We start from the raw sequence: 53,948 nt of genomic DNA, 5'->3' as shown, positions 1-53,948 counted from the left end.
TCCGGCATCGCCGTCGACCACCACCGGTGACGACAGTGTCGCCGGTGGCAACCAGGTCCTCGGCGACGTCGGTCTCCCGATCTCCGTGGTCGGCAACGCCGTCAGCGTGATCGGCGACTCCGAGTCGACCGGCACCTCGGCTTCCGCTCCGGCATCGTCCGGCGGAGGCTCGTCGACCACGGATGGTGACGACAGCCTCGGCGGTGGGAACCAGATCGACCTCGGCCTGGAGCTGCCGATCACGATCGGCGGCAACGCGATCTCCGTGATCGGGGACAGCGAGACCGCAGGTCCCGGGACGACCGATCCCACCACTCCGGTGGACCCGACCGACCCCACGGACCCCACGGACCCGACCGACCCGACGGACCCCACCACCCCGGTGACCCCCGTCGTGCCTACGGTCCCCGCCACGGTGATCACCACCGCGACGGCGGCGTCCTCGACCGGCTCGGTCATCACGGCCTCGGCCGCACGTTCAGCTGAGCCGACGCTCGCCGACACCGGCAGCGCTGCAGGCCAGCTCCTGCCGCTCGCCGGCCTCGCCACGGTCCTCGGCCTCCTGCTCCTGGCAGGCGGCGCGATCACCCGTCGTCGGATGAGCTAGTCCCGCACGAACGGACGAGCGGTGCCGACCCGGTCTCGGGTCGACACCGCTCGTCGGGGTGTCCGGGATCAGCTGGTCAGTGGTGCACCGGCGTGGTCGCCTCGGGGATCCAGTCGCCGGTCGCGAGGTACTGGACCTTCTTGGCGATCGAGACGGCGTGGTCGGCGAAGCGCTCGTGGTACCGCGAGGCCAGGGTGGCGTCGACGGTCGCGACGGGCTCACCCTTCCAGGTGTCGCCGAGGACCTTCTCGAAGACGCTGGCGTGCAGCTCGTCGACGTCGTCGTCGTCGTTGCGGATCTCGTCGGCGATGCGCGGGTCCTGGGTGCGCAGCAGTTCGGTCAGTTTGCGGGCGATCGAGACGTCGAGTCGACCCATCTCGGCGAAGGTGGTCCGCAGACCCTTCGGCACCGCCTTGTCGGGGAAGCGGTACCGCGACAGCTGGGCGATGTGCTCGGCCATGTCGCCCATGCGCTCGAGCGACGCGCTGATCCGCAGCGCGCTCACGACGATGCGCAGGTCGCGCGCGACCGGCTGCTGACGGGCGAGGATGTCGATGGCGAGCTCGTCGAGTTCGATCGCGAGCTGGTCGATGCGGTTGTCGTTGGCGATGACCTCTTCGGCGACCGCGACGTCCGAGTTGCCGAAGGACTGCGTCGCCTTCTCGATGGAGATCGTGACGAGTTCGGCGATCTCGACCAGGCGATCCTGGACCTCTCGCAGTGACTGCTGGAATACCTCGCGCATGGCTCTGGGTGCCGTCCTTCCGTGACCTGGCGGTGGGCAGGCAGACGCCCGCTCCGCCGATGATGCCGAACCAAGGTTAACAGTTGGGGCCCCAAGCGTGAACAGTCGTCGAAGTGGCGGGGTATTCGCGAGTTCGCCGTTCGACGGACTGAGTAACGTAGTACCCATGGACACCATGTGGTTGGTGCTGATCGCCCTGGCACTCGGCCTCATCGTCGGAGGCGGTTTCGTCGCCCTCATCACCGTCGCCTTCCACCGCGGAGAGCGCGCCGCGACGGTCGTCAACCCGGTCGTCCCAGACGGGGTCGACCAGGTGCTCGAAGCCCTCGACAGCGCGGGCATCGTCGTCGACCCGTCCAACAACGTGCTGAAGGCCTCCCCGGGGGCGTTCGCGCTCGGGCTGGTGCGCGACCGCGTGCTCGACAACCAGGAGCTCATCGACCTCGCGCTCGAGGTCCGACGCACCGGCGAAGCCGTTACGAGCGATCTGGAACTCGCGCTCGGGCGCTTCGGTGAGGCCACCCGCCACCTGCGCGTGCGGGCGGCGCCGCTCGGGTCTCGCTTCATCCTCCTCCTGGCCGAGGACCACACGGAGGCGCGTCGACTCGACGAGGTCCGCCGGGACTTCATCGCGAACATCAGCCACGAGTTGAAGACGCCGATCGGCGCCATCGGGCTCCTCTCGGAAGCGCTCGACACGGCGGCCGACGACCCGGAACGGGTGAAGCGGTTCGCCAGCCGGCTCTCGACCGAATCACAGCGACTCACCCGGATGACGGCCGAGATCATCGACCTCTCGCGGTTGCAGGCGGCCGACGCCCTCCATCAGCCGGAACTCGTCCGCCTCGATCGGGTCATCGCCGCGGCCGTGGACCAGAACCGTGTGCCGGCCGAGGCGACCGGGGTGGCGCTCTCCCTCAAAGGCGGTAAGAACCTCGAGGTGTACGGTGACGAGGCCATGCTCGTCGTCGCCGTGCACAACCTCATCTCGAACGCCATCCACTACTCGCCCACCGGCGCACACGTGGGTGTCGGCGTCCGCGCGGTCGACGACGTCGTCGAGATCGCCGTCACCGATCAGGGCGTCGGGATCGCCGAAGAGGACCGCGACCGGGTCTTCGAACGGTTCTTCCGCGTCGACCAGGCGCGGTCCCGCCACACGGGCGGCACCGGCCTCGGCCTCAGCATCGTCAAGCACACCGTCCAGAACCACGGCGGCGAGGTGAAGGTCTGGTCGCAGCTGGGCCGTGGCTCGACGTTCACCATCCGCCTTCCCAGAGCAACGACCCCGCCGGAGGACCTGTCCACCGGCACGGCAAGGAGTACCCCGTGACCCGCATCCTGCTCGTCGAAGACGAAGCGTCTCTGAGTGAACCACTGAGCTACCTGCTCGAACGGGAGGGGTACGAGGTCGAGGTGGCGGAGGACGGTCCCTCGGCGGTCCAGGCCTTCACGGCTCGCGGCGCGGACCTCGTCTTGCTCGACCTCATGCTCCCCGGCATCCCCGGGACGGAGGTCTGCCGTCAGATCCGCGCGGTCTCGAGCACGCCGATCATCATGCTGACCGCGAAGGACTCCGAGGTCGACATCGTCGTCGGGCTCGAGCTGGGCGCCGACGACTACGTCACGAAGCCCTATTCGACCCGCGAGCTGCTCGCGCGGATCAGGGCGGTGCTGCGACGCCGTGTCGAGGCGGACCAGGCGCAGGAGGAGGTGCTGCTCGAGGCCGGCACGGTCCGGATGGACACCGAGCGTCATGTCGTCGAGGTCAACGGGGCACCGATCCCGATGCCGCTCAAGGAGTACGAGCTGCTCGAGCTGCTCCTACGGAACGCCGGACGGGTTCTCACCCGTGGTCAGTTGATCGATCGGGTGTGGGGGAGCGACTACTACGGCGACACCAAGACGCTGGACGTCCACATCAAGCGCATCCGTTCCCGGATCGAGGCGAACCCCTCGGAACCGGTGATGCTCGTCACCGTGCGTGGGCTCGGGTACCGCTTCGAGGCCTGACGCCGGTCCAGGACGGACGAACGCCCCGCAACTCTGAAGAGGTGCGGGGCGTTCGGTCGTGTGGGGCGACGGAGCGTTATTCGGTCGGCTCCGTGGTGGGCGTCGCGAGCGGCGTCGGCGTCTCGGTGGGCTCATCCGTCGGCAGTGGCGTCGGGACGAGCGTGGAGTACTCGAGCAGCTCACCGGTGAGGACCGGCACACTCGCCGTGGCGCCCGTCTCGTCGCCGTACTGGAAGAAGACGTCCACGATCGCTCCGGGCTGGACGCCGAGGGACTCGATGCGCAGGGGGTCGTTGGCTCCCGAGCCGTCGAACGTCGTCAGGCCGGGCTCCGCGAGGACCTGGAACTGCTCGTCCTTGCCCTCGATCTCGATGAGCACCGTGTGGGCGCGGTCGTCGCGGTTCGCGACGCTGAAGACGAGGTTGCCGGTCTCGCCGTCGTCGGAGACGACGATGGCGTTGCGGACGGCCACCGAGCCGACGGTGACACCGACGCCGTCCGAGGCGTCGTACTGCTTCAGGGTCGCCTGCGGCGCGATGAGGTTGCAACCGCTCATGCCGAGTGCGACAGCACCCGCGACGACGATGGAAGCGATGAGACGCGCCTTCACAGAACCCTCCAAGATGTGGTGGCCCCGGGCGCAGACGAGTGACAGGTGTCCCGGGATCCGGATTCGAGTCTAGCCCACGGCTGCGGAGGGGCGTGGCCGGGTCGCCGACCCGTGATCGATCGGTTCACCACCCGGTCCGCTGGGCACCCGGTACCCGGCTCTGATCAGGGGTCCCGTGGTATTCTGGGAGACGCTGAAGGGACCGAGACCCATGATCTTCGAAGTTGGCGAGACCGTCGTCTACCCGCACCATGGCGCCGCGACCATCACCGAGGTGAAGACCCGGATCATCAAGGGCGAGGAGAAGCTCTACCTGAAGCTTCGCGTCACCCAGGGCGACCTCATGATCGAGGTCCCGGCCGAGAACGTCGACCTGGTCGGGGTGCGCGACGTCATCGGACGCGAGGGGGTCGACCGCGTGTTCGACGTACTCCGTGCGCCGTTCACCGAGGAGCCGACGAACTGGTCCCGCCGCTACAAGGCGAACCTCGAGAAGCTGGCCTCGGGCGACGTCATCAAGGTCTCCGAGGTGGTCCGCGACCTGTGGCGTCGCGACCAGGACCGAGGGCTCTCAGCAGGAGAGAAGCGGATGCTCGCGAAGGCCCGCCAGATCCTGGTCTCTGAACTGGCATTGGCGGAGCAGACCGACGAGGAGCAGGCGTCGTCCGTCCTCGATGAGGTCCTCGCCTCCTGAGCCGACCGTCCGTTCGGGCTGGGCGCCCGAGAAGTAGGCTCGTGGCATGACTGCGATCGACGAACCGGGTGCCGTTGCCGACCCCTCCATGGACGGCCCGGCCGTCGGCGTGATCGTCGTGGCGGCGGGCAGTGGGACGCGCCTCGGTGCCGGGATCCCCAAGGCGTTCGTGTCGCTCGCCGGCAGCACCGTGCTCGAACACGCGCTCGCCCCGGTCTTCCGCCTGCGCGACGCGGTCCAGGTCGTCGTCGTGGTCCCCGCGGATCGCGTCGGTGAGGCTGAGACGATCGGTCGTCGCGCGGCGGGGAAGGCGGCCGACCACCTCCGTGTCGTCGCGGGAGGCGACACGAGACAGTCCTCCGTCCTCGCCGGACTCGCCGCCCTGTGGCCGGGAGTCCGCACGGTGCTCGTCCACGACGCCGCACGGGCACTCACCCCGACCGACCAGTTCGAACGGGTGATCGACGCCGCGGAGCGGACGGGGTGGGGCATCGTGCCGGGGCTCGCGGTGACCGACACGATCAAGCGGGTCGACGCGAGCGACCTCGTCGAGCAGACCGTGGATCGGGCCGCCCTCCGAGCCGTCCAGACACCGCAGGCGTTCCCGCGTGATGCCCTCGTCGCGGCCTTCCGCGTCGCCGAAGACCGCCTGGCAGCGGCCACCGACGATGCGGCGCTCTACGCGGACGCCGGACACCCCGTGCTCACCGTCGGCGGCTCGGAGGCGGCGTTCAAGATCACGACCCCGTGGGACGCCCAGCGTGCGGAGCGACTTCTGGCGGACCGGGAGCGGGACCAGGAGCACGAGGTGGGCGCTTGGCCGACCACCTCGATCAGGACCGGCATCGGCATCGACGTCCACGCCTTCGCCGACGACGGCGAGCTGAGCCTCGCCGGCCTCAGCTGGCCGGGGGAACGGCCGCTGGCCGGACACAGCGACGGGGATGCGGTCGCCCACGCCATCGTCGACGCCCTGCTGTCCGCTGCCGGCCTCGGCGACATCGGCTCCATGTTCGGCACCGACGACCCCCGCTTCGCCGGGGCGAGCGGCGAGGTCTTCCTGCGGGCGGCTGTCGAACGGCTGCACGCTGCGGGCTTCGTCGTCGTCAACGTCGCGGTGCAGCTCGTCGGCAACCGCCCGCGGTTCGCGCCGCGTCGGGCGGAGGCGGAGGGTGTGCTGAGCGCGCTGGTCCACGGACCGGTCAGCGTCGCGGCGACGACCACGGATGCGCTCGGGTTCACCGGCCGCGGCGAGGGCGTCACGGCCATCGCCACCGCCCTCGTCGAGCGCCGCTGACGGGTCGGTCCTCAGTCGGCGGACGTGCCCTCGTCGACCGATGCACTGAGCCCGAGGAACCGCCCGTATTCGCCGGCAGCTCGTCGGAACCCCGCCTGCACCCGCTGCGACAGCGGTTGGAACGGTGTCGGGGTGACGACGACGCCGGTCGCACTCGTCCGTCGGCGCCAGGTGCCGACGACGCGCCCGTCGACGGTGATCATCGGGAGGAAGATGCCGTTCGCGCCGGGCACGATGCGGTCTGCGAACGCCGCCGGGAGCGTCAACTCGCGGTCGCGGTAGCCGAGGAGCAGCTCGTCGAATCCGGGCAGCGCGAGCACCCGCGGTGGTCGTGGAGCAGCTGAAGGTCCGATGCCCTCGGCGGTCGACCAGCGGGTGACCCCGTCGCGCGACTCTGAGACCAGCCGTCCGGCGGCCACCTCGACGCCGCGTTTCGCCTGGGCGACGGTGAGCTTCGACCACCAGGTGAGGTCGGCGATCGTCGACGGGCCGTGGCCGGTGAGATACCGGACGACGAACTCTCCGAGCGCCTCGTCGGCCTCGAGTACCCGCGGGGCACGGATCCACTCCTCGCTCAGGACGAGTGCCTGTTGTCTTCCCGCGGGCGGTCCCCAGCAGACCACGCCCGACATCGCGAGTTCCATGATGAGGTGTGAACCTCGTTGTCCGTCGATCGGGATCCCGGCGTCGGTGTGGGCCGTCAGCAGCGCATCCCTCGTCGCGCGCCGATGCCCGCTGAGCAGTCGCTCGGTGAGTGCACGGGAGCGCGAGAAGGTCTCGGTGTCCAGCCCGAGCTGACGGTGTCTGGCCGCGATCGTCGAGCGGACCCGCGGGACACCGAGTCCGAGCAGCCACCCGAGGTCCTCGGCGGCGACGAGATGCAGGGTGCCGCGCATCGGCCAGGACCGGACGATCGAACCGTCCTCGAGCGCCAGGAGCACCTCGGCCATCGTCGTGCCGCTCGACCTGACGCCGACCGCCCACAGCGACGAAGCGAGGTCCTGGGCCTGGACCGCGAGCAGCTGCGAGACCACAGCCGTGGGGGAGTGGTGATCGCTTCCGTCGAGAAGCTGTGCCGCGAGTCGCGCACGGAGAACCTGCTGGTCGTCGCGTCCCGTGGTCATGGGACCATCATGCCCCGACGACGGCGGCTAGTCTGGTCTCGTGGCCCTCCGACTCTACGACTCGAAAACGCAGTCCCTCCGGGACTTCGTGCCGCTCCGCGAAGCCGAGGCGGGGCTGTACGTCTGCGGACCGACCGTGCAGTCCTCTCCGCACATCGGGCACCTGCGCAGCGCGCTCGTCTACGACCAGCTGCGACGCTGGCTGACGTCCTCCGGGCTCCGAGTCACACTCGTCCGCAACGTCACCGACATCGATGACAAGATCCTCGCGAACGCCGCCGCCGGCGTCGAGGGCGGCTTCGCCCAGCCCGGCGAGGAGTGGTGGGCGCTCGCCTACCGGTACGAACTCGAGTTCACGGCCGCCTACCGCGCCCTGGGCATCCTGCCGCCGAGCTACGAGCCACGCGCGACGGCGAGCATCCCGGAGATGCAGGAGCTCATCGAGCGGCTCATCGACGCCGGGCACGCGTACCCGGCTCCCGACGACTCCGGCGACGTCTACTTCGACACCGCCTCATGGAGCCGCTACGGCGAACTCACGCGGCAGAGCGCCGAGCACATGGAGGCCGCGACCGACGCCGACCCGCGCGGCAAACGCGATCCTCGCGACTTCGCGCTGTGGAAGGGCACCAAGCCTGGGGAGCCTCGCTCGGCGAGCTGGATGTCGCCCTGGGGCGAGGGACGTCCCGGCTGGCACATCGAGTGCTCCGCGATGTCGACCAAGTACCTCGGCGAGGAGTTCGACATCCACGGCGGCGGACTCGACCTCCGCTTCCCGCACCACGAGAACGAGCTCGCCCAATCGAGCGCAGCCGGCGACCCCTTCGCCCGGTACTGGTTGCACAACGGGCTGGTCGCCGTCACGGGCGGGCAGAAGATGTCGAAGTCCCTCGGCAACTCCGTCTACGCCGCCGACCTCCTGGCAGCAGCCCGGCCGCTCGTCGTCCGCTACTACCTCGGTGCAGCGCAGTACCGATCGACGCTCGAGTTCCATCCGGGCGCACTCGCCGAGGCCGAAGCCGCACTCGGACGCATCGAGGGCTTCCTCGATCGTGCCGCCCGCGCCGACCTGCTCACCGAGACGACCACGGCCGCCAGTCGAGCGACGCTCCCGGCCGCCTTCGTCGAGGCGATGGACGACGACCTGAACATCCCCCGCGCGCTCGCCGTGTTGCATGACGCCGTGCGCGTCGGCAACGCCGCCCTCGATGGCGGCGACGACCTGGCGACAGCCCGCGAGCGTGCGGTCGCCGTCCTCGACATGACCCGGGTGCTCGGCATCGACCCGACCGACCCCTCGTGGTCGTCGGGCACCGACCCCGTCACTCACCGATCCCTGTCCGCACTCGTCGAGCGTCTGCTCGTCGATCGCGCGGACGCCAGGGTCGCCAAGGACTTCGCAGCGGCCGACCGGATCCGCGACGAACTCACAGCGGCTGGGATCACCATCGAAGACACCCCGTCCGGAGCACATTGGAGTATCAGTGGCAAGTAAGCCTTCCCGCCCGACCGGGCCGAAGAAAGCGAAGAAGGGTCCCACCAAGGGCACCGGTGGCCTCGGCCGCAAGGCGCTCGAGGGTCGTGGACCGACCCCCAAGGCCGAGGACCGCGCCTGGCACCCCGCCGGCAAGCGGAAGGCCGCGCAGGAGCGCTACGCGGCTTCCGGCGGCACCGGCAAGCCAAGGCAGGCGGCCGGCCAGAACGGACGCCCGTCCACGAACGGCCGGACCAAGCAGAAGTCGAGCGACGAGTCCGAGGTCGTCACCGGCCGCAACTCCGTCCTCGAAGCGCTCCGCGCGAAGATCCCCGCCACCACGCTGTACGTCGCGACCCGCATCGAGATGGACGACCGGGTGAAGGAGGCGCTCAGCATCGCCACCCGACGCGGGATCCCGGTGCTCGAGGTCATGCGTCCGGAACTCGACCGCATGGCCGGGTTCGACGGCGTGCACCAGGGCCTCGCCATCAAGGTGCCGCCCTACGAGTACGCGCACCCCATGGAGTTGCTCGACCAGGTCATCGCCCGTGGCGAGAACCCGCTGTTCATCGCCCTCGACGGCATCACCGACCCCCGGAACCTGGGTGCGATCATCCGATCGACCGCAGCCTTCGGTGGTCACGGCGTGATCCTGCCGCAGCGCCGGAGCGTGGGCCTCACCGCCTCCGCGTGGAAGACCTCGGCCGGCGCGGCGGCTCGGACGCCGGTCGCGATGGCTGCCAACCTCACTCAGACGCTCAAGGCGTTCAAGGAGCGCGGCGTCTTCGTGATCGGTCTCGACGGCGACGGCGACGTCTCCCTTCCCGGGCTCGAACTCGCCGACCAGCCGATCCTCGTGGTCGTCGGCAGCGAGGGCAAGGGTCTGTCCCGCCTCGTCACCGAGACCTGCGACGCGGTCGTGTCGATCCCGATCTCGGCCTCGACCGAATCGCTCAACGCCGGGATCGCGGCCAGCGTGACGCTGTACGAGATCGCGCGTCGCCGGAACGCCGAGTAGGCGACCGGCGCTCGCGCCGCGCGAACGAGGACAGGCCCTCGGAACGGATCTCCGTTCCGAGGGCCTGTCTGTCGTCAGCCGAGGTGTCGGACCCGATCAGACGAGGTCTCGCCAGTCGACCGGTCCGGTCATGGCGGCGGGGATGCTGATCGCCTCGGTCGGCGGCACGATCATGGTCGCCTCGTCGCGGCGGTGTCGCAGGACGGTGTTCACGTAGGAACCGACGGCTTCCGCGAGGGGGATGTCGCGACCCTCGTTCTGCGCGAGGAACCAACGGTGCTCCAGAAGTTGGTGGAAGATCTCGGCGGGCTCGAGCTTGCCGCGGAGTTCGCGGGGGATCGCCTTCACCACCGGCTCGAACACGCGGATGAGCCACTCGTGGGCCGCCATCTCCTCGTCGAACCCGTCCTTCCCGAACGAGGCCGAATACGCGTCGAGGTCGTTGAGCAGGCGCCTCGCCTGGTTCTCGCCCGCGTCGAGACCGGTGAGCCGCAGGAGACGGCGCTGGTGATGCCCGGCGTCCACGACCTTCGGCTGGATCCGCACGGTCGAGCCCTCGTCGGTCGTCTTGATCGCGAGTTCCTCGATGTCGAAGCCGAGTTCGTTCAGGCGGTGGACGCGCTCGGTGATGCGCCAGCGCTCGGACGCGTCGAAGGACTCGGAGCCCGTGAGCTCCTTCCAGAGCGACCGGTAGGCGGCGACGATGCCGTTGCTCACGGTGACCGGGTCGAGCTCGGCGTCGGCGCGTCCGCCGGCCTCGAGGTCGAGGAGCTCGCCGGCGATGTTCACGCGGGCGATCTCGAGGTCGTTCTCACGCTGCCCGTTCGATAGGCCGCCCTCGTAGAGCTTGCCCGTCTCGGCGTCGACGAGATAGGCCGCGAAGGCGCCCGCGTCGCGCCGGAAGAGCGTGTTCGACAGCGACACGTCGCCCCAGAAGAAGCCGACGATGTGCAGTCGGACGAGGAGGACGGCGAGCGCGTCGACGAGGCGGGTCGCGGTGTCGGGCCGGAGGGTGCCCTGGAAGAGCGCGCGGTAGGGGAGTGAGAACTTCAGGTGCCGCGTCACGAGCACGCTCGGCAGCTCGCGGCCCTTGCGGTCGCTCCGGTTCGTGATGACCGCGAGGGGGTCGACGCAGGGGATGTCGAGGCGCTGCAGGGTGCGCAGCATGTCGTACTCGCCCTTCGCCATCTCCGCGGTCGTCTCCTTGACGGCGATGACGTAGCCGGACAGGTTCGCGAACCGGACCAGGTGGCGCGAGATGCCCTTCGGGAGCGAGGCGATCGCCTCATTCGGCCAGTTCTCGAGGGGGAGCTCCCAGGGGAGGTCGAGCAGCGCCGGGTCGACGGTGGCAGCGGTGATGTTCAATGCGCCGGACATGGTGCGGAGCGCTCCTCGGGGATCGTCGTGCAGAGACTGGACAAGCGAAAACGACGATGGCCGAGCGATCGGAGACCGACCGCTCGACCATCGTCGGCGGGAAACTAGATCGAGGAGGACACGACCGGCTTGTTGCCCAGACGCTCACCCGATGCCGAGTCGAACGCGTGCACGTGGTGCGGCGTCGGCGCGAGGAAGACCGTGTCGCCGATGTGCGCGTGGTTGCGGCCGTCGACGCGGGCGACGATGTCGGTACGCTTGCCGGAGACCTCGGTGTGGCCGTAGAGGTAACCGTCGGCGCCGAGCTCCTCGACGAGGTCGACGGTCACCTCGATGCCGGAGCCCGAGTTGCTGGACACGGTGATGTCCTCGGGTCGCACGCCGACCGTGACGTTCTTCGACGGAGCGGCGTCGGTGATCTCGCGCTCGACCGGGATGACGAAGCCGCCGAGCTTGATGCCGCCATCGGCGATCTCGCCCTCGAACAGATTCATGGCCGGGCTGCCGATGAAGCCGGCGACGAAGACGTTGTTCGGCTTCTCGTAGAGGTCGCGCGGGGTGCCGACCTGCTGCAGGATGCCGTCCTTGAGGACCGCGATGCGGTCGCCCATGGTGAGCGCCTCGGTCTGGTCGTGCGTGACGTAGACGGTGGTGACGCCGAGACGACGCTGCAGCGATGCGATCTGGGTGCGGGTCTGGACTCGGAGCTTGGCGTCGAGGTTCGACAGCGGCTCGTCCATGAGGAAGACCTGGGGCTGACGGACGATGGCTCGACCCATCGCGACGCGCTGACGCTGACCACCGGAGAGCGCCTTCGGCTTGCGGGTCAGGTAGTCCTCGAGGTCGAGGAGCTTGGCGGCCTCGAGCACGCGGGTGGCACGCTCTTCCTTGCCGACACCGGCGATCTTGAGCGCGAAGCCCATGTTCTCGGCGACGGTCATGTGCGGGTAGAGCGCGTAGTTCTGGAACACCATCGCGATGTCGCGGTCCTTCGGCGGCACGTCGGTGACGTCGCGGTCGCCGATGAAGATGTGGCCGTCGTTGACCTCTTCGAGGCCGGCGAGCATGCGGAGGGAGGTGGACTTGCCGCAGCCGGACGGGCCGACGAGGACGAGGAATTCGCCGTCGGCGACCTCGAGGTTCAGCTTGTCGACCGCGGGGCGGGTGCCACCCGGGTAGAAACGGGTTGCGTTGTCGAACGTCACAGACGCCATGGTTGTTCTCCTTCACCGGCAGGTACGTGCCGGACGATCCGTTGTGAATGGACGCGAACCCGTCATCGATGGCCGGTTCGCCGTCCCAGTATGCCACGACCTCCTGTGAATGGAAGGTCTAGCAGCCAGCGGATCTCCCGGTGGACGCACAGCCGGCTCCCGGCCTGGTTTGGGCCTCTCCCAGGCGGCAGGTCTACGATTACTCTGTTTGGCGCTGCCTCGTCTCCGCAGCGCGAGCCCCCCGAAACGAGGATCAATGTCTGGCGCTGGATCGCAGAACCGACCGACCAAGAACGAACGACGCGACGCGGCACGCGAGAAGGCGCGGGTGCTGCGCGAGCAGCAGAAGCGCCGCGACCGCCGCAACCGGGTGCTGCTCCAGGGCGGCATCGTGCTCGGTGCGCTCGCGATCGTGGCGGTGGTGGCGGTCATCATCGTGACGTCGATCAAGCCCGCCGGACCGGTCCCGACCGCGGCGAAGAACGACGGCTTCACCGTCTCCGCCGGCTTGCAGCTGGTCGGAGCCCCGGCCAGTGCGTCGACGCCCACGCCGAGCGCGACCGATCCGGCCGCCCCCGCCGAGACGCCGGCAGCCACCGAGACCCCCGCCGCCGACGGCGTCGAGATCTCCGTCTACCAGGACTTCCTCTGCCCCTACTGCGGTCAGTTCGAGACCACGAACGCCGAGCAGGTCAAGGGCTGGCTCGAGGCCGGTGCCGCGACGTACACGGTGCACCCCCTCGCAACGCTGAGCAACCTGTCGCTCGGGACGCAGTACTCGCTGCGCGCTTCGAACGCGGCCGCCTGCGTCGCGGAGTACTCACCGAACGACTTCTTCTCCTTCAACACCGCACTGTTCGAGAACCAGCCCAAGGAGAACACCGAGGGCCTGACCGACGCAGAGCTGAAGTCGATCGCCAAGGGAGTCATCTCCGGCGGCGAGAAGAAGATCAACGCCTGCATCGACGACGGCACCTACAAGTCGTGGGTGAAGGACTCGACCGACCGTGCGCGCAGCGGCCCGCTGCCCGGGACGGACGTCAAGAAGGTGGAGGGGACGCCGACCATCCTGGTGAACGGCAAGCAGTACACGGGTTCGCTCACCGACGCCGAGCAGTTCGCGGCGTTCGTCCTCGCCGTCTCGAGCGAGAGCTACTCCACCGGCACGCCGACGCCGGGTGCCAGCGAGTCGCCCGTGACCAACGGCTGATCCGCCGCCATCGTAGGATGGACGAGACCGGGGCCAGCCCCTGTCGGCCGACGTGGCGCAATTGGTAGCGCAACGCTCTTGTAAAGCGTAGGTTACGGGTTCAAGTCCCGTCGTCGGCTCCAGCCGAGAACCGCCCGCTCAGCCTGCTGAGTGGGCGGTTCCTCATTGGAAGGAACCCTCCCGTGACCCGTTTCCCAGCACCGCTCGCGCTCCTCATCGCCGTCGTCAGTGGCGCCTTCATCGCGGTGCAGGCCCGGTTGAACGGCGAGCTCGGTGCGCGTCTCGGTGACGGGTTCACCGCCGCCGCGATCTCCTTCGGGGGCGGCTTGATCATCCTCACGGTCGGACTCGCCGTCTCCCGCACCGGCCGTCGCGGGCTCGCCACGGTGATCGGTGCCGTCCGACGCCGGGAGATGCCCTGGTGGACGGTGCTCGGCGGCTGCGCCGGCGCCTTCCTCGTGCTGTCGCAGGGGCTCACCGCCGCCGCGCTCGGCGTCGCCCTGTTCACGGTCGCGGTCGTCGCCGGCCAGACCGCGAGCGGGCTGGTACTCGACCGGATCGGGTTCGGCCCGGGAGGCGTCGTCGGGTTGAGCGTCCAGCGCGTCCTCGGGGCGGTCGTCGCCCTCGTCGCGGTCGGCGTCGCCGTCTCGGGCGAGCTCGGGGGGAGCATCCCGCTCGGACTCCTCATCCTGCCGCTGCTCGCCGGGATCGGGATCGGCTGGCAGCAGGCGGTCAACGGTCGAGTCAAGATGCGGGCGCAGAGCACGCTCGCCGCGACGTTCATCAACTTCATCGTCGGGACGGTCGTGCTGGTCGTCGCCGCAGTGCTGCACGCGATCATCGTCGCGCCGCCCGGTCCGCTCCCGGGGGAGTGGTGGCTCTACCTCGGCGGCCCGATCGGATGCGTGTTCATCGCCGTGGCCGCGTTCCTCGTCCAGCACACGGGCGTGCTCATCCTCGGGCTCGGCACGGTGGCGGGTCAGACCCTGAGCGCGCTCGCTTTGGACGTACTCCTGCCCACCGACGACGGCGGCGTGCATGTCGCGACCGTCATCGGGACGCTCCTCGCGTTCGCCGCCGTGGCGATCGCATCGGCGCGGTTCAGGCGTCGTCCCGCGGCATCGTCGTCCGCTGACTGAGTCGAGCCGTCATCGGTCGGATGTCGTGAGCGACTCCGTCCTCAGGGCATGGAGCTGAGGTGCGCCTTCGCGTTGAACGTCTTGCGACGCCCCGTGCGGGCATTGCCGGGCTTCCCTCCGACGTACAGCCAACCCAGGAGCTCCTCGCCCTTCTTCAGACCGTGCGCCTTCCGGACCGCCTTGGCCCGGGTCGCGCCGCCGGTGCGCCAGAACACGCCCCAACCGGCGTCGTCGAGCAGGAGGCTGACCATGTGGGCCACTCCTGCCGCGACCGCCTCCTGCTCCCAGGCGGGCACCTTCGACTTCTTCACACTCACGACGACCGCGAGCAGCAGGGGCGCGCGGAGCGGCTTCGTCGAGGGCTTCGAGTCGCCCTCCGCCTTCGCGAGCGCCCGACCGAGCTTCACCCGGTCGTCGCCCCGGAGGGTGATGACCCGCCACGGACGCAGGGCGCTGTGGTCGGCCACTCGACCGGCCGCCCCGAGGACCTCGAGGAGTTCCGCGTCACTCGGAGCGACGTCGGTGACCTTCGACCACGAACGGCGCCCGGCGACGGCGGCCAGCACCGGGCGCTCGATCGGTTCGGTCACTCCGTCGTCTCGGCGGTGTCGGCCGCGGCGAAGTTGAGCGCGATCGAGTTCATGCAGTAGCGGTCACCGGTGGGCGTCCCGAAGCCGTCGTCGAACACGTGACCGAGGTGCGAGCCGCAGTTGGCGCAGCGGACCTCGGTGCGCACCATCCCGAGGGAACGGTCCTCGATGAGTTGCACCGCCTCGGGGTTCACGGACTCGTAGAAGCTCGGCCATCCGCAGCCGGAATCGAACTTGGTACCGCTCTTGAAGAGCTCGGCGTTGCAGGCGGCACAGGTGTAGAGGCCCGCGCGTGACTCGTCGAGGAGCTCACCGGTCCAGGCCCGTTCGGTCGCCGCTCCGCGGAGGACCTGATACTGCTCCGGCGTGAGTTCCTCGCGCCACTGCTCATCGGTCTTCGACACGTCGTACGTCATGCTGCTCCATTCGTCTCGGTCATCCTACGTGCGGGGCCGCCTCGTGCATGCGGCTCCCGACGTATTCCATAACACTGCACCGAGCCTGATCCTTCCCGGTGAACGTCGGCCCTCGCCGGGGTGGATGCGGCCCGGCGGCCATCGGCTGAATAGACTTGGAGCACGGCGGACCGGAGCACGACTCCAGGTCGCCGCATCGGCACCGATCGGCAGGAGACGAGCATGCAGTCAGCGTCGCGCACGCCTGCCGATGACGAGGCGTCGACGCCGACGGGCGGCCTCGAGCCGCGCGAGCTCGAGATCCTCGAGTTCGAGTCCCACTGGGTGCAGCACGTCGGGGCCAAGGAGGCCGCCATCCGCGACCGCTTCGCCCTGTCCCCGGCCCGGTACTATCAACTGCTCGGCGCGCTCATCGACTCGCCGTCCGCCCTCGCCCACGACCCCATGCTGATCAAGCGGCTGCAGCGCACCCGCGACGCCCGACTCTCGGCGCGAGGAGCCTCGGCTCCCCGCACCGACGGCTGAGCAGCTCCCGGAGACCACACCATGGCTGAATCCTTCCCGCCCGACCGCTTCGACGAGGTCCCCGACCTCAAGCGCGTCGGCGCACACCGTGCCCCTGCGCCCAAGGGACGCGGCTGGATCGCCTTCCTCGTCGCCGTCGTCGCAACGCTCGTCCTTGTGGGGATCGGCACCTTCGCCCTGTTCGGACTGAACGACCGGATCGACTTCTTCGGCGGCTCGCAGAGCCCGAGCGCCACGCCCACGCCGACCCCCACCCCGACCGAGGCGGCCCCCGTCGTCGACCCCGCGGCCAGCATCCTCGTCCTGAACGGCACACCCACTGCCGGCCTCGCCGCATCGGCGGCGGCGGCGATCACGGCCGCCGGCTTCACGCAGCAGATCCCGACGAGCGACGCCAGCACCGAGGACGTCACGGCGAGCGGCGTCTACTACCAGGATCCGTCGCAGGAGGGCGTCGCCCGCGCCATCGCGAACGCACTCGGCGGTATTCCGATCCAGATCACGGACACGTACGCGATCCCCGTCGAGGAGGGCGAGGCGCCGGTCCTCCGCATCGTCGTCGTGGTCGGCGCGGACTACCAGCCGGCAGCCTGAGCGCGGCTGGAGCAGGTCGATCGGTCAGGTCGCCGGCTCGCCGTGTTTCCGGAGTGTTTCCTCCATGTTGAGTTGTCGTATCACTCCGCCCCGTTTGCCGATTTCGGGGTGAATCCGCGCGGTGCCCCGGATTAGTATCTGGAATTGGCCGCTCATCCCGTCCCGTCTCGACTCGCCCCCGGGTCCGCTTCGGCGCAGGGTGGCCGCCGGGATCCCGATCCCGGATGGCAGGTCCGGGTCCGGCAACAGTCGGGCGCCGAGAGCACGCAGCAATGGGAGTATGAAATGGCGAACGGAACCGTCAAGTGGTTCAACGCTGAGAAGGGCTTCGGCTTCATCACGGTCGACGGCGGCGGACAGGATGTCTTCGTCCACTACTCGGCGATCGACATGAGCGGCTACAAGTCCCTGGAAGAGGGCCAGGCGGTCGTCTTCGAGGTCGGCACGGGAGCAAAGGGGCCCCAGGCCGAAGGTGTGCGCCTGGCGTAGCCGCTGATCAGGCACGCGATTCCTGCGACGCCGTCCACTCCGGTGGGCGGCGTCGTTCGTCGTTCCGGGGCGGATCCCGGGAGTTCGCTCAGGGCTCCGGTGCTCACTTGCACTCCCACCCCCTGAGTGCCAGAATCGACTTAGCACTCGTACTCATTGAGTGCTAACAACGTTCATGACGTCCGGGAGGGACGAAAAACACACATGGCTAAGATCATTGCTTTCGACGAGGAGGCCCGTCGCGGCCTCGAGCGTGGACTGAACATTCTTGCTGACACGGTCAAGGTCACCCTTGGGCCGCGCGGTCGCAACGTTGTCCTCGAGAAGAAGTGGGGCGCCCCCACGATCACCAACGACGGCGTGTCCATCGCCAAGGAGATCGAACTCGACGACCCGTACGAGAAGATCGGCGCGGAGCTCGTCAAGGAGGTCGCCAAGAAGACCGACGACGTCGCTGGCGACGGCACCACCACGGCGACCGTGCTGGCACAGGCGCTCGTTCGCGAGGGCCTCCGCAACGTCGCCGCAGGCGCCGACCCCATCAGCCTCAAGCGCGGCATCGAGAAGGCCGTCGAGGCCGTCACGGTCGAGCTCATCGCCAACGCCAAGGAGGTGGAGACCAAGGAGGAGATCGCTGCGACCGCTTCCATCTCCGCTGGCGACACCACCATCGGCGAGATCATCGCCGAGGCGATCGACAAGGTCGGCAAGGAGGGCGTCGTCACCGTCGAGGAGTCGAACACCTTCGGCACCGAGCTCGAGCTCACCGAGGGCATGCGCTTCGACAAGGGCTACCTGTCGCAGTACTTCGTGACCGACCCCGACCGCCAGGAAGCGGTGTTCGAGGACCCCTACATCCTCATCGCCAACCAGAAGATCTCCGCGATCAAGGACCTCCTGCCGATCGTCGACCAGGTCATCCAGTCGGGCAAGCAGCTCCTCATCATCGCTGAGGACGTCGACGGCGAAGCTCTCGCGACGCTCGTCGTCAACAAGATCCGTGGCATCTTCAAGTCCGTCGCCGTCAAGGCTCCGGGCTTCGGCGACCGCCGCAAGGCTCAGCTGCAGGACATCGCCATCCTCACCGGTGGCCAGGTCATCTCCGAGGAGGTCGGCCTCAAGCTCGAGACCGTCACCCTCGACCTGCTCGGCCGTGCCCGCAAGGTCGTCATCACCAAGGATGAGACCACCATCGTCGAGGGTGCCGGCGACGCCGACGCCATCGCCGGTCGTGTCTCGCAGATCCGCAAGGAGATCGACAACACCGACAGCGACTACGACCGCGAGAAGCTCCAGGAGCGTCTCGCCAAGCTCGCGGGCGGTGTGGCGGTCATCAAGGCCGGTGCAGCGACCGAGGTCGAGCTCAAGGAGCGCAAGCACCGCATCGAGGACGCCGTTCGCAACGCGAAGGCCGCCGTCGAAGAGGGCATCGTCGCCGGTGGTGGCGTCGCCCTGATCCAGGCCGGCAAGACCGCGTTCGAGAAGCTCGAGCTCGTCGGTGACGAGGCGACCGGTGCGAACATCGTCAAGGTCGCCATCGACGCTCCGCTCAAGCAGATCGCGCTCAACGCAGGCCTCGAGCCGGGCGTCGTCGCCGACAAGGTCCGCAACCTGCCCGTCGGACACGGCCTCAACGCCGCGACCGGTGAGTACGTCGACATGCTCGCTGCCGGCATCAACGACCCGGTGAAGGTCACGCGCTCCGCGCTGCTCAACGCAGCGTCGATCGCCGGCCTGTTCCTCACCACCGAGGCCGTCGTCGCCGACAAGCCGGAGAAGAACCCGGCTCCGGCCGGCGACCCGACCGGTGGCATGGACTTCTAAGTCCGACAGCAACACCTGCGCAGGGCGTCTCCTTCGGGAGGCGCCCTGCGTCGTTTCGCCATGCCGCATCGGGGAGGACCCTCGACCTGTATGCCCGTTCCCGCATGGGCCCGTCAGTCGTTGTAGAGACGTGATCGGAACGGCATATCGACGCGTGTGGCATTTCCTATGATCGAGCTATGAGACGCATCGGGGGAGCGGCGATCGCCGCCGTAGTGATTCTGGGGCTGAGCGCGTGCACGCCGGCCGAACCGAAGCCGACGGAGACGTCCACACCGGTGCCGTCCGCGACACCGACCACCGCCCCTGGGCCCACCACCCCGGTCAGCTCGTACGGACTCGGATGCAAGGACCTCGTCCCAGCCGACATCGTCAGCTCGGCACTCGCGCCCTCCGTCGTGCTCGAGGCCCCGTTCACGGATGACGTCAACGCGACACCGATCAATACGGCGCCCGTAGCGCTCGGAGGACTGCAGTGCAGCTGGGGGAACGGGGAGCCCCGCAGTCGGCTGCAGGGAGGCTCTCCGCTCGGGACCGAGCGCTGGGCGCAGGTGCTGGTGCTCCCTCAGGCGTCGGCCCGCTGGCAGCCGTTCTTCGAAGGTTGGACGTCGGGCGAGCCCGGCCCCTGGGAGAACTCCACGCCGCTCTCCTGCTTCACCGGTGACGGACGTGTGCTCGATGTGTGCAGTATGCAGTTCCTCGTCGGCGACAGCTGGGTGGAGGTCCTCATCGACGGCCCGGCCGACAATGTCGCCGAGTCCGACAAAGCGGCGCTGAACGCGGTCATGCCGTTCGTCGAATCGATCAGGACCGCATTGGAGCCGACGGCGAGTGCGCCACGTTTCGACTGGGGCGACACGACGGCCGGGCCAGCTGTCCTGCCGACCGAGTGCGAGGGCTTCGTGCCCGAGGCGACGATGAGTGACCTCCTCGGCCAGCAACTGGTGTACACGTCGGCGCCGAAGAAGGGCGGTTCGGCCAGTCGAGGGGCCGCCGACGATTTGGGCGTCCCGGACTGTATCTTCGGGCTCCCTGACAGCGATTCGGCTCGCGGATTGCTCACCGCCCTGCCCCGTGGACAGTGGGCCTATGAGCAGTTGGTCGAGACGCGGATGAAGGACGGTGCGGACATCAGCTTCCTGGCGCTCGACGGCTTGGGATCGCGCGACGCCTTCCTGCAGTGCCGGACGGAGATCTTCTCGTCGTGCAGCGTCCACCTCACGGTCGACGGTCATTGGCTGCGCATCGATGTCAGTAACGAGAGCTCGGCCGATCCGGTTTACGGGGTCTCCGAGCTCGGCGCACAAGCGACGGCTTATGCTCAGGCTGCCGCGGCCGGGGTCCTGAGCGGCCGTTGAGCCGCACCGTCGCCGGAGGTCGCGGGAGCCCGCCGACGCAGGTCCGTGAACCGCGTCGGCGGTCAGCCGCTCACCCGCTGAACATGCTGGCGTTCGCCCGCTCGATCTCGGCGTACTGTGTACCCGCGACAGCGAGTGCTCGACTGATCTCGCCGAGGTTCTCTTCGACCTGACGCTGGGTGCCTCTCCAGCGCTCGACGACACCGTGGAATGCGGCCGCCGCCGCGCCGGTCCATTGGCCGTCGAGTGCCGCCAGCTGCGTGTGCAGGCGGGCTACTTCGTTCTGGATCTGCTCGATCGTGACGCGTGCCGCCGTGGAAGCGCGTTCGACCGCGTCGCTGTCGACCTGGAAAGTGGCCATCGGGAACTCCGTTCGTCCGGGCGATGCCTGTCATCGCCGCTACCGAGACGGTAGGTGCTCGCCACCGGCCGGAACCGGCGAGAATGGCCTCGGGCGCGCAGTCCGGAGCGGGCCGCAGCCTGTGGAGGAGGGTCGAGCCAGCCCGCCGGCGGGTCAGGCCGGAGGGCCCGCGATGACGATGGGGCTCGTGGCCGCTGACGGTGCGAGCGGCAGGATGACGCGGAACGTCGCGCCGCCGCCGGGGGTCTCGGTCACGTCGACCGTGCCACCGTGCGCCGCGACGATGGAGGCGACGATGGCCAGTCCGAGGCCGCTGCCGCCCGTCTCGCGGGTCCGCGAACTGTCGGCACGCCAGAAGCGCTGGAAGATCTTCTCGCGGATCTGTGGCGGGATACCCTCGCCGTGGTCGACGATGGCGATGCTGGCGGTCCCGGCGCGGGCGTCCGTGCCGACCGCGAGCTCGATCGGACTGTCGGCGGGCGTGAAGCGCAGGGCGTTTCCGATGAGGTTCGTGACGACCTGCCGGATCTTGTTCTCCTCGCCGAGGACGATCGGTGGCACGGCCAGGGTCAGTGGTTCGGCGATGGGCTTCGTGTCGGGCGTGGTGGCGTCGCCGGAGGGCTTCGGCCGACGCCGGAAGCGGTTGAACGTCGCGCCGAAGATCGGCCCGGTCGAGCCCGTCTGGGCTGGTGCCTCGGCAGCGGCCGGGGACTCGCTCGTCGCCTGGGCGGCGTCGTCGTCGGCCGCTCGCACCATGCGTTCGTCGCGGACGACCTGGACCGTGCGCCCGGGGGCCTGGGCGGTGGTGTCGAGCGCGGCGTCGCGTGCGATCGGGAGCAGGTCGACGGGGGCGACGTTCAGTGGTCGCGTCTCATCGAGGCGGGCGAGCTGGAGGAGGTCCTCGACGAGCGCACCCATGCGGATGGCCTCCTTCTCGATGCGCTCCATGGCTTGCGCCACGTCCTGCGGCGTCTGGAGGGCGCCCATCCGGTAGAGCTCGGCGTAGCCGCGGACGGAGACGAGCGGGGTGCGCAGCTCGTGGCTCGCGTCGCCGACGAAATTCCGCATCTGCTCGATGGTCTTTCCACGATCCGAGTAGGCGCGGTCGATGCGAGCGAGCATCGTGTTGAGCGATCGGCTGAGTCGCCCCACCTCGGTGTTCGGCGTCGAGCCCGCGAGTCGCTGGCTGAAGTCGCCGTCGGCGAACGCGGCGGCCGTCCGTTCCACCTGGCGAAGCGGTTCGAAGGTCCCGGTCACCAGCCACCGGGTGAGGAGTGCCCCGACCACGATGATGAGCACGCCGAGGACGAAGAAGATCGTGAGGTAGGTCGCGATGGTGTTGTCGGTGCCCTGCATCGAGATGGCGACCCATGCCGCTCCCGTGCGGAAGCCGTCGAGGGTGACCGGGACGGACACCGCGTGGTACACGATCGTGCCGCTCGCGTTGGTGGTCGTGTAGATCTGGGTCCCGCTCGCGGCGACGTCGTTCGCGCTGAGGTGCGCCGGGTGCTCGGGAGCGATGCTGTCGTCCCAGCCGGAGGAGGCCCGGAGTTCGCCGTTCGTGTCGTACACGGCGACGAACAGCGTCGAGGGGGCGTCGAGCTGGAGCTGACCGTCCTCGGAGATCTCACCGACGATCTTGCCCTTGGCGGCAGTGACCAGACTGTCGTTCGCCTGCTGGGTGAGGACCTCCTTGAGGAGCGGGGTCGTCCCCATGCCTGCGACGAGCAGACCGAAGGCGAGGACGAGCACCGTCACCCCGGTGATCTTCGTCCGGAGTGAGACGCTGCTCCACCAGGTGGACAGGGAATCGGCCATCGGGTGGGGGCTACGCCTTTCCGGCCTTGAGCATGTAGCCGAATCCGCGCTTGGTCTGGATGAGCGGCTCGCTGGAGAACTGGTCGAGCTTCCGGCGCAGGTAGGAGATGTAGCTCTCGACGATGCCGGCGTCGCCGTTGAAGTCGTATTCCCAGACGTGGTCGAGGATCTGGGCCTTCGACAGGACGCGGTTCGGGTTGAGCATGAGGTAGCGGAGGAGCTTGAACTCGGTCGGGCTGAGGTCGATGGGGGTGTCACCGACGAGGACCTCGTGGGTGTCCTGGTCCATCGTCAGCTCGCCGGTGCGGATCACCGCGTCCTCGTCGGCCTGCATCGTCCGGCGGAGGATGGCCTTGATGCGTGCCACGATCTCGTCGAGGCTGAACGGCTTGGTGACGTAGTCGTCGCCGCCGACCGTCAGGCCCGTGATCTTGTCCTCGGTGTCGTCCTTCGCGGTGAGGAAGAGGATGGGCGCCGTGTAACCGGCGCTGCGGAGGCGCTTGGTGACGCCGAAGCCGTTCATGTCCGGCAGCATCACGTCGAGGATGATGAGGTCTGGCTCCTCCTCGAGGACCGCCGAGATGGCGGCTGCGCCGTTGCCCACGGCACGGACGGCGAAGCCGGCGAATCGCAGGCTCGTGGTGAGGAGGTCGCGGATGTTCGGTTCGTCGTCGACGATGAGGATGCGGGGTCCGGTCATGACACCATTATCTGCACGTTTCTTGAGACTTTTCTGAGAGCCGGATTCACGCGTTCTGGAGGGCGTGGGCGTCGAGGATCGTGTAGCTGTAGCCCTGCTCAGCGAGGAACCGCTGCCGGTTCTGCGCGAACTCCTGATCGACCGTGTCGCGCGACACCAGGGTGTAGAAGCTCGCGGTGAGACCCGTGGACTTCGGGCGCAGCAGGCGGCCGAGACGCTGCGCCTCCTCCTGCCGTGAACCGAACGACCCCGACACCTGGATGGCGACGGTCGCTTCGGGCAGGTCGACCGAGAAGTTCGCGACCTTGGAGACGACGAGCACCTGCTCGGTGCCGTCGCGGAAGGCCTGGTAGAGCCGTTCGCGCTCGTCGACCGGCGTCGCCCCCGTCAACTGCGGGGCTCCCAGCGTCTCGGCGAGCTCCTCGATCTGATCGAGGTACTGTCCGATGACGAGGATCTGCTCGCCGCGGTGCCGTTCGACGAGCTGTCGGACGACGTCGAGCTTCGCCGGGGCGGTCGCGGCGAGGCGGTACCGCTCGTCGTCGGCCGATGCGGCATAGGTGAGTCGGTCGGCCTGGGGCAGGTCGACGCGTACCTCGAAGCACGCGGCGGGGGAGATGAAGCCCTGCGCCTCGATCTCCTTCCACGGGGCATCGAACCGCTTCGGGCCGATGAGCGAGAAGACGTCGCCCTCGCGGCCGTCCTCGCGGATGAGCGTCGCCGTCAGGCCGAGGCGACGCCGCGCCTGCAGCTCGGCGGTGAGCTTGAAGACGGGAGCCGGGAGCAGGTGCACCTCGTCGTACACCACGAGGCCCCAGTCCATGGCGTCGAGCAGCGCGAGGTGCGCGTACTCACCCTTCCGCTTGGCCGTGAGGATCTGGTAGGTCGCGATCGTGACCGGTTTGACCTCCTTCACCTGCCCCGAGTACTCGCCGATCTCCTCGGCGGTGAGGGAGGTGCGCTTCAACAACTCGTCGCGCCACTGCCGCGCCGACACCGTGTTCGTGACGAGGATGAGGGTGTTGGTGGACGCCGTCGCCATCGCTCCGGCGCCGACCAGGGTCTTGCCCGCACCGCAGGGGAGCACCACGACGCCGGAACCGCCGGAGAAGAAGTTGTCGACCGCTTGCTGCTGATAGTCGCGGAGGTGCCAGCCGTCCTCGACCAGGTCGATCTGGTGCGGCGTGCCGGCCGTGTATCCGGCGAGGTCTTCGGCGGGCCAGCCCAGCTTCACGAGTTCCTGTTTGAGTGCGCCACGTGCCCACGGCTCGACGAGGAAGGTGTCCGGCGTCGGATGCCCGATGAGCAGTGGCGCGATCTTCTTGGCGCCGGCCACCTCGGTCAGGATCGGGAGGTCCGTCGAGCGGAGGACGAGCTCACCCTCCTCGGAGCGTTCGATCACGAGCCGTCCGTAGCGGTTGACGGTCTCGCGCATGTCGATCGTTACGGACGCGGGGATGGAGAACTTCGAGTACCGCTCCAGCGTCTCGATCATCTGGTCGGCATCGTGCCCGGCGGCCCGCGCGTTCCAGAGTCCGAGACGGGTGATCCGGTAGGTGTGGATGTGCTCCGGCGCACGCTCGAGCTCGGCGAACACCGAGAGATCGTGGCGGGCGTCCTCGGCGAGCGGGTGGGCGACCTCGAGCAGCACGGTGCGGTCGCTTTGGACGATCAGTGGTCCATCAGACATAACGGTCGAGTCTACCGGCGGATCCGGTGCGCAACCCCCTTGAGTGGGCGCTCAGCCGGCGATCCGGACCTCGGTGATCATCGCGAGCGGCAGGGTGCGTTCGACGTCGGCCGACCGGTCCAGACCGCGCAGACGACCACCGGCGAGACTCACCGGCTCGATCGTGAACGTGGATCGTCGCTCGCCGTGCTGCAGCTGCACGGTGACCGGCGTGTGGTCGCGGACGGCGATCTCCAGCTGCTTGGACAACCACGCGGAGCTGGTGTCCCCGCGGTCGTCGGCGCGGAGCCGCGCCACCAGGTCCGGTTCCGTCGAGGCGGCCGGAGCGGAGACCGCGGCGCGCATGACCGGCTGCCGGCGGATCCGGAGCGGGGCGCCGTCGTCGTCCTCCGCGACCACCGGATAGCGCGCGTCGTGGAGGGCCCAGTAGACCGTCGCCGCCTCGATCCGGCTGGTGAGCCGGTGCTCGTCGCTCGGCCGGAGACCGAGCGCCACGAGGCTCTGGTCGACCGAGATCGCCGCGATCAGGCCGGCGTCGTCGGAGCGGATGTAGCTGCTTTGTCCGGGATCGGCCGAGGCGTCGGCTGACGCGCGGATCGTCCCGACACGGACGAGGCCGAATCGGGATGCGGCCTCGGACACGAGGTACCGCAGGGGCTGGGGGACGCCGGTCAGGGAGATCGACTCGAGGTACGCGAGCAGGTCCTCGGCCGTGTCCCCGTCGGCGAGGGCCCGGGTGACGCTCGCGGTCGTGATGCGGTACCTCGACGCCTGGGCGCGCCCCTCCGGTTCCGCGAGGGCCCGGAGTCGGACGTCGAGTTCCGCCGTCGGGGGACCGAGCGCGATGACCGTCAGGTCGTCCTGGAGGACGACCTGCGACACCTCGGCGGGGAGCATGGACGCGAGCGCCGAGGCCGCGTCGGCCGCGTGGCCGTCGACGAGGAGTCGTCCGAACCCGCTGGTCGCCCCGTCGACGGTGATCCCGAGCAGCTCGGCGACGGCGTCGACCGCTCGCGTCGGTGCCACGACGGCATCCTCCGCCAACGGGTACCACCAGCTGAGCTCCTCGACCAGATCGACGGAACCGCGTCGGTACGCGGTCAGGATGTGATCGCGGACCGTGGCAGGGATCGCGTCGCGCCACGCCGTCGCGAGACGGAGCCAGCGTTCCGCCGTGGCCGACGCCAGCCAGGCCTCACCGACCTCGCTCAAGCGGATGGCGGAGCCGATCGCGTCCGTGAGCCCGGCAGCCGACGCCACGGACAGGGCGAGCTCGATCTGTTCGGGTGTGCTCGCCGCCGCCGCTGCGAGCCGTTTGAGGTCGGGCATGGACGGGGCACCACGGCCGAGCAGACGGGCGGGCTCGCGGTCGAGTTCGTGGAGGCTCTCGCCGACGATGCCGACGGCGCCGGCCGCACGCTCGCTCGCGAGGGCGTCCGTGTCGGGTGATGGTCGGGTCACGGGGGATGTCGGCGCCTCGACCGGAAGCTGGAGTTCGGCACGGCCGGGCTTGCCGCTCGCCGCCCACTCCTCGAACACCGCGGCCACCGCGTTCACCGGCCTGATCGGACCGGCACCGTCGTCCAGCACCAGGATGTCCTGCTGCAGCCGCTCCAGGGCGGCATCCACCTCCGACTCGTCGCGTCCGAGCGTGGTCGCGAGCGACTGGCGCTCCGTCCCGTCCAGCGAGGCGGCGAGCACGGCGAGGGTGTCCCGGTCGAGCAGCGCCATCCGGCGGGCGACGCTCGCCTCGTCCAACAGTGCTTCGGCGAAGTCGAAGAAGTCCGCGATGCGGGCTGACGAGGCCCTGCGGTCGGGCGTCAGCCTGCGGAGCCCGTCGTCCGGGAGCTCCCGGAGGCGGCGCGCGATCGCGAAGGCCTCGCCCATGGTCGTCAGCGCGGCGACTGACCGCGGGACTCGCGGGACCGTCGAACGGCACCCACGATGATGAGCGTGATCAGCATCAGGAAGGCGATCGGGAGTCCGACGAGCGGCAGGATCGTCACGACCGGCCAGGCGCCGACGGCGAAGTCGCCCTGCTCGAGGCCGGTGGCGGTGCCGACCATCACCGCGACGAACGCGGCGATCGACACGGCGACGATCGTCACGACCATGTAGGCCAGGATCCGTTCGGGCCGCGAGATGCTCGGCGTCTGCTCATCAGTCACGCTCCCAGGATAGAGGCACGCGGCTGCTGCACCGAATAGGCTGGGGGCCGAGGACCGATGGTCCTCGCGATCGCGCGTCCTGCGCGATCACCGCACGGCGCTGCATTTCTGCGCACGACACACAGCGAGGTTCCCATGCCCACCGGCAAGGTCAAGTTCTACGACGAGGAGAAGGGCTTCGGCTTCATCAGCTCCGATGACGGCCAGGAGGTCTTCCTGCACGCTTCCGCACTGCCCGCGGGCACGGCCGGCGTGAAGCCGGGGACGCGGCTCGAGTTCGGCATCGCCGACGGCAAGCGCGGCGCCCAGGCGCTGTCCGTGCGCGTCCTCGAGGCTCCGCCCAGCCTCGTCAAGCTGAAGCGCAAGCCGGCCGACGACATGGCGATCATCGTCGAGGACCTCGTGAAGCTCCTCGACGGCATCGGTGGCGACCTGCGCCGCGGCAAGTACCCGAACAGCAGCCACAGCAAGAAGATCGCTGCCGTGCTGCGCAAGGTCGCGGACGAGCTGGATGCCTGAGGCGGGCCAGGAGACACCGGCCGAGGATCGCGACGTCACGGCCGACGCGGACGCCCGACCCCTGTCGGACGAGCACCGCTCGGACGACGGCGCCGACGGCGAGCCGACCCCGGCACCCGTGCCGGACGAGACGCTGATCGCGGCAGTCGAGCTCGCGCGTGAAGCGCTGCAGGAGATCACGCCCGCGAGCACGGTGGGTGAGCCGGCCGGGCACGTCGTGGTCGACGATCACGTCGTCTCGTTGCTGTTCGCGAACACGATGGCCGGCTACCCGGGATGGTTCTGGACGGTGACGCTCTCGCGGACCGCCGACGACGCCGCGCCCAACGTGCTCGAGACGGAGCTGATGCCCGGTGACGGCGCGTTGCTGGCTCCGCAGTGGGTGCCGTGGTCGGAGCGCCTCGCGGACTACCGCGCCGCGCAGGAGGCCGCGGCCGCTGCCGCGGCTGACGACGCGCTCGACGACGCTGATGACACCGACGAGTTCGACGACGACGTCGCGCTGTCCGGGGATCCCCGCGACCGGGACCGCGACGGCATCGAGCTCGAGTACGACGAGGACGACGTCGATGCGGCGTCGGACGACTCCGACGACGACGACGACGATGAATCGGACGACGACGACTCCGATGAGGACGACGAGGACGATTCCGACGAGGAAGACGACTCCGACGAGGACGACGACCGGTTCGAGGACGAGTAGCACTCGCGCACCACCCGACAGACGAACGGGCGGCCGGACCTCGAGAGGATTCGACCGCCCGTTCGGCGTTCAGCGGGGGAGGCGGATCAGAGCGCCCCGACGACGTGTTCGATGCTCGCGATGAGCTGACGGACGTCTGCGGGGTCGATCGCCGTGAAGGTCGCGACGCGCAGCTGGTTGCGACCGAGCTTGCGGTAGGGCTCGGTGTCGACGATGCCGTTCGCCCGCAGGGTCTTCGCCACCAGCGCCGCGTCGATGGCGTCGTCGAAGTCGATCGTGACGACGACCTGCGAGCGGTGGTCGGGGTCCGTCACGAACGGCGTCGTGTAGGAGGTGCGCTCGGCCCACTCGTAGAGGGCGCCTGAGGATTCGGCCGTCCGTGCCGACGCCCAGGCGAGGCCGCCGTTGCCGTTGATCCACGAGATCTGTTCCTCGAGGAGCACGAGCGTCGACAAGGCAGGCGTGTTGAGCGTCTGCTCGAGTCGGGAGTTGTCGACCGCGTTCTTCAGGCTCAGGAACTCCGGGATGTAACGCCCGCTGGCGGCGATCCGTTCGATGCGCTCGATCGCTGCGGGGGAGCAGAGGGCGAACCACAGGCCGCCGTCGGATGCGAAGTTCTTCTGCGGTGCGAAGTAGTAGACGTCCGCCTGGCTCGCGTCGAAGTCCACACCACCGGCGGCACTCGTCGCGTCGATCACCGTGAGTGCACCGGCGTCGCCGGAGACGCGTCGCACCGGGGCCATGACACCGGTCGAGGTCTCGTTGTGCGGCCAGGCGTACACGTCGACGCCCTCGACCACCTCGGGGTCGATGCGGGATCCACCCGGCACCTCGCGGACGTCCGGAGCGGTGAGCCACGGGGCGCCGGCCGCCTTGGCGAACTTGCCGCCGAACTCACCGAAGACGAGGTTCTGGCTGCGCTGCTCGATGAGGCCGAAGGCGGCGGCGTCCCAGAACGCGGTCGAGCCGCCGTTGCCGACGATGATCTCGTAGCCCTCGGGAGCGCGGAACAGCTCGGCCAGGCCGGCGCGGACACGGCCGACGAGCTGCTTGACGGGAGCCTGTCGGTGGGAGGTGCCGAGGAGGGACAGGCCGGCCTCGGAGAGCGCTGCGATCTGCTCGGGTCGGATCTTGGAGGGGCCGCAGCCGAATCGACCATCGGCGGGCAGAAGGGACGTGGGAATCGTGATCTCCGGCATACGGCGATTCTAGAGGCGGGGGCCTCATGGCGTCGTGCCACGCAGCCGGATGCGTCCACCCGGGGCGGAGTGGCTTGGCGCGGGAACGTCGCCGCCGCGCACTAGGCTTACCGGGAACGTGCAATCGGGCAGGGAGGGCGTCGATGACCGATTTGATTGACACCACAGAGATGTATCTCCGCACCATTCTGGAGCTCGAGGAGGAGAACATCATCCCGCTTCGTGCGCGGATCTCCGAGCGCCTCGGGCACTCCGGACCGACGGTCTCGCAGACGGTCGGTCGGATGGAGCGCGACGGACTCGTCGTCGTGTCGGGGGACCGGCACCTCGAGCTCACCGAACCGGGCCGTCGCAAGGCTGTCCACGTCATGCGGAAGCACCGCCTGGCGGAGCGCCTCCTGAGCGACGTCATCGGCCTGGAGTGGGAGTTCGTCCACGAGGAAGCCTGTCGCTGGGAACACGTCATGAGTGAGCAGGTCGAGCGCAAGCTCCTCGACATGCTCAACCACCCCACCGAGTCGCCGTACGGCACCCCGATCCCCGGACTCGACGAGTTCGGCGACAGCCCCGCCGTCGCCTTCTCGCAGGGCGTCATCAACATCGTGGGTCTCGTCGAAGGACGCTCCGAGCCGGTCACGGCGACGGTCCGACGTCTCGGCGAACCGGCGCAGGTCGACCCCGAGCTGCTCCTGCAGCTCAAGCAGGCCGGCGTCATGCCGGGTCGCGCGGGAACCTTCGCGGCAGCGGGCGGCTACGTGCTCGTCACCATCGACGGTGTCGAGGGCGGCCTCGAGCTGCCCAACGAGCTCGCGACGCACATCTTCGTGGAGACCCCTGCCGCGTGAGCATGAGACGCGTATGAGGATTCCCTCATGTGCCCGTTTTCCCGTGATCGAAACGTGACTTTCTGAGGGGTAACCCGTAGGCTGTCACTCGTCCTGAAGGCCATGATCTGGCTCAAGGAAGACGACCGAGGCACCCCCTAGCCCGTCCCTCGGCCACACGAACCGACATCAATCGTCGGATGGGGCTGCGCCATGCCGATCGCACGACCGCGATCGTCGTCGCTCATGCGGGGTGCCGGAGGAATCCACTTGACTGCAGCTGGCGAGAGCGGCCCCGACCAGGCCGAGACGACCCCGAACGTCCCCCTCACCCGGAAGCAGCTCCGACTCCAGGAGCAGGCCGCGAAGCAGGCGGAGGCGACCACGCCGTCCCAGACGGGCGCAGACGATGCGCTCGTCACCGAGGTCGCTCCGGACGCAACCGTCGACCACCCCGAGATCGTCCTCGACGATGCCGTGGTCGAGGAGGTCGACGCCGCCGTCACGACCGGTGAGGTCCGTGTCGACCAGCGGCCGCTGACGAAGCCCGCCGCACCGGAGCCGACGGCCCCGCAGTCCTTCACCGTGACGTCCGCCACCGACGCCTCGTTCGCGACCGCCGCTCCGCTCCGCACCGGTGCGGATCGCGTCGCCCGCAACAAGCCCCCGGTCAAGCCGTCCGCGTCGACGGTCGCCGTGCGCAAGCCGAAGCCGTCCGGAGCCCGACCCGGCTCCGTCCGCGGCGTCGCCACCATGGCCTTCCTCGTGCCGGCACTGGTCGCCACCGTCGCCCTCCCCGCCTATGCGGCGAGCAGCAGTGCGCAGACCGAGTACGGGACGTCCGCCTCGGAGCAGCTGAAGGCCTCCGGAGCCCAGAGCGTCGTCGCTTCCGACAAGGTGGCCGACGCACCGATCTCCCGCGACCTCTACAGCGCGACGACACCGGACGAGCTCGCCGAGCGCCAGCGGCAGCTCGACGCCGCTGCAGCTGCCAGCAACGCCACCTACTCGATCACCGTGGGCGCACGTCAGGCCGGCGACGACTACCCGTGGTTCGACCAGGCGACCGACGACGAGGGCGGCGGGCTCTCGCCGCTGCGGTACTACTACCGCGAGTGCGTGGACTTCGTCGCCTGGCGACTCAACCGCGACGCGGGTACGCCGAGTGGGAACTGGGCCTTCACCTGGGGCAACGGCCTGCCGCCGAGCAGCGCCTACGGCTGGGCCGACTCGTGGCAGTACAACAAGGGGACCAACGCCATCGCCGGCTCCGTCGCCTGGTTCAACTACAACCACGTCGCCTATGTGCAGTCGGTCAACGCCGACGGGACGGTCACCCTGGAGGAGTACAACTGGGGATCCGCACGGCACAGCTACAACACGCGCACCATCGCGGCCAGCGCCGTGGCGCTCTACCTCTACCCGCCGGGCGTCGGCTGATCCGACCCGCTCGACCTGGATCGCGTCCCTCCGTCGGAGGGACGCGATTCGTCGTCGTAGGCGGTGACCGTTCGCGACCGAGCGGTGTCCGTCGTCCGAAGCCGAGGTGGCGCGGAGGGGAATTCTCCTGCAACGTGCGGAAATCCGGTCGGTGTGGGTTAATCTGGTGCTCTGCAACTCGGAGAGGTTCAGGAGCTGATGCACGCTATACGTCGCCACGTGGTCGCGAATGGTCGCGGCCTCTACGTGCTGCGGCATTCCAGCCAAGCGTGCCGTGGCTCCGCCGTGGATCAAGAGGGTGCTGTCGTCATGACAGTGCCCTTTTTTGTTCCCCGGAAACGACTCGATCCGCCGCGTCAGGGACGCAGCAGGTGATGATCGTCGACCGGTCGCGGCAGCCGTCGTGGCCCTTCGGAAGGGAACGTGCATGCGCACACTGGTGTTGAACGCGGGCTATGAGCCGCTCGCGATCGTCTCGTTCAAGCGGGCCCTCGTGCTCGTGATGCATCACAAGGCGACCGTCGTCGAGATCGACTCCTCGCATCCCGTGGTGGCGACGAGTGGATCGTTCGATCGGCCGTCGGTCATCCTGCTCACCAGATACGTCCGGATCCCGAACGCCCGCCGGGTGCCCGTGACCCGCCGCGGCGTGCTGCGCCGCGACGGCCACCGCTGCGCCTACTGCGGGAAGGCGGCGACGACGATCGACCACGTGCAGCCGCGCTCGCGCGGGGGTGTGGACAGTTGGGAGAACCTCGTGGCCTGCTGCCTGCGCTGCAACAACGTGAAGGGCGATCGCACGCCGATGGAGATGAACTGGAGCCTCCGGGTCTCGCCGCGGACGCCGCACGGCTCGCAGTGGATGGTGCGGGGCGTCGAGCGCTCGGAGCCCGACTGGGAGCAGTACCTGGCGCCTGCCGCCTGAGCGACCGGCTACACTCGACGGGTCAGCCTCTGTAGCTCAATGGAAGAGCAGTTCCGTCCTAAGGAAAGGGTTGGGGGTTCGAGTCCCTCCAGGGGCACTGTCCGAGGTGCGGCCGTCCAGGCGAGCACGGCTTCGCATGTCGGGTAGGGCTGCGAGCACGCCGTAGGCTCGAAGCATGACGCACGACCTCCACCGCCAACTCGAACGCGACGCCATCACTCTTCGTCAGCTGCGGTCGGCCGTGGTCGTCGCGGATGCTCGGACGCTCGGCGCCGCGGCGAACCTGCTCGGGGTCGCACAGCCGAGCCTCGCGCAGCAGCTGCGGCGGCTCGAGGCAGCGCTCGGGGTCGAGCTGTTCAGCGTCCTGGGGGAGGAGTACCGCCCGACGCGCGAGGGGCAGCGCTTCCTGCTCAAGGTCCGCACCTTCATCGACGTGGTCGCCGACATGGACCCGGCGTCACCGGCGCGGCACATCCGGGTCGGCCGTCCGCCGACGACGTGGGACGCGGTCGTCTCTGAGGCCGGTCGCCGCATCGACGTCCCGGCGATCGCGGTCACGATCGAGCCGGTCGAGCAGCTGCACCTCGTCACCACCGGTCGTCTCGACGCCACCATCGTGCGCCTGCCGATCGAGCTGCCAGACGAGCTCGCCGCCGAGGAGATCGCCGCACTCCCGCTCGGGGTCGTCATGCGAGCGGCGCACCCGCTGTCGGCGAAGGACGTCATCGAGTGGTCCGATCTCGCCGACCAGGAGCTGCTTCGTCCCGAGCCCGGAAAGGACCCGGCGTACTCGGCCTGGCTGGCCGGCGCGCTCGCGGCGCGCGGCTGGTACCCGCGCTCCCTGACGATCGACGCGGGGAACGACACGCTGTTCCTCGACGCCCTGCGCTTCGGTGAGCGACTCGTCGCCCTCCGTCCGGTGGCCGCGATGCGGGAGGGCGACGGCCTGTGCTGGCGGCCGTTCGCCGACGCGCCTGAGCTCCGCGAGCGGTTCGCCCTGGTCACACGACGCGAGTGAGTCCGCTCGGGGCCGGTTGGTGATGACACCCTCCACACGCCCTTTTGCGACCCGACCGGGATCTTCTCCCGATCAAGTCGGTCGACTTGTTCCGGATTTCTGCCGCGTTCGACACCGTGTTCTCAGCTCGGAGTGGGTACGCTTATCCCTGAATCGGGGGATGACAGAAGCAGGATACGCACATGCCCGAACGACGACCACAGCAGCAACGAGGTCATGAACGACGCCAGACCGTCGTCGAAGGTGCCGCGCGCATGTTCGACCGGGTCGGCTACGGACAGGCGAGCCTGTCGGACATCGCCCGCGAGGCGGGGACGACGCAGGGCTCGCTGTACTTCTACTTCCCCTCGAAAGAGGAACTGGCGATCGCCGTCATCAACGAGCAGAGCACGCGCTCGATCGCTGCGCTGACCGCGCCGACCACCGCGCCCTCGCCGTTCGGCGGGCTGGTCCAGGCCTCCCGCGCCATCACCGAGCAGCTGCTCACCGACCCCATCACCCGCGCCGGCCTGCGGCTGTCCCTCGAGCAGGGCGTCATCCAGGCTCCGACGACCGCGTTCCACGAGCAGTGGATCGCGAGCGTCGAGGAGCGGGTGCGGGCCTCGATCGAGCTCGGTGAGTTGCAGTCTCCGCTCGAGCCGGCGGAACTGGCGAGGTCCTTCGTCGCGTTCTTCACCGGGACACAGCTCATCTCGAACCTGCTGGCCGGTCGGACCGACCTCCTCAACGCGGTCGACACCATGTGGCGGATCCTCATCGCGGCGGTCATCGTCGCGGACCGCCAGGCCGAGGTGCTCGCCGTCCTCGACGCCGCCTTCGACGCGCAGCACGCCTGAGCGGTCGGGTGCACGTTAGGGGGTAGCCCTGACGCACGCGCCGTGAGGTCACCCTAAACTGAATCGGGTGATTAACTCACTTTGCTGATCGTCGTGCGACGACGGATGGATCACGGTGTGCGGGGGCATTCCGCGTTCCATCGGCGAAGAGTTGGTTCACGTGCCGGGCTGGGCGATGTCGTGGGGGGATCGCCCAGCCGACGGCGTGTGGACGCCTCAGCGGCCGATGGCTTGCGGCGCGTATCGGTGCTCTGGACGCCCCGTGGTCCCGTACCGCAGCTGCGTCGTCAGGAGACCTCGAGCGGCCAGCGCGGAGAGGTACCGTTGCGCCGTCGCGCGTGAGACGCCGACCAGCTCGGCCACCTCGGCGGCCGAGCGCTCGCCGTCCGCCTCCGACACCGCCTCGAGGACGGCCGTCTCCGTGGCGGACCTCGACCGGGTCGTCGCCCCGGCGTCGCCGGAGTGCAGGATGCGCAGGGCGCGCTCGATCGTCTCCTGGTCGGCGTTCACCGCCTCGCCGAGGACGTTCCGGAACCGGGCGTAGGCGGCGAGCCGGTCCTGGAGCACCTGCGGCGCGAACGGCTTCACCAGGTACCCGAGGGCCCCGGCGCGAAGCGCTCGGCGCACGGACGCACCGTCCGACGCTGCGGAGACGACGATGGTGTCGATCGGGAGGTCCACGAGGAGCTCGAGCCCGTTCCGATCCGGCAGATAGCCGTCGAGGAGCACGAGGTCGGGTGGCTCGGTGGCGATGCTCCGCGCGGCCTCGGCGGCCGACCCGACAGGACTGAGCGCGCGGAAGCCGTCGACCTGGTCGACGATCCGGCAGTGCAGGCGGGCGACGTGGAAGTCGTCGTCGACGACCAGCACGGTGAGATCGGCCGTCACGATCCCTCTCCCGCCAGGGACTGCGCCGGCTCGACCGTCCCGGGGAGCCGTGCGCAGAAGACCGCTCCGTGTTCGCCGCGGACGCCGGGGGACGCCAACCAGACGTCGCCTCCTCGACGACGCGCGATGTCGCGCGAGAGCGGCAGACCGAACCCGTGGCCGTGGACGTCGTCCGGGTCGCCAAGGCCGATGGTCGGGGCGGCGGGTGGCGCGTCGTCCTGGCCGGTCGCCGCGACGCCGTCACCTGAGTCCATCACGGAGCAGTGCAGCTCGGTGCCGTGGTCGAGGACCTCGACCTCCACCCAGGCCGGTCGGACCCGGCCCGAGACGGCCGCGTTCACCGCATTGTCGAGCAGGTTGCCGAGGACGGTGGTCACGTCCTCAGGATCGCACAGGGAGCCGGTGACGAGGGTCTCGGAGCCGATGGTGACGAGTACCCCGCGTTCCGCGGCTTCGACCCCCTTCGCACCGAGGAAGGCCTGGAGGTAGGGCTCGGTGAGGCGGTCCGCGTGCTGCACCGGGTACTTCAGCGGTCCGTGGTCGAGCACGTTGGCGAGATACTCGCGGGCCTCGGCGTCCTGCCCGGTCTCGAGGAGGCCGGAGATCGCATGCAACCGGTTCGCGAACTCGTGCCGCTGCGCGCGGAGGGCGGTCGTCATCGTCGCGACCGCGTCGAGCCGCCGGGTGAGCGCCTCGACGTCGGTGCGGTCGCGGACGACGACCACTCGCCCGAGGTCGACGCCGTCCCGGGACACGGGCCGGACGTCGACGAAGAGGACGCGGGACCCGACGACGAGCTGGGCCGAGGTCGGCCTCGCGGCGTCGTCCGCGACGAGGTCCACCAGTCGCTCGGGCAGATCGAGGTCGTCGAACCGACGCCCGATGACCGACCCGATGTCGAGGAGCCTGGCCGCCTGCTCGGTGCACACCGTCACGACGCCGTCCGGCGAGACACCGAGGACGCCTTCGCCGACCCCGCCGAGGACCGCAGCCTGGTTCTGCACGAGCGCGGCGAGTTCCTCCGGTCCGAGGCCCAGGGTCAGCCGCCGCAGCCGCCGCCGGATGAGCATCGAAGCGATCAGACCGATCGTCAGCGCGAGCAGCGCTGCGCCCGCGACCAGCATGGTCTCGCCCACGACGTCGGCGAACACGCGCTGCGGGGCGAACCCGACGCTGATCTCGCCGACGACCTCGCCGGCGCCGGACGAGACCACGGCCCCACCGGTGTCGGAGGACTCGGCGGCGAAGACGGGCACCTTGGCGCGGGCGGACGGGCCGAGGGTGCCGGTCTCCCACGAGACCGACTCCGTCCCGGCCAGGGCCGCCTCCGCACTGGTGCTCACCCGGAGCCCGAGCTGGTCGGGGTCGGGGTGCGCCAGACGGATCCCGCGCTCGTCGGTGATGACGACGAAGAGCGCCCCGGTCCGTGTGCCGACCTCCGTGCCGAGCTCCTGCAGGGGACCGGTGCGGAGGTCGGCCGCCGTCGGCGTCCCCGGGGTACGTGCCTCGAGCGTCACGGCGGTCCGGACGTCGGGATCGCTCGCGACGCTCTGGGCGATCGCGAGGGCGGTGGACTGGGCCTCGCGCACGAGGCGCTCGCTGCTCATCCAGGCGAACACGCCCGTGCACACGGCGACGACCGCGATGACGACGACCAGCTGCAGCACCAGCACCTGCGCCGCGAAGCTGGAGCGCCCGGCCCGTCGTCGACCTGGCAGCTCCGCTTCCTCGCCGATCATGGCTCCGATCGTACGTCGCCGGGGCGATGGGCGGTGTCGACCAGGTGATGAGCAGAATGCGCAGAAGGTCGTGTAACCCGCAGATCCGAGCCGAACGCCCACAAGCGAGACAGTTCCGTGCCACTCCCGTACGGTTCCGGGAACGCCCGCCGCGCTCGGTCCATCGCCCGTGTCGCCGCGTGACGTCCCATCGTGCACACCGCGGTGCACGCAGACGAAGGAGTCGACATGCTGGTCATTCTCGGATTCGCGATGATCCTCACCTTCATGGTGCTGATCATGACGAAGCGCCTCACCCCGATGGTGGCGCTCATCATCGTCCCCACGGTCTTCGGGCTGTTCGCCGGCGCCGGACTCGGGCTCGGCGACATGGTCATCGAGGCGATCGGCAGCCTCGCTCCGACCGCCGCCCTGTTGATGTTCGCGATCATGTACTTCGGGATCATGATCGACGTCGGGCTCTTCGACCCGCTCGTGTGGTTCATCGTCCGTGCGCTGGGCAACGACCCGGCGAAGATCGTCGTCGGTACGGCCCTCCTGGCGGGCGCGGTGTCACTCGACGGCGACGGGTCGACGACCTTCATCGTGACGACCGCCGCGATGTTGCCGATCTACCTGCGGCTCGGCATGAACCCGGTCGTCCTCACCTGCGTCGCCGGGCTCGCGAACGGCACGCTGAACATCGTCCCGTGGGGTGGGCCGACCGTCCGCGCCGCTTCGGCCCTGGGTGTCTCGCCGACCGAGATCTTCGTCCCGATGCTGCCGTCGCTCGCCGCCGGCCTCGTCCTCGTGTTCGCCTTCGCCTGGTTCCTCGGGCTGGGGGAGCGCAAGCGCCTCGCGGGCGTCGACCTCCTCGGCGACGGTGCCTCCGGCGTCGCCGCACCGGGTTCGGGTTCCGGGCCCGCCGACCACCCGCTCACCGGCGGCATGTCGACGACCTTCTCGACCAGTGCCCGTGGGCGCCTCGCGACCCTCGTCCGCCCCGACGACACGGCCATGGCCGACACGATGCTCGACCCCGAACGCGACACGCTGCGCCCGCGCCTCATCTGGGTGAACCTCGTGCTCACGGTCGCGGTCATGACGCTGCTCGTGCTCGACCTCGTCCCGTTGCCCTACGTGTTCATGGTCGGCACCGCCATCGCCCTCCTGGTGAACTTCCCGAGACTCGCGCAGCAGTCCAAGGAGATCGTCGCCCACGCCCCGAGCATCGTCGGCGTGGTCTCGATGGTGCTCGCGGCCGGTGTGCTGATCGGCGTCCTCAACGGGACCGGCATGGTCTCCGCGATGGCCGACTGGATCGTCGACATCATCCCGACGGAGCTCGGTCCGTTCCTCGCGGTCATCACCGGGGTGCTCAGCATCCCGATGACGTTCTTCATGAGCAACGACGCGTTCTACTTCGGCATCCTGCCGGTGCTGGCCGAGAGCGCTTCGACCTTCGGCATCGAACCGGTCGAGATGGCGCGCGCGTCGATCACCGGTCAGCCGGTCCACCTGCAGAGCCCGCTCGTTCCGGCCATCCTCCTGCTCGTCTCGCTCGCCAGCGTGAACCTCGGCGACCACCACAAGAAGGTCCTGTGGCGCGCCGCGATCGTCTCGCTTGTGATGCTCGTTGTCGGCGTGCTCGTCGGCACCATCCCGTTCGGCTGACACCGGCGGGCACCGCGGCTCAACGCGTGGTCGTCCAGTCGAGGTTGACGACGTCGCCGATGTAGATGTCGAGTCCGAGGCCGGGGATCGACGGGTTCATGCGGAGCAGCTGCTGCTGCGGCAGGTCGAAACGCTGCGCGATGTCGAAGAACACGTCGCCGGCGACCACCGTGTAGGTGAGCGGGTTGCCCTCGGCATCCGTGGCGACCGGGCCGAGCGCGCCGTCCCGCGGCCCGAGGTCGAACGCCGGGCCCTCCGGAAGCGGTTCCGCCGGTTCCGCCGGCGCGTTCGGCACGATCGGTGCCGGCTCAGGAGGCAGGGCGTCGCGCGCGGTCGAGGTGGGCACCGGGGCGACCGAGGGCGACGGGTCGGGCTGCTGGGTGACGACCACCGTCACCGGAGGCGGGGCCGGCTGCGAGACGCAGCCGCTCAGGGTGAACAGACCGGCCACGCCGATCGCGAGGTTCCGGGCGTACGGCAGCGCACGTCGACGCCCGGTCGATTCCTTCGGCCCCACAGCGCATCCCCCCCAGGATGGACCGGGCCCGCAACGCGGTCGGCTGGGCTCGGTCGAACCCTCAGCCTACGGCGAGGCGCGGCGAGTCCGAGCAGGGCTAGCCCCGAAATCCCGAGCGCGGGGGCCCTCCAGTAGGCTGCTGGAACGCGCATCGAAGGAGAGCCATGACGGAGCAGGACATCGACCGGACCGGAACGGGAACCCCCGCGGCAGGACCGTCCACCGGCTTGCGATGGGGCATCCTCGGCCCTGCCGGTGTCGCGAAGAGCTTCACCGCCGACCTCCGACGGCACGGCTTCGACGTCCGGGCCGTCGCCTCGCGATCCGCCGAGACCGCAGCCGCGTTCGCCGCCGAGTTCGACATCCCGAACGTCCACGTGGGGTACGAGGCGCTCGCCGCCGACCCCGAGGTCGACGTGATCTACATCGCGACCCCGCACCCGTTCCACGCCGAGCAGGCGGTGCTGGCGCTCGACGCCGGGAAGCACGTCCTCATCGAGAAGCCCTTCACCCTCAACGCCGCCGAGGCGCAGGCGGTCGTGGCGCTCGCCGCGGAGCGCGGCCTGGTCGTGCTCGAGGCGATGTGGACCCGGTTCCTCCCGCACATGGTCCGGCTCCGCGAGTTGCTCGCCGACGGTGTCATCGGACAGCCGCGTAGCCTCGTCGCCGATCACACCCAGCTGCTCTCGGACGACCCGGAGCACCGCATGAACAACCTCGAGCTGGGCGGCGGCGCGCTGCTCGACCTCGGCGTGTACCCGGTCTCCTTCGCGTCGTCCGTCTTCGGGACCCCGACGACGATCCAGGCCACGGCCGCGCTCCGCGACACGGGGGCGGACATGCAGGTCGCGACCCTCTTCGGCTACGCGGACGGCCAGGTGGCGAACACCCTGTCGGCGAGCAACACCGTCGGCCCGAACCGCGCGGCCATCGTGGGGACCGACGGCTGGATCGAGTTCGACCGCGTCTGGTACACGGCGACGACGTTCCGGGTGTTCGGCACCGACGGCGAGGTCGTGGAGACCTACCGTTCCGAGGTGGACGGCCGCGGGATGCACTTCCAGGCGTGGGAGCTCGAACGGCTCGCCTCCGAGGGCAAGCTCTCCGGTGACATCATGCCGCTCGCCGAGACGGTCGCGATCATGGAGACCCTCGACGAAATCAGGCGCCAGATCGGCGTCCGGTACCCGGGCGAATGACCCGAGGCGCCTGAACACGCGGGTCGAGACCGATCCGTCGTGCCCGAGCGCCCTCGTGCAACTCGATGGCGTCGCTGTAGTGCCCGATGAGGGCGCTGCTGACGCTCTTCCAGCTGCGCGGCAGGACGCCGGCCCGAGCTGCGGCACCGAACGCCGCCCGCTTCACCTCGTCGCCCACGAGGTCCTGGGCGAACCCGCGCAGCTGTTCGAGCCTGCCGGGTTCGTAGAGCCACCCGGTGCGGCTGGAGTCGACGAGGTCCACCGGTCCGCCCCGACCGGTCGCGACCACGGGTACCCCGGAGGCCATCGCCTCCTGGATGGTCTGGCAGAAGGTCTCCGACTCGCCGGGGTGGACGAACACGTCCAGCCCGGCCATCGCGACCGCCAGCTCCTCGCCGCCCAGGAATCCGGTGAAGACCGCGTTCGGAAGTCGCTGTTCGAGCGAGGCACGCAGCGGCCCCTCGCCGACGATGACGAGCTTCACGCCCGGGAGTCCGCCGAGCACCGCGAGGTCCTCGACCTGCTTCTCGGCTGCGAGTCGACCGACGTAGCCCACGATGCGCTCGCCGCCGGGAGCGATGGACCGACGCCAGGCCTCGCTGCGCCGTTCCGGGGAGAACCGGACGGCGTCGACGCCCCGCACCCATAAGCGGACCCGCGGGATGGCGTGCGCCTCCAGCTGCGCGATCGACTGCCGTGACGGCGCGAGCGTGAGCGTCGACCGGCCGTGGAGGCGCTCGACGTGTTGCCACAGCAGCGCTTCGGCGACCGGGAACCCGTACCGTCCGGCGTAGGCCGGGATGTCGGTCTGGTACACGGCGACGGTCGGGACGCCCAGGCGCTCGGCGGCCTGGACACCGCGCCAGCCGAGGACGAACGGCGAGGCCAGGTGCACCACGTCGGGGCGGAAGCCGCGGAGGAGCTCCGTGATCCGGCCGACCCCGCCGGCGGCGACCCGCACGTTCCGGTAACGGGGGAGCGGGATCGACGGGACGCCGTCCACCCGGAAGCCCTCGTGGAGCCGCGGCGTCGAGGCTCCGGCGCCGGGGGCGATGACGAGCACCTCATCCCCTCGGTCCGCGAAGTGCTCCATGATGCGGAGCAGGGAGTGGGTGACGCCGTTCATCTGCGGCAGGAACGACTCGGTCACGATTGCGATCCTCACACCCGTGATGCTCCGCGTCGTACGGGTCGCAGCGGTGCCCGGCGGGCGACGTGTCGGTGACCATCGGGTGACATCGCGGTGCCGCACGATGAGGCGCAGCCTGCTTTACTTATCGCATGAGTGCTGGTGGATTCGGAAGCGGCGGCGGGAGCGCGTCGGAGCGGATCGAATCCTTCTCGTACACCCCGGCGCGGCGGCTGCGGCCGAACGCGAAGGTCCTGCCGGAACACGCCCGCGGCCACAACCGGGCGCTCGTGCTCCAGACCCTCTTCGCCAGCGGGGCCATGAGTCGGGCCGACATCGCCCGAGCCACCGGCCTGACCCGGGTGAGCATCTCCGACCTCGTCGCCTCGCTCATCGCGGACAACCTCATCGTCGAGGTCGGGCTCCGCGAGACCTCTCGCCCGGGCAAGCCCGCCACGCTCATCGACATCAACCGCGACGAGTTCCAGATCGTCGGCCTCGACCTCTCCGACACCGAGGTGTTCCGAGGCGCGGTGCTGACGCTCGACGGCGAGGTCGTGACCATGCTCGAGGTGCCGCTCGACGGCGCCATGGGGGCGGACGCGATCGCGAAGGCCGTCGCGCTCGCCGCAGATCTCGTCGAGGAGGCGACGGTCGAGGTGCTGGGCATCGGGGTCGGCTCGCCCGGCATCGTCGACATGACCGGCACGGTCCGCAGCGCGCCGAACCTCGGCTGGACCGACGTCGACCTCCAGGGGGCGATCGAACAGGTCGCCCAGGTACCCGTCCTCGTCGCGAACGACGCCAATGCCGCCGTCCTCGCGGAGTACAGCTTCGGCGGGGCGGACGGCGACCTCTTGCTCGTGAGCGTCGGGAACGGCGTCGGGGCGGGGCTGCTCGTGGGCGGTCACCCGCTCTTCGGGAGCCGGTTCGCAGCCGGTGAGATCGGCCACGTGGTCGTCGGCACCGACGGTGGACCATTGTGCGCCTGCGGGAAGCGTGGGTGCCTCGAGGCCTGGCTCGCCGTGCCGCACCTGCGCGAGCTCCTCGCGGCGGCCGAGGCGAGCGATCTTCCGACCGCGGAGGTCGAGCAGCGTCGCGAGGAGATCCTGCGCGCGGCAGGGGAGCGACTCGGTGTCTCGCTCGCCGCGATCGTCGGTGCGCTGAATCTCTCGGAGATCGTGGTGAGCGGCCCGGAGGAGTTGCTCGCCGGCGTGCTCCTCGACGCGGCGATCGAGACCGTGCGGGCGCGCACGATGACCGAGTTCCACGGCGGCGTCCAGATCCGGATGAGCGAGCAGGGCGCCGACATCGTCCTGCGGGGCACCGCGGTGATGGTGCTCTCCGGCCTCCTCGGCGTCTCCTGACCCTCGGACGACGCGCGCGTCGCACATTTCCTCGGCGGACTCGGCGAAAAACCGCACCGCTTCCCGGTGTTTCCACTACCGGGCACGTATGGTGCAAGTGTGTGGCGGCTAGAGAAGAGACGGGATGACGGCGACGTGACGTCCGGAGTCGAACGGGAAGCAGCGGAGGCGCAACTCCGCGAGGGTCCCGTGGCGGCATCGGCAGGCGTGGTCGACACGGCGCTGCACGCCTGGCGTCAGCAGCTCAGCACGGTCGGCGGCCCCTCGCCGCTGCTCCACTTCGTGGACGCCCCGACGACCCGGGTGGAGCTCAGCTCGACGCATCCCGGTGGTCTGCCGCAGTTCATCTCGGGCAAGTCGACGCTGCTGTCGAACCTCATCCGCGACGAGATCGCGCTCCGCGGAGCGAAGCGCGCCGCCGATCGCATCACGACGAAGGGCATCGAGCTCTCCACCGTCCGCGGCATCGACGCCGTCCACCTCGCCGTCGGTCTCGCCCAGTGGACGCATCAGGGCGAGGACTTCAGCGCGCCGGTCCTGCTCCGACCGCTGGCCATCCGCCGGTACGGTCGCGACTTCGAGGTCAAGCTGCGCGGTGCCACCACCGCGAACCCGGAGCTCGTCCGCGCCCTCCGCGAGCAGTTCGGCATCGTCCTCGATCCGGACGAGTTCGTCGCACTGAGTGAATCGGGTGGCGTGTTCAAGCCGCAGCCCGTCATCGACCGCCTCCGCTCGCTCGCCGCCGGGCTCGAATGGTTCACCGTGCAGCCGCGTCTGCTCGTCTCCTCGTTCGCCGCCGTCGGTCACTCGCTGCTCGACGACGCCGCCAAGCTCGACCACCCGATCCTCGACGCCGTCGCCGGCGACGAGGGGGCCATCGGCCTCGTGCGCAGCAGCTTCACGCCCGTCGACGCGCCGGGCCAGGACGACCGCCCGCCGTCGACCGACACCCTCCTGCTCGACGCGGACGTCGAGCAGGAGAACGTCATCGCCCAGATCGGCGCCGGCAACTCGCTCGTCGTCACGACGCTGCCGGGCACCGGCGGGACGCAGACCATCGTGAACGCCATCGGCGTGCTCGCTTCGCAGCACAAGCGCGTCCTCGTCGTCAGCCCCCGTCGCTCCACGCTGGAGGGCATCCGCCACCGCCTGACCAAGGTCGGTCTGCCGGGCCTGTGCGCGTCGCCGTCGACCCTCCGTCGCGACCTCATCCAGGCGATCACGCGCAACGAGCGGGCGATCCCGCCGCAGGTCGGCGAGGTCGACGACGCGCTCGTCCGGCTGCGTCGGGTCCTCATCGACTACCGCACCTCGCTGCAGGCGAAGGACCCCGATCTGCGGGTCTCGGTCATCGACGCACTCGAAGCGCTCTCGAAGCTCTCCAAGCTGCCGCACCCTCCGGGAACCCTGGTCCGACTCGACCGCCAGACGCTCGTCGGACTCGCAGCGGGCCGCTCCCGCGCGGCGGAGGCGCTCGAAGGCGCGGCCGCCCTCGGTGAGTTCCGCTACGGACCGGGCGACTCGCCCTGGTACGGCGCGTCGTTCGACACGACTGCGGAAGCCCAGGAGACCCACGACCTCGCCAAGCGCCTGCACCGCAAGGACCTGCCGCAGTTGCTGGAGCGTGCGTACGGCCTCATCGGGCAGACGCAGATGCGGCCGTTCGAGTCCATCGACGAGCTGGGTATCTACCTGCGACTCCTCGCGGACATCCGTGAGACGCTCGACCGCTTCCAGCCGGACGTCTTCGACCGGTCGCTCGCCGACCTCATCGTCGCCACGAGCCCGCGGAAGGACTCCGCCGCGATGTCGTCGGCGAGCCGCCGGCGACTCAAGGCCCTGGCCAAGGAGTACCTGCGGCCCGGCGCACACGTGCCCGACATGAACGCCGCACTCCGTCGGATCCAGCAGCAGCGCACCCTGTGGCAGCGCTATGTGACGACCGGTGCGCCGCCCGAGGTGCCGCTCGGCATCGCGGACGTCGAGCAGGCGTACCAGACGGTCGCCGCGAAGCTCGAGCTGGTCGACCAGCCGCTCGGCATCGCCGACACCCCGGACCGCCTCGGCCGCCTCGCGATCCCGAGTCTCGTCCGCACGATCTCCGAGCTCGCTGCCGAGTCGGAGGTCCTCCACAACCTCCAGGAGCGCACCGCGATCCTCGCCGGCCTGCGCGAGCAGGGCCTCGGTGAACTCATCGTCGACCTGTCCCAGCGGCACGTGCCGCGGACGCGCCTCGCCGACGAGCTCGAACTCGCCTGGTGGCAGTCGATGCTCGAACTCGTGCTCACCGAGGACCGCGGTCTGCTCGGCGCGAACACGAGCGTCGTCGAGCGCCTCGAGTCCGACTTCCGGCTGGTGGACGAGGCGCATGCGTCCGCGTCCGGGCAGCTCCTCGCCTCGCTGCTGGCCGACACCTGGAAGATCGGTCTCGTCGACCACGCCACCGAAGGTATGGCGCTCCGCTCGCTCCTCAAGCGCGATCGACCGCTCCGAGCGGCCGAGCTCGAGCAGGCGGCTCCGACGCTGTCCCGCGTCCTCGCGCCGGTCTGGCTCGTCTCGCCGTACGAGGTGCCCCGCATCCCCGAGAGCGCGTCCTTCGACGCCGTCTTCCTCGTCGACGCGGGGGCGACGCTCCTCGCGGAGAACGTGGACGCCATCCGTCGTGCGCGTCAGGTCGTCGCCTTCGGTGACCCCGTGACGCAGAGTCCTTCGCCCTTCGAGATCCGTCTGACGGATCAGGAGGCGACGCCCGAGCAGCACGCCGACATCGCCGAGCTGCACCGTGAGTCCGCGCTCGAACAGCTGAGCTCGGTCCTGCCGACCCTCATGCTGACGCGCTCCTACCGCGCGGGAGGCGAGGACCTCGCGGAACTCGTCAACGAGCGGTTCTACGGCGGCCAGATCGACTCCCTGCCGTGGGCGGGTTCGTTCCTCGGCCACGGCAGCCTGAGCCTCGACTACGTGCCCGGCGGGCTCGGCATGCCCGACCCGGTCACCGGAGCGGTGGAGAGTGTCGACGTCGAGGTCGAACGGGTCGTGGAACTCGTCCTCGAGCACGCCTCGAACCGCCCGAAGGAATCCCTGATGGTCGTGACCGCGAGCGACAAGCACGCGGTCCGGGTCCAGCAGGCGGTCCTCGCAGCGTTCTCCCGTCGTGCCGACCTCTCCGACTTCCTCCTGCGCGAGCGGGCTGAACCGTTCACCGTCCTGACACTCGAGCAGTCCGTGGCCGAGAGCCGCGACCGCGTCATCTTCTCGATCGGGTACGGTCTGACGCCGCACGGACGGGTCCTGTCCGATTTCGGCGCACTGGGTCAGCCCGGCGGCGACCGGCTGCTAGCAGTCGGCATGACGCGCGCGCGGCGGTCCATGGTGATCGTCTCCTGCGTCCGCCCCGAGGACCTCGACCAGAACCGGATCCAGCACGGCATCCTCGCGCTCGCACGCATCCTCACGGACACGTCACGCCGCGCCTCCGAGGATCAGGCGACGCACGAGGCCGAGCCGATGCTCGTCGACCTCGCGACGCGCCTCGAGACACTCGGGATGCGGGTCGACATGGGCTACCGCGGCAAGCTCGCCCTGGTCGCCTCGTGGGGTGGCCGAGCCGTGGTCGTCGAGTGCGACGAGGAGCTGGGTGACGCGAGCCTCCGGGAGTCGCTGCGGCTCCGCCCCGACGTCCTGCGCCGTCTCGGCTGGCACTACGTCCGCGTGCACAGCTTCGACCTCTTCGCCGACGCCGAGGCGGTCGCGCAGCGCGTGGCCGGTGTGCTCGGGCTCAACACGACCGAGCACCTCGACACCGCGCCGATCGCCGTGCAGGTCCCACGCCACTGATGGTCGGACACTGATCATGCAGGACGATCAGGAGCCTCGGATCGTCCGTCCCCGAGGATCGAGGCGGGCGATCCGCCCCGGTGCTCCCGGGACGGATCCCGCGCCGCAGCTGCCGGCCGATCCCGTCAAGGCTGCGGAGGACACCGACGCCGCTTGGGGCGGAGCCGCCAAACCCGCTGGCGGCGGTGGCAACGACGACGAGCTGCAACGCAACGTCCCGCCCCACTGGTGAGCGGGACGGGACGTCGGTGCTGCTCGACGAGTCGGACTAGCGGCCGTCGGTCGTGTCGTCGCGAGCGGGCGGCAGCGGAGCGCTCGTGCCCGTCTTCAGCACGTCGCGGATCTCGGTGAGCAGCGACAGCTCGCTCGGTGCTGCTGGCTCATCAGCGATCGTCGGCTTCGTCGTGACGCGCTTGAAGTGGTTCATCGGCAGCACGATGACGAAGTAGACGACGGCGGCGACCAACAGGAACTGGATGGTCGCGCCGATGAACGCGCCGAAGTGGATGACGGCAGGGTCGCCGTCGACCGTCGGGATGGAGACGTTGAACGCGTCGTTCAAGCTCTCCGCGCGGAAGAGCGCCCCGAGCAGCGGGTTGAAGATGTTCTCGACGAGCGAGTTGACGATGGCGGTGAACGCGGCCCCGATCACGACGGCCACTGCCAGGTCGATCACGTTGCCGCGGAGGATGAACTCCTTGAAGCCTTTGAGCATGGGGTCTCCCTGAGGATCGGGGATGGACAGGACCCTGGCTACGCTACCGGCTCAGGACGCGGCGCTCCCGGCGGAGGCCGGTGTGGCGCTGGAGCCGGAGCTGGAGGAGCCGCCCGAAGAGGAGGAACCGCCCGTGGTGTCCGAGGAGGACGAGCTCGACGACCCCTCCGAGGACTTCGAGGAGGCCGGGATGGAGCTCGAGCCCTTGCCTGCACCGGCGCGGGAGTCCGTGCGGTAGAAGCCGGAGCCGTTGAACGTGACACCGACCGCGCTGAACAGCTTGCGCAGCTTGCCGGAGCACGCCGGGCACTCGGTGAGGGAATCGTCGGTGAAGGACTGCTGGACGTCGAAGGCGTTGCCGCACTCGGTGCAGCGGTAGGCGTAGGTGGGCACGGGGTCTCCTGGGATGTGGTGGGTCGGCGCGCTCAGCGGCGCGGTCTGACCTGGTCGAAATCGAGGATGCGGCTCGGGGTCACGGCACCGCCGACGGGTTCGTCGTGGATCTCGCTCGGGACCTCGTCGAGGATCTCGGTGTCGTACAGCACGGCGTAGACGGGAGGGCAGCGCTCCATCGAGCCGAGCGTCTTGTCGAAGTACCCGCGCCCCCACCCCATGCGCATGCCGTGGGCGTCGACGGCGGCCGCGGGGACGAGGATGAGGTCGACGTCGTTGATCGCGATGGGACCGAGGGTGGTACCCACGACCTCGGGGGTGCCGGCGAAGCCCACCGTCTCGATGCCCTCTTCGCCGATCGTCCAGTCGAGGAGCCCGTCGGTGCGGGTGATGGGGAACAGGATGCGGATGCCCGCCTCCTGCGCCCATTGCAGGAAGGGCCTGGTGTCGGGCTCACTCGGGGAGGAGAGGTAGCAGGCGATCGAGCTCGCGCCGAATCGGGAGACCAGGGCTCGGAGGTTGTCCGTGAGGCCGGTGGTCGACCGTTCCTTCTCGAGGGAGGTGAGCAGCTCCCGCCGCTCACGGAGCTCGGCGCGCAGCGCTCGTTTCTCGTGTTCGGCGGGGCTCGTCATGCGACCCATTCTAAACGGCTCGTCGTCGCGCCCGGCTCGTTGCCCGTCGTCCTACCCGACATCCGCCGCCTCGTCCAGGGGTTCGGGGGATTTCACCCTCGATCGAGGGGGTATTCGGGTACTTCACCGACTCCACACGATAGGTTTTTCCTCATGACCACTCGTGTTACCAAAGCAGTCATCCCCGCAGCAGGTCTCGGCACCCGGTTCCTTCCGGCGACGAAGGCTCTGCCGAAGGAGATGCTCCCCGTCGTCGACAAGCCGGCCATCCAGTACGTCGTCGAGGAGGCCGTCAGCGCCGGGCTCGCCGATGTGCTCATGATCATCGGCCGCAACAAGAACGCACTTGCGAACCACTTCGACCGCGTGACCGAGCTCGAGCTCAACCTCGCGAAGAAGGGTGACACCCAGCGCCTCGAGAAGGTCAACGAGTCGAATGAGCTCGCCGACATCCACTTCCTGCGCCAGGGAGACCCGAAGGGCCTCGGCCACGCCGTCCTCCGGGCCAAGCGCCACGTCGGCGACGAGCCCTTCGCCGTGCTCCTCGGCGACGACCTGATCGACGCCCGCGACGTCCTCCTCGAGCGCATGCTCGAGGAGCAGGACAAGCGGAACGCGACGATCATCGCCCTCATGGAGGTCGACCCCGACTCGATCCACATGTACGGTGCGGCAGCCGTCGAGGCGACCGACGACTCCGACGTCGTGCGGGTGACCGGCCTCGTCGAGAAGCCTGCGAAGGAGGACGCCCCGTCCAACCTCGCCATCATCGGTCGCTACGTGCTGAAGCCCGAGGTGTTCGAGATCCTCGAGCGCACCGAGCCGGGCAAGGGCGGCGAGATCCAGCTGACCGACGCGCTCCAGGAGATGGCCGCCGACGTCGAAGGCACGGGCGGCGTCTACGGCGTCATCTTCCGTGGCCGTCGCTACGACACGGGCGACCGCCTCGACTACATCAAGGCGATCGTGCAGCTCGCGGTCGACCGCGAGGACCTCGGTCCCGAGCTGCGTCCGTGGCTCAAGGACTTCGCCGGGGACCTCGACTGACTCCAGCCGACGACACACGCCGCGCCCCGGGTCCGCGACAGCGGATCTCGGGGCGCGATGCTGTCGACGACGTGGTGTCGGTGCATCGGTGAGCGCTCCACTAGGCTCACCACAGAACGCGAGAGGGGTGGCACGGTGGCGCAGGTCGTACCCGTTCTGAGCAGTGGGCGAGTGAGCATCCGGCCGATCAAGGTCCGTGACGCGAGGCCGCTCGAGCGCGAGCTCGCGGAGAACCGAGCCTGGTTGCGCCGCTGGGAGGCGACGAGTCCCTACGGCCCGGTCCCGGCCGACAGCCGTGCGGCGATCCGGTCGCTGCAGAACCACGCGCGCTCGGGCGCGGGCCTTCCGTTCGTCATCGAGGTCGACGGGGAGTTCGCCGGCCAGCTCAACGTCTCCGGCATCACGTACGGATCGCTGGCCTCGGCGTCGATCGGCTACTGGGTCTCCCAGCGGTTCGCGGGTCTCGGTGCCACACCGATCGCGACCGCTCTGGCCACCGACCACTGCTTCACCGCCCTGCAGCTCCACCGGTTGGAGATCTGCATCCGGCCCGAGAACGCTCCGAGCCTGCGGGTCGTCGAGAAGCTCGGGTTCCGGTACGAGGGTCTGCGCCGCCGCTTCATCCACATCGACGGCGACTGGCGCGACCACTTCTGTTTCGGCCTCGTCCGCGAAGAGGTCCCGGGCGGCGTCCTCAACCGGTGGTTGGACGGCCAGGTCCCGAAGGACGCGTGTGTGATCCCCGAGGCCGACCGTCTCGCGGCCGCGGCGCCGTTCCCCACCCGCTGAGCAGGTAGCCGTTTTCGCCCTCCATCCGGGGACACACCCAGCTGTTGATCGGTCTCAGGTCATCGACCCGCTACGGTCAGGGACATGGACGGCGGATTCCTGAGCGGTGGGGTGATCATTCTGGTCGCAGCGATGCTGTGGCTGGTGTACCTGGTGCCGTCGTGGGTGCGTGACAGTCAGTTCTCGGCCAGCGAGCGCAACGCGATCCGGCTGCAGCAGACGCTCCGTGTGCTCGCCGAAACGGCCGAGGTTCCGGAGGCGGTCCGGCTCGAGGCGACGTCGCGTGAGGTCGCCGCGCAGCGCAAGCTCCTCAAGCAGCTCGAGGCCAGGACGAAGGCGACGGCCGAGGCGGCGGCCCGCGTCGAACTCGCCGAAGCCGATCGGATCCGTCGCGAGGAGGAGGCCAAGGCCGTGCAGGCCGAAGCCGCCGCCCGTGCCGCGGAGGATGCTCGTCGCGCCGCCGCTGCCGCAGCCCGTGCCGTCCAGCGCAACGCCCGAGCGGCGAAGCTCGCGCGGAGCCGTCGTCGGTCGCGGTTGCTCGCGACCACCGTGTTGGTCGCCTCCATCATCGGGTTCTGCTCCGGCGTGACCGCGTTCATCGCAGGTGGCGGTCTCGTCCTCGGTATCTCGTCCACGGTCGTCGGGATGCTCGCGCTCTCTGCGCTCTCCCGGATGTCGCGCATCGCCCACCGTGCCGTCGCACCGGTACCGGCGGTCGCTGTCACGACCAGGCGTGTCGAGTCGGCGCTCTTCGAGTACAACGAGCCCGTCAAGGCGGCGTCGCAGGCGCAGACCTGGACCCCGACGTCCATCCCGAAGCCGCTCCACCTCTCCGAGGGCTCGTCGGCTGCCGCCGAGCTGGCGAAGGCCGACGCCTACGACCGCCTGCGTCAGGCGGCCATGCAGGAGGCCATCGCGTCCCGCGCCGAGCGTCTCGCGCCGGTCGTACCGACGATCGTCCGACGTCCGGAGCCCGTCGCCGCTCCGCAGCCCGAGCGCGTCGAACCGCAGTCGGCCCCGAGTCGTTTCGCCTCGATGGGCGTCATCGACGAGGGCGAGATCGCCGCCGGCGGATCCACCCTGTTGCAGCGTCGCCGCGCCGCGGGCTGAGTCCCGACCGCGCCCGTCCGGTCGTTCATGAACCGGTCACCGGCGACGGATAGACTCGTCGAGGGGGTTCGTCGCTCGGTTCTCGTCGGCGCCCTGGAACGCGAAAGGTGACCATGGGCGTGTGGCGGAAGAGCCGGCGGAAGCCGATGAAGCCCTACGTCGCGCCCCCTGAGGTGGCTCCGCCGCCGGTCGAGCACGCGGTCGAGGAAGGCCTCCTCATCGCGCGGTCCTGGACCGTGGTCGAGGTCACGAACTGGATCATCGAGCGAGCACTCCGCGACGGCGCGTCCTACGACGCCGAGGCGACGCAGGCGGCTGTCCGGCGCGAGCTGGGGCGCATGGCGGACGAGCAGGAGGAGTACGCGGACCTCGCACGGGAGGCGCGCCAGACGGCCTTCCAGCGTCGGGGGAGTGCACGTCACCAGCACGACTACCGCGCGGGCGACCTGAGCGCCCTGTCCCGTCGCCGCGAGGTGTACTCGGGCCTCGCCGCCGAACTCCGTCGGGTGAGCAAGGACGAGGAGTTCGTCGCGGCGATCGCGGAATCCGCTCGTGAGCGTGCGTGGGGCGACCTGGAGCGCGCCATCCAGGCGAAGCTCGACCGGGTCCTCGACGAGCCGGTCGTCGACGAGCACTATCGGCGTGCCCGGAGCCAGCGGCTCCGCTGGTTCCGCGATCTCGACCTCGCTGCCCTCATCGCCGCAAACCCGAAGGACGGTGGCATGCCGGTCGACGACGGCCCGAACCCCTACGAGGACTAGCGCGGCCGGTTCGAAACGGGTCGTCGGTTCTGCTAGCCTGGACGAGTAGTTGGGCCCATGGCGCAGTCCGGTAGCGCACCTCGTTCGCATCGAGGGGGTCAGGGGTTCGAATCCCCTTGGGTCCACCAGCTGCAACGACAACCCCGCACCTCACAGTGCGGGGTTGTCGTGTTTCCGGGTGTCGGTAGCGTCCTGTGCCGTTTCGGCTGCGCTCCGCGTCCTGTACGGTCGGGAGCACGGCGCCGCTTCGGTTCCCGTGAACGGGACGAGCAGTCATGCCAGCACCATCCGAACCGACCGTGCAGCACGATGCCGTCCTCGGGGTGATCGGCACTTCGCTGAAGCCCGACGAACGACGCGTGCCGATCCACCCGGCGCACTTCGAGCGCATCCCGGAGGAGTTCCGGTCTCGGATCGTCGTGGAGCACGGCTACGGTGCCCGGTTCGGTGTCTCCGACGAGGAGATCGCGCCCTCCGTCCGCTCGTTCGCGACACGCGCCGAGGTCATCGCGCAGGCCGACGTCGTCCTCCTGCCGAAACCGCAGCTCGAGGATGTCCAGGAGCTCCGCGACGGGCAGACACTCTGGGGCTGGCCGCACTGCGTCCAGGACACCGCGCTGACGCAGCTCGCGATCGACAAACGGCTCACGCTGATCGCCTTCGAGGCGATGAACCACTGGGCCGCCGACGGCAGCTTCGGCTTGCACGTCTTCCACAAGAACAACGAACTCGCCGGCTACAGCTCGGTGATCCACGCGTTGGAACTCTGTGGCTCCACCGGCAGCTACGGCCGTCGCCTGACCGCTGTGGTCATCGGCTTCGGCGCGACCGCCCGAGGTGCGGTGACCGCGCTCAACGCCCACGGGATCCACGACGTGCGCGTGCTCACCAACCGCCGGGTCGCGGCGGTCGCGGCGCCCATCCACTCCGCCCGCATGATCCAGTTCGACCACGACGACGGCCCGTACCTGAGCGAGGTCATCACCGACGAGGGTCGCGTGCCACTCGCGCCCTTCCTGGCGGAGAGCGACATCGTCGTCAACTGCACGCTGCAGGACCCGAACGCACCACTGCTCTATCTCCGTGAGGACGACCTCGGCGCGTTCCGGCCCGGGAGCCTCATCGTGGACGTCTCCTGCGACGAGGGGATGGCGTTCGAATGGGCGCGTACCACCGGGTTCGACGACCCGATGTTCACCGTCGGGCCCGGGGAGATCAACTACTACGCGGTCGACCACAGCCCCTCGCTGCTGTGGAACTCGTCCAGCTGGGAGAACAGTGAGGCGTTGCTGCCGTTCCTGCCCACCGTCCTGGCCGGCCCGGCCGCCTGGGTCGACAGCCTGACCGTCCAGCGGGCTGTCGAGATCCAGGACGGCGTCATCCGCAACCCTGCGATCACCGAGTTCCAGCACCGGTCGGCGGAGTACCCGCACGAGGTCCTCCCGGGCTGATCGGTTCTCGGCCGACCGTTCAAGCAGCGGGCCGCGGCGGGCCTCTCGGTGAACCACTGACGGAGGCACCGCGCCCGGGAGGCCTCTCGTGGGCACTTCGACAGGCTCAGTGACCGGGGGTGGTCCGCCCGGAACCCTCCGGTCCTCGAGCAATCGTTCCCCGGTCACTGAGTGACCCCTTCCGGTCCCTGAGCCTGTC

General features: G+C 69.5%; 51 protein-coding genes, 3 tRNA genes and 1 pseudogene. 34 read left to right on the top strand and 21 right to left on the bottom strand.

Annotation, left to right across the window (positions count from 1 at the left end; translation table 11 throughout):
* Positions 1-607: pseudogene (locus tag BIU99_RS19960) on the top strand (hypothetical protein); the annotation flags it as partial.
* Positions 608-683: 76 nt separating this feature from the next.
* Here BIU99_RS19960 and phoU read toward each other — a convergent pair.
* Positions 684-1,352: a phosphate signaling complex protein PhoU gene (gene phoU / locus BIU99_RS11185; RefSeq protein ID WP_064296372.1), complete on the bottom strand. Its 669-nt coding sequence runs from the start codon at positions 1,350-1,352 to the stop codon at positions 684-686.
* 166 nt (positions 1,353-1,518) lie between these two features.
* Here phoU and BIU99_RS11180 point away from each other — a divergent pair, with 166 nt between their 5' ends.
* Positions 1,519-2,685, top strand: a complete 1,167-nt coding sequence (locus tag BIU99_RS11180) for a cell wall metabolism sensor histidine kinase WalK (RefSeq protein WP_064296371.1) — start codon at positions 1,519-1,521, stop codon at positions 2,683-2,685.
* Positions 2,682-3,365 (top strand): response regulator transcription factor, encoded by a 684-nt coding sequence (locus BIU99_RS11175; RefSeq protein ID WP_064296370.1) that lies wholly within the window; start codon positions 2,682-2,684, stop codon positions 3,363-3,365. The genes BIU99_RS11180 and BIU99_RS11175 overlap by 4 nt, the downstream gene beginning before the upstream one ends.
* A 76-nt stretch (positions 3,366-3,441) precedes the next feature.
* Here BIU99_RS11175 and BIU99_RS11170 read toward each other — a convergent pair whose 3' ends face one another.
* Positions 3,442-3,975, bottom strand: a complete 534-nt coding sequence (locus BIU99_RS11170; protein ID WP_064296369.1) for a hypothetical protein — start codon at positions 3,973-3,975, stop codon at positions 3,442-3,444.
* Between the two features lie 211 nt (positions 3,976-4,186).
* On the opposite strand from BIU99_RS11170, the gene BIU99_RS11165 reads away from it, so the two are divergent.
* Positions 4,187-4,669: a CarD family transcriptional regulator gene (locus BIU99_RS11165; protein WP_064296368.1), complete on the top strand. Its 483-nt coding sequence runs from the start codon at positions 4,187-4,189 to the stop codon at positions 4,667-4,669.
* Between the two features lie 46 nt (positions 4,670-4,715).
* Positions 4,716-5,966 carry a 2-C-methyl-D-erythritol 4-phosphate cytidylyltransferase gene (gene ispD, locus BIU99_RS11160; protein WP_071261196.1) on the top strand — a complete coding sequence of 417 codons (1,251 nt, stop codon included), beginning with the start codon at positions 4,716-4,718 and terminating at the stop codon, positions 5,964-5,966.
* 11 nt (positions 5,967-5,977) lie between these two features.
* On the opposite strand, the gene BIU99_RS11155 is transcribed toward ispD, so the two are convergent.
* On the bottom strand, positions 5,978-7,090 hold the full coding sequence (locus tag BIU99_RS11155; protein WP_071261194.1) for a winged helix DNA-binding domain-containing protein: 1,113 nt from the start codon (positions 7,088-7,090) through the stop codon (positions 5,978-5,980).
* A 40-nt stretch (positions 7,091-7,130) separates the two neighbouring features.
* Between BIU99_RS11155 and cysS the strand changes: the two genes are divergently transcribed.
* Positions 7,131-8,585, top strand: coding sequence for a cysteine--tRNA ligase (cysS, locus tag BIU99_RS11150; protein WP_071261193.1), 1,455 nt, complete (start codon positions 7,131-7,133; stop codon positions 8,583-8,585).
* Positions 8,575-9,585: a 23S rRNA (guanosine(2251)-2'-O)-methyltransferase RlmB gene (rlmB, locus tag BIU99_RS11145; protein ID WP_064296364.1), complete on the top strand. Its 1,011-nt coding sequence runs from the start codon at positions 8,575-8,577 to the stop codon at positions 9,583-9,585. Before cysS ends, rlmB begins: the two co-directional genes overlap by 11 nt.
* Before the next feature lie 96 nt (positions 9,586-9,681).
* On the opposite strand, the gene BIU99_RS11140 is transcribed toward rlmB, so the two are convergent.
* Both BIU99_RS11140 and BIU99_RS11135 read right to left on the bottom strand, forming a co-directional pair.
* Positions 9,682-10,962, bottom strand: a complete 1,281-nt coding sequence (locus tag BIU99_RS11140) for a DUF4032 domain-containing protein (RefSeq protein WP_064296363.1) — start codon at positions 10,960-10,962, stop codon at positions 9,682-9,684.
* 104 nt (positions 10,963-11,066) lie between these two features.
* Positions 11,067-12,176 carry an ABC transporter ATP-binding protein gene (locus tag BIU99_RS11135; protein ID WP_071261188.1) on the bottom strand — a complete coding sequence of 370 codons (1,110 nt, stop codon included), beginning with the start codon at positions 12,174-12,176 and terminating at the stop codon, positions 11,067-11,069.
* A gap of 256 nt (positions 12,177-12,432) precedes the next feature.
* Here BIU99_RS11135 and BIU99_RS11130 point away from each other — a divergent pair, with 256 nt between their 5' ends.
* From BIU99_RS11130 to BIU99_RS11120, 3 genes are all read left to right on the top strand, one after another.
* The gene (locus BIU99_RS11130; RefSeq protein WP_071261186.1) at positions 12,433-13,386 is read left to right on the top strand and encodes a thioredoxin domain-containing protein; all 954 of its coding nucleotides are present in this window, start codon (positions 12,433-12,435) and stop codon (positions 13,384-13,386) included.
* 46 nt (positions 13,387-13,432) lie between these two features.
* Positions 13,433-13,508, top strand: a tRNA-Thr gene (locus BIU99_RS11125).
* A gap of 60 nt (positions 13,509-13,568) precedes the next feature.
* Positions 13,569-14,525: a DMT family transporter gene (locus tag BIU99_RS11120; RefSeq protein ID WP_064296399.1), complete on the top strand. Its 957-nt coding sequence runs from the start codon at positions 13,569-13,571 to the stop codon at positions 14,523-14,525.
* 41 nt (positions 14,526-14,566) lie between these two features.
* On the opposite strand, the gene BIU99_RS11115 is transcribed toward BIU99_RS11120, so the two are convergent.
* On the bottom strand, positions 14,567-15,115 hold the full coding sequence (locus BIU99_RS11115) for a nitroreductase family protein (RefSeq protein WP_071261184.1): 549 nt from the start codon (positions 15,113-15,115) through the stop codon (positions 14,567-14,569).
* Positions 15,112-15,531 (bottom strand): peptide-methionine (R)-S-oxide reductase MsrB, encoded by a 420-nt coding sequence (gene msrB, locus BIU99_RS11110; RefSeq protein WP_071261183.1) that lies wholly within the window; start codon positions 15,529-15,531, stop codon positions 15,112-15,114. The genes BIU99_RS11115 and msrB overlap by 4 nt, the downstream gene beginning before the upstream one ends.
* 222 nt (positions 15,532-15,753) lie before the next feature.
* Between msrB and BIU99_RS11105 the strand changes: the two genes are divergently transcribed.
* From BIU99_RS11105 to BIU99_RS19735, 5 genes are all read left to right on the top strand, one after another.
* The gene (locus tag BIU99_RS11105) at positions 15,754-16,056 is read left to right on the top strand and encodes a DUF3263 domain-containing protein (protein ID WP_064296396.1); all 303 of its coding nucleotides are present in this window, start codon (positions 15,754-15,756) and stop codon (positions 16,054-16,056) included.
* 21 nt (positions 16,057-16,077) lie between these two features.
* On the top strand, positions 16,078-16,650 hold the full coding sequence (locus tag BIU99_RS11100) for a LytR C-terminal domain-containing protein (protein ID WP_071261182.1): 573 nt from the start codon (positions 16,078-16,080) through the stop codon (positions 16,648-16,650).
* 285 nt (positions 16,651-16,935) lie between these two features.
* Positions 16,936-17,139, top strand: coding sequence for a cold-shock protein (locus BIU99_RS11095; protein ID WP_064296568.1), 204 nt, complete (start codon positions 16,936-16,938; stop codon positions 17,137-17,139).
* Between the two features lie 204 nt (positions 17,140-17,343).
* Positions 17,344-18,963, top strand: a complete 1,620-nt coding sequence (gene groL, locus BIU99_RS11090; protein ID WP_064296567.1) for a chaperonin GroEL — start codon at positions 17,344-17,346, stop codon at positions 18,961-18,963.
* Positions 18,964-19,652: 689 nt separating this feature from the next.
* A complete protein-coding gene (locus BIU99_RS19735) occupies positions 19,653-20,321 on the top strand; it encodes a hypothetical protein (protein WP_139205402.1) in 669 nt (222 codons plus the stop codon).
* Positions 20,322-20,391: 70 nt separating this feature from the next.
* On the opposite strand, the gene BIU99_RS11080 is transcribed toward BIU99_RS19735, so the two are convergent.
* The 6 genes from BIU99_RS11080 to BIU99_RS11055 form a co-directional block, all read right to left on the bottom strand.
* Positions 20,392-20,682 carry a WXG100 family type VII secretion target gene (locus BIU99_RS11080; RefSeq protein WP_064296564.1) on the bottom strand — a complete coding sequence of 97 codons (291 nt, stop codon included), beginning with the start codon at positions 20,680-20,682 and terminating at the stop codon, positions 20,392-20,394.
* A gap of 153 nt (positions 20,683-20,835) precedes the next feature.
* On the bottom strand, positions 20,836-22,500 hold the full coding sequence (locus BIU99_RS11075) for a HAMP domain-containing sensor histidine kinase (RefSeq protein WP_071261178.1): 1,665 nt from the start codon (positions 22,498-22,500) through the stop codon (positions 20,836-20,838).
* Between the two features lie 10 nt (positions 22,501-22,510).
* Complete coding sequence (locus tag BIU99_RS11070) at positions 22,511-23,200, bottom strand: response regulator transcription factor (RefSeq protein WP_056007716.1); 690 nt, start codon at positions 23,198-23,200, stop codon at positions 22,511-22,513.
* Positions 23,201-23,246: 46 nt separating this feature from the next.
* On the bottom strand, positions 23,247-24,890 hold the full coding sequence (locus BIU99_RS11065; protein ID WP_064296562.1) for a DNA repair helicase XPB: 1,644 nt from the start codon (positions 24,888-24,890) through the stop codon (positions 23,247-23,249).
* A 51-nt stretch (positions 24,891-24,941) separates the two neighbouring features.
* Complete coding sequence (locus BIU99_RS11060; RefSeq protein WP_071261176.1) at positions 24,942-26,777, bottom strand: helicase-associated domain-containing protein; 1,836 nt, start codon at positions 26,775-26,777, stop codon at positions 24,942-24,944.
* Between the two features lie 5 nt (positions 26,778-26,782).
* Complete coding sequence (locus BIU99_RS11055; RefSeq protein WP_064296560.1) at positions 26,783-27,058, bottom strand: hypothetical protein; 276 nt, start codon at positions 27,056-27,058, stop codon at positions 26,783-26,785.
* 135 nt (positions 27,059-27,193) lie between these two features.
* On the opposite strand from BIU99_RS11055, the gene BIU99_RS11050 reads away from it, so the two are divergent.
* Both BIU99_RS11050 and BIU99_RS11045 read left to right on the top strand, forming a co-directional pair.
* Positions 27,194-27,577 carry a cold-shock protein gene (locus tag BIU99_RS11050; RefSeq protein WP_064296559.1) on the top strand — a complete coding sequence of 128 codons (384 nt, stop codon included), beginning with the start codon at positions 27,194-27,196 and terminating at the stop codon, positions 27,575-27,577.
* Complete coding sequence (locus tag BIU99_RS11045) at positions 27,570-28,280, top strand: DUF3027 domain-containing protein (protein WP_071261174.1); 711 nt, start codon at positions 27,570-27,572, stop codon at positions 28,278-28,280. Before BIU99_RS11050 ends, BIU99_RS11045 begins: the two co-directional genes overlap by 8 nt.
* Before the next feature lie 86 nt (positions 28,281-28,366).
* Here the strand turns inward: BIU99_RS11045 and serC are convergent, their stop codons facing one another.
* Positions 28,367-29,479: a phosphoserine transaminase gene (gene serC / locus BIU99_RS11040; RefSeq protein WP_071261172.1), complete on the bottom strand. Its 1,113-nt coding sequence runs from the start codon at positions 29,477-29,479 to the stop codon at positions 28,367-28,369.
* A 143-nt stretch (positions 29,480-29,622) separates the two neighbouring features.
* Between serC and BIU99_RS11035 the strand changes: the two genes are divergently transcribed.
* The 6 genes from BIU99_RS11035 to BIU99_RS11010 all read left to right on the top strand — a co-directional run bounded on the left by BIU99_RS11035 (position 29,623) and on the right by BIU99_RS11010 (position 34,522).
* Entirely contained in the window at positions 29,623-30,324 is a 702-nt protein-coding gene (locus BIU99_RS11035; protein WP_064296556.1) for a metal-dependent transcriptional regulator, read from the top strand.
* 249 nt (positions 30,325-30,573) lie between these two features.
* The gene (locus tag BIU99_RS11030) at positions 30,574-31,743 is read left to right on the top strand and encodes a CHAP domain-containing protein (RefSeq protein WP_139205401.1); all 1,170 of its coding nucleotides are present in this window, start codon (positions 30,574-30,576) and stop codon (positions 31,741-31,743) included.
* A gap of 427 nt (positions 31,744-32,170) precedes the next feature.
* Positions 32,171-32,668 (top strand): HNH endonuclease, encoded by a 498-nt coding sequence (locus BIU99_RS11025; protein ID WP_064296554.1) that lies wholly within the window; start codon positions 32,171-32,173, stop codon positions 32,666-32,668.
* Between the two features lie 25 nt (positions 32,669-32,693).
* Positions 32,694-32,765, top strand: a tRNA-Arg gene (locus tag BIU99_RS11020).
* 78 nt (positions 32,766-32,843) lie between these two features.
* Complete coding sequence (locus BIU99_RS11015) at positions 32,844-33,686, top strand: LysR family transcriptional regulator (protein WP_064296553.1); 843 nt, start codon at positions 32,844-32,846, stop codon at positions 33,684-33,686.
* A 182-nt stretch (positions 33,687-33,868) separates the two neighbouring features.
* Complete coding sequence (locus BIU99_RS11010; protein WP_071261168.1) at positions 33,869-34,522, top strand: ScbR family autoregulator-binding transcription factor; 654 nt, start codon at positions 33,869-33,871, stop codon at positions 34,520-34,522.
* 216 nt (positions 34,523-34,738) lie between these two features.
* Here the strand turns inward: BIU99_RS11010 and BIU99_RS11005 are convergent, their stop codons facing one another.
* Both BIU99_RS11005 and BIU99_RS11000 read right to left on the bottom strand, forming a co-directional pair.
* Positions 34,739-35,410: a response regulator gene (locus tag BIU99_RS11005; protein ID WP_064296551.1), complete on the bottom strand. Its 672-nt coding sequence runs from the start codon at positions 35,408-35,410 to the stop codon at positions 34,739-34,741.
* Positions 35,407-37,149, bottom strand: a complete 1,743-nt coding sequence (locus tag BIU99_RS11000) for an ATP-binding protein (RefSeq protein WP_071261166.1) — start codon at positions 37,147-37,149, stop codon at positions 35,407-35,409. The genes BIU99_RS11005 and BIU99_RS11000 overlap by 4 nt, the downstream gene beginning before the upstream one ends.
* A 228-nt stretch (positions 37,150-37,377) precedes the next feature.
* Here BIU99_RS11000 and BIU99_RS10995 point away from each other — a divergent pair, with 228 nt between their 5' ends.
* A complete protein-coding gene (locus BIU99_RS10995) occupies positions 37,378-38,802 on the top strand; it encodes a CitMHS family transporter (RefSeq protein ID WP_071261164.1) in 1,425 nt (474 codons plus the stop codon).
* 19 nt (positions 38,803-38,821) lie between these two features.
* Here BIU99_RS10995 and BIU99_RS10990 read toward each other — a convergent pair whose 3' ends face one another.
* Positions 38,822-39,319, bottom strand: a complete 498-nt coding sequence (locus BIU99_RS10990) for a LysM domain-containing protein (protein WP_064296548.1) — start codon at positions 39,317-39,319, stop codon at positions 38,822-38,824.
* Between the two features lie 164 nt (positions 39,320-39,483).
* Here BIU99_RS10990 and BIU99_RS10985 point away from each other — a divergent pair, with 164 nt between their 5' ends.
* Positions 39,484-40,518: a Gfo/Idh/MocA family protein gene (locus BIU99_RS10985; RefSeq protein ID WP_064296547.1), complete on the top strand. Its 1,035-nt coding sequence runs from the start codon at positions 39,484-39,486 to the stop codon at positions 40,516-40,518.
* Here BIU99_RS10985 and BIU99_RS10980 read toward each other — a convergent pair.
* On the bottom strand, positions 40,481-41,683 hold the full coding sequence (locus BIU99_RS10980) for a glycosyltransferase family 1 protein (protein WP_064296595.1): 1,203 nt from the start codon (positions 41,681-41,683) through the stop codon (positions 40,481-40,483). The two genes, BIU99_RS10985 and BIU99_RS10980, sit on opposite strands and share 38 nt — an antisense overlap.
* 116 nt (positions 41,684-41,799) lie before the next feature.
* On the opposite strand from BIU99_RS10980, the gene BIU99_RS10975 reads away from it, so the two are divergent.
* The 3 genes from BIU99_RS10975 (at position 41,800) to BIU99_RS10965 (ending at position 47,083) form a co-directional block, all read left to right on the top strand.
* A complete protein-coding gene (locus tag BIU99_RS10975) occupies positions 41,800-43,014 on the top strand; it encodes an ROK family transcriptional regulator (RefSeq protein ID WP_083397298.1) in 1,215 nt (404 codons plus the stop codon).
* Positions 43,015-43,149: 135 nt separating this feature from the next.
* Positions 43,150-46,851 carry an AAA family ATPase gene (locus BIU99_RS10970; protein ID WP_231884410.1) on the top strand — a complete coding sequence of 1,234 codons (3,702 nt, stop codon included), beginning with the start codon at positions 43,150-43,152 and terminating at the stop codon, positions 46,849-46,851.
* Positions 46,852-46,867: 16 nt separating this feature from the next.
* Positions 46,868-47,083, top strand: a complete 216-nt coding sequence (locus BIU99_RS10965) for a hypothetical protein (protein WP_064296545.1) — start codon at positions 46,868-46,870, stop codon at positions 47,081-47,083.
* Positions 47,084-47,119: 36 nt separating this feature from the next.
* On the opposite strand, the gene mscL is transcribed toward BIU99_RS10965, so the two are convergent.
* From mscL to BIU99_RS10950, 3 genes are read right to left on the bottom strand one after another with little or no spacing between them, the layout of a single operon-like run.
* Positions 47,120-47,566 carry a large conductance mechanosensitive channel protein MscL gene (mscL, locus tag BIU99_RS10960; RefSeq protein ID WP_064296544.1) on the bottom strand — a complete coding sequence of 149 codons (447 nt, stop codon included), beginning with the start codon at positions 47,564-47,566 and terminating at the stop codon, positions 47,120-47,122.
* 51 nt (positions 47,567-47,617) lie between these two features.
* A complete protein-coding gene (locus BIU99_RS10955; protein ID WP_064296543.1) occupies positions 47,618-47,959 on the bottom strand; it encodes an FmdB family zinc ribbon protein in 342 nt (113 codons plus the stop codon).
* Positions 47,960-47,991: 32 nt separating this feature from the next.
* Positions 47,992-48,591 carry a 5-formyltetrahydrofolate cyclo-ligase gene (locus BIU99_RS10950; RefSeq protein ID WP_064296593.1) on the bottom strand — a complete coding sequence of 200 codons (600 nt, stop codon included), beginning with the start codon at positions 48,589-48,591 and terminating at the stop codon, positions 47,992-47,994.
* 153 nt (positions 48,592-48,744) lie between these two features.
* Between BIU99_RS10950 and galU the strand changes: the two genes are divergently transcribed.
* The 6 genes from galU to BIU99_RS10920 all read left to right on the top strand — a co-directional run bounded on the left by galU (position 48,745) and on the right by BIU99_RS10920 (position 53,749).
* Positions 48,745-49,638, top strand: a complete 894-nt coding sequence (gene galU / locus BIU99_RS10945; RefSeq protein ID WP_064296542.1) for a UTP--glucose-1-phosphate uridylyltransferase GalU — start codon at positions 48,745-48,747, stop codon at positions 49,636-49,638.
* A gap of 135 nt (positions 49,639-49,773) precedes the next feature.
* Positions 49,774-50,427: a GNAT family N-acetyltransferase gene (locus tag BIU99_RS10940; RefSeq protein WP_064296541.1), complete on the top strand. Its 654-nt coding sequence runs from the start codon at positions 49,774-49,776 to the stop codon at positions 50,425-50,427.
* 84 nt (positions 50,428-50,511) lie between these two features.
* Positions 50,512-51,537 carry a hypothetical protein gene (locus BIU99_RS10935; protein WP_064296540.1) on the top strand — a complete coding sequence of 342 codons (1,026 nt, stop codon included), beginning with the start codon at positions 50,512-50,514 and terminating at the stop codon, positions 51,535-51,537.
* A 107-nt stretch (positions 51,538-51,644) separates the two neighbouring features.
* Positions 51,645-52,298, top strand: coding sequence for a hypothetical protein (locus tag BIU99_RS10930; RefSeq protein ID WP_139205400.1), 654 nt, complete (start codon positions 51,645-51,647; stop codon positions 52,296-52,298).
* A 51-nt stretch (positions 52,299-52,349) separates the two neighbouring features.
* Positions 52,350-52,426 (top strand) — tRNA-Ala (locus BIU99_RS10925).
* Positions 52,427-52,573: 147 nt separating this feature from the next.
* Positions 52,574-53,749, top strand: coding sequence for a N(5)-(carboxyethyl)ornithine synthase (locus BIU99_RS10920; protein ID WP_064296538.1), 1,176 nt, complete (start codon positions 52,574-52,576; stop codon positions 53,747-53,749).
* The last annotated feature ends 199 nt before the right edge of the window (positions 53,750-53,948 follow it).

It is taken from the genome of Plantibacter sp. MMLR14_011 (genome assembly GCF_001865025.1).
Classification (GTDB): Bacteria; Actinomycetota; Actinomycetes; order Actinomycetales; family Microbacteriaceae; genus Plantibacter; species Plantibacter flavus_A.
The sequence above is the reverse complement of the archived record's forward strand: the minus strand, read 5'-3'. Positions and strand labels throughout refer to the sequence as shown.

Coding starts and splice junctions, on each gene's coding strand:
- BIU99_RS11135 (WP_071261188.1), bottom strand. CDS start 12,176: ATGGCGTCTGTGACGTTCGACAACGCAACCCGTTTCTACCCGGGTGGC.
- BIU99_RS10920 (WP_064296538.1), top strand. CDS start 52,574: ATGCCAGCACCATCCGAACCGACCGTGCAGCACGATGCCGTCCTCGGG.
- BIU99_RS11025 (WP_064296554.1), top strand. CDS start 32,171: ATGCGCACACTGGTGTTGAACGCGGGCTATGAGCCGCTCGCGATCGTC.
- BIU99_RS10975 (WP_083397298.1), top strand. CDS start 41,800: ATGAGTGCTGGTGGATTCGGAAGCGGCGGCGGGAGCGCGTCGGAGCGG.
- BIU99_RS10985 (WP_064296547.1), top strand. CDS start 39,484: ATGACGGAGCAGGACATCGACCGGACCGGAACGGGAACCCCCGCGGCA.
- BIU99_RS11095 (WP_064296568.1), top strand. CDS start 16,936: ATGGCGAACGGAACCGTCAAGTGGTTCAACGCTGAGAAGGGCTTCGGC.
- BIU99_RS11080 (WP_064296564.1), bottom strand. CDS start 20,682: ATGGCCACTTTCCAGGTCGACAGCGACGCGGTCGAACGCGCTTCCACG.
- BIU99_RS11045 (WP_071261174.1), top strand. CDS start 27,570: ATGCCTGAGGCGGGCCAGGAGACACCGGCCGAGGATCGCGACGTCACG.
- BIU99_RS11140 (WP_064296363.1), bottom strand. CDS start 10,962: ATGTCCGGCGCATTGAACATCACCGCTGCCACCGTCGACCCGGCGCTG.
- BIU99_RS19735 (WP_139205402.1), top strand. CDS start 19,653: ATGCAGTTCCTCGTCGGCGACAGCTGGGTGGAGGTCCTCATCGACGGC.
- galU (WP_064296542.1), top strand. CDS start 48,745: ATGACCACTCGTGTTACCAAAGCAGTCATCCCCGCAGCAGGTCTCGGC.
- BIU99_RS11180 (WP_064296371.1), top strand. CDS start 1,519: ATGGACACCATGTGGTTGGTGCTGATCGCCCTGGCACTCGGCCTCATC.
- BIU99_RS11075 (WP_071261178.1), bottom strand. CDS start 22,500: ATGGCCGATTCCCTGTCCACCTGGTGGAGCAGCGTCTCACTCCGGACG.
- BIU99_RS11015 (WP_064296553.1), top strand. CDS start 32,844: ATGACGCACGACCTCCACCGCCAACTCGAACGCGACGCCATCACTCTT.
- groL (WP_064296567.1), top strand. CDS start 17,344: ATGGCTAAGATCATTGCTTTCGACGAGGAGGCCCGTCGCGGCCTCGAG.
- ispD (WP_071261196.1), top strand. CDS start 4,716: ATGACTGCGATCGACGAACCGGGTGCCGTTGCCGACCCCTCCATGGAC.
- BIU99_RS11065 (WP_064296562.1), bottom strand. CDS start 24,890: ATGTCTGATGGACCACTGATCGTCCAAAGCGACCGCACCGTGCTGCTC.
- mscL (WP_064296544.1), bottom strand. CDS start 47,566: ATGCTCAAAGGCTTCAAGGAGTTCATCCTCCGCGGCAACGTGATCGAC.
- msrB (WP_071261183.1), bottom strand. CDS start 15,531: ATGACGTACGACGTGTCGAAGACCGATGAGCAGTGGCGCGAGGAACTC.
- BIU99_RS11060 (WP_071261176.1), bottom strand. CDS start 26,777: ATGGGCGAGGCCTTCGCGATCGCGCGCCGCCTCCGGGAGCTCCCGGAC.
- serC (WP_071261172.1), bottom strand. CDS start 29,479: ATGCCGGAGATCACGATTCCCACGTCCCTTCTGCCCGCCGATGGTCGA.
- BIU99_RS11105 (WP_064296396.1), top strand. CDS start 15,754: ATGCAGTCAGCGTCGCGCACGCCTGCCGATGACGAGGCGTCGACGCCG.
- BIU99_RS10995 (WP_071261164.1), top strand. CDS start 37,378: ATGCTGGTCATTCTCGGATTCGCGATGATCCTCACCTTCATGGTGCTG.
- BIU99_RS11000 (WP_071261166.1), bottom strand. CDS start 37,149: ATGATCGGCGAGGAAGCGGAGCTGCCAGGTCGACGACGGGCCGGGCGC.
- BIU99_RS11050 (WP_064296559.1), top strand. CDS start 27,194: ATGCCCACCGGCAAGGTCAAGTTCTACGACGAGGAGAAGGGCTTCGGC.
- BIU99_RS10950 (WP_064296593.1), bottom strand. CDS start 48,591: ATGACGAGCCCCGCCGAACACGAGAAACGAGCGCTGCGCGCCGAGCTC.
- phoU (WP_064296372.1), bottom strand. CDS start 1,352: ATGCGCGAGGTATTCCAGCAGTCACTGCGAGAGGTCCAGGATCGCCTG.
- BIU99_RS11155 (WP_071261194.1), bottom strand. CDS start 7,090: ATGACCACGGGACGCGACGACCAGCAGGTTCTCCGTGCGCGACTCGCG.
- BIU99_RS11035 (WP_064296556.1), top strand. CDS start 29,623: ATGACCGATTTGATTGACACCACAGAGATGTATCTCCGCACCATTCTG.
- BIU99_RS10935 (WP_064296540.1), top strand. CDS start 50,512: ATGGACGGCGGATTCCTGAGCGGTGGGGTGATCATTCTGGTCGCAGCG.
- BIU99_RS11010 (WP_071261168.1), top strand. CDS start 33,869: ATGCCCGAACGACGACCACAGCAGCAACGAGGTCATGAACGACGCCAG.
- BIU99_RS10965 (WP_064296545.1), top strand. CDS start 46,868: ATGCAGGACGATCAGGAGCCTCGGATCGTCCGTCCCCGAGGATCGAGG.
- BIU99_RS11165 (WP_064296368.1), top strand. CDS start 4,187: ATGATCTTCGAAGTTGGCGAGACCGTCGTCTACCCGCACCATGGCGCC.
- BIU99_RS11070 (WP_056007716.1), bottom strand. CDS start 23,200: ATGACCGGACCCCGCATCCTCATCGTCGACGACGAACCGAACATCCGC.
- BIU99_RS11100 (WP_071261182.1), top strand. CDS start 16,078: ATGGCTGAATCCTTCCCGCCCGACCGCTTCGACGAGGTCCCCGACCTC.
- BIU99_RS11130 (WP_071261186.1), top strand. CDS start 12,433: ATGTCTGGCGCTGGATCGCAGAACCGACCGACCAAGAACGAACGACGC.